Raw genomic sequence first — 45,650 nt, 5'->3', positions numbered from 1 at the left:
GAGTCAAGGGCGTAGTGGCTTGAACAAAGTGAAAGCCAGCGTCTTTAGGCGCTGGTCGGTAACAGAGGCTTATAGCCTCAGAGCAAACCACCCGTTAGATGGGTGGTGGTGATTGCTGTTTATTTTTAATTTATAATTATATAATTATTCCTTAATTGACATACTTATATATGCGTGTTATAGTACAAATAGAACAAGGGAGAGGAAGAAAGATCAAGAGAATGAAAGAAGATCGAGATCAGAAATCCAAGACTGGTTCGGAAGTCCGATGGTGGTTACCGGAGGATGGAAAAGGTAAGAGGTATCGAAAGACACCGACATATGTTTAATAGAAAAGGAGAGATGACTTATGTTATTACCTAGCATTTTTGGAGAGAACTTATTTGATGACTTTTTTGACGATGTACCTTTCTTTGACAACAGAGCAGAGAATCAGATAGAGAAGAAACTGTATGGCAGACATGCACACAATGTAATGAAGACCGATATCAAGGAGAACGATGATGGCTATGAGCTGATCGTTGACCTGCCCGGCTTCAAGAAGGATGAGATCAAGGTATCTCTGGAGGATGGTTATCTGACCATCGAGGCTGCCAAGGGTCTGGATGAGGATGAGCAGGAGAAGAAATCCGGCAAGTACATCCGCAAGGAACGTTATGCAGGTTCCTGCCAGCGTAGCTTCTATGTTGGTGACAACCTGACCCAGGAGGATATCAAGGGTGAGTTCAAACATGGTATCCTGACCCTGAATGTTCCTAAGAAGGAAGCAAAACCTGCAGTGGAGACCAATAAATACATCGCCATTGAGGGATAATCTCTGAATACAAAAACCGTTGCCCGTAAGGGCAGCGGTTTTTTGCGTTAGAGAGAAGTTCAGGTTAATTGTCGTTTTCGTAAGACAACCCGCTCTTTCTTTACGATATATTGTTCCAGCCCGGGAACCGGATTACTGAGCCGGCAGCCATAGAGAAACAGTCCATTCTCTAATTCCTGCACACGGGCGACCAGTCCATACAGATGGAAATTAAAGTTCTCCGCAGTCTCCTCCAGATGATCATTCAGGACAGCGTGCACGGTCTGGTTGACACCCAGTTCCAGATCTTCCTTGCTGACTACGGCGAATCCGTTGTAGCTGATATCCTTGATAATAACATTGTGGGCAGCACGGTTTAGTCCACATTGAATGGCGGTTTCAATTCCCACATAGCAGCGGTAGCTCTGCCTGCGGTTGTAGGTTTTGCTTCCGGCGATGCTGAAGACAGTGTAACAGAGAGTTCCGTCGGCGCGTTTCACCACGTTGGTGGTGACGTTTTTGAACAGCTGAGGTTTATCGTCCGGGAGAGTGACCAGCAGATCGACGAGCAGCCCTTTTCCCCGGAAAGAGATGATTTTATCATCAGTAAACACACCCTCAGCCAACAGTGTATGTCTGCGGGAATAGACTTCCAAAATGCGGGATTCAAATTGAAGCTCTTCGTTATTCAGATGAATGATAAAGCTAAGGGATAACCCTGCGGTCAAGTCATCAATCTGCATGGTTCGGTCAGTCTCCCATCGTTAATAAATCCAAATTAATCCACCATTTTCGCATTCGGATAGATGCGTTCCATTCGTGCGTCGGGATAATGGTCGTCCAGAAAACGCTGCAATCCGTTAAGCTCTGTGGTTTCTACAGAATAGGAGGCATCGTTACGTTCGGTGTATCTGGCAAGTGCCAGTGCGGAAACCAGCATGTTGGCAATCATAAATACAATTAAAACATTACAAATGATCGTACCCGCTTTTTTCGGAATCTTCTCGATCCAGCCGGACAGCTTCGGATAGATGAACTTCAGCCATACCACAGCGGCAATGCCCCAGAAGAAGCAGTACAACAGGTTGATACGACCGCCTAAGTTAAAGGCGAATCCGCTGTAATCCCAGAAAATCGTGCCGAAGACCATTTCCGTGAAGACACTGCAGATATATTCATATGCACCACCAAGCAATGTTCCTGCCAGGAAAATGGAACCGTCACTTTTATTCCGGTAGCGATAGAGCAGCAGGGTCAGAAAGGCACAGCCCAGTCCCCATACGATACTGAAAGGCCCGTAGATCACACTGCTGCGGCTCATCCAGACACCGGCTGTGATACGGCAGAAGATCGTCTCTGTGATATCACCCAAAAAAGCACCGATGAAAAAAAGGGAAAACAATTTATAAAAGCAACAGCCCTCGGCAAAAACAGTAGATTTCTTACGTTCTGCCCGGGCTTTTACCAGGGCATCCAGACTAATGGAAGGATAGGACCTCTGCAGACGCTTCTGCATATGTCTGGTCAGAGCATTTTCCAGGAAACGGGAAGTCTCGCCCAGCCCTTCGGTGATCTGATCCAGCCGGGCGGTCTGCTTTTCTAATGCATAGTCCGCCCGGTGCTTCGCCTGCAGCTGTAAGCTTATCGTTGACAGGGCGGAACCAATGGTGTCTAACAGGAGCAGTCCTCCGAGGATTAACAGAAGTATTACGGAGAGAAAATGCGGAATGCGGTCAAACAGCCCACACAGCAGCGGATCCGCGAACATTACGGTCACAACGCTTAATGCGCCCCACAGCAGGGAAAAGGGCAGGCAGATATAACCGCCCACATTATAGCGGAAGCGGGAATAATCCCACAGCTTTTTCTTATAGACTTTTTCAAAAAACATTCCCGTGGAATATTCCAAAAGAGAGGACAATACAAAGCCGCCCAGGAACAGGAAGAACGGATATTCCGTCAGCTCCGGCAGGAAGATCTCGAACAGCATGGCACCGAAACCGTAGATCGGGCATAGGGGACCCGCTACGAATCCTCGGTTGACGAATTTCCGATGCTGCACCGCGGCAGAACATACCTCGATACACCATCCTATAAAAGAATAGAAGAAAAACAGCCAGAACAGGGATAACCAGGATATTGTCATAAGGGCACCTCTTTCACGAAAAATGTCGAACATTGTCTTGTTCCATCATATCACAACGAAAGAGGTTGTACCATCATTATATTGGTACTCTAAAAGGATTCTTTTGGACAAACGGTTCTCTATCACAGAACACAAAGTTAATTATAGACAAAAGTTACAAGGCTAATTTATAAAAATGTGCTATTGATTTTTAAACGGCAAAAAATATATAATGATGTTACGAAATAAAGAACGCGATTACCAAATGGAGAACACGAGATGGTAAATGAGGCAGAAGTAAAAGTAAAGAGCCTGCAGAAAGCTCTTGAAATTTTGAACTGCTTTACAAAAAAAAGCAGTTGGGGTGTGACAGAGATCAGTGAACAGCTGGATCTGAACAAAAGTAATGTACATAATATTTTGTCGACGTTCAAAGCAATGGGGTATCTGGATCAGGATGACGAAAGCGGCAGGTACAAGTTGGGACTCAGCGTGTATTCCCTGTGTTATTCGCTGGGACAGAACTTAAGCATCGGTAGTGTAGCAGCTCCGTATTTACAGGAACTTGCAGATATGGCAGGTGAGAGAGTCTATCTTGCGATCCCGCATGAACAGGAGATTCTCTATGTGACCTCTGCTTATCCGAAGACATCCATTGATCTTATGCGACCGATCATGGGTGAACATGCGCAGATGCATTGCACCGGGCTGGGCAAGGCAATGCTGGCATACCTCCCGGAGGAGAAACAGAGGGCCTATGCAGCCAGAAAGCTGGAAGCCTATACCGATTACACCATCACGGATGGTGATGCACTGATGAAGGAACTCAGAGAGATCCGACAGCGCGGTTATGCAATAGACAATATGGAACACGAATTTGGTGTGAAATGTGTAGCAGTTCCGGTACTCGGAAGAAACGGTCAGGTGGTAGCGGGAGTGAGTATTACCGGACCGTCCCTGAGATTCTATGACGAACGGATCCAGTCACTGGCAAAGGAATTACAGAACAAAATAAGGGAATTACAAAACATTCTTTATTAACAAAAAATGTGAAAAGGGGATTGAGAAATCAATCCTTTTCAAAAAAACATATTAGAGAACGGCGTTCTTTAATAGAGAACAATAAGAAACAATGATTGCACAGAAGGAGAGACAACATGAAAACATCGCCGTGGAAGAAGATCAAGAAATGCAAATATCTGTACATTATGATGTTGCTTCCGATCATCTATTACATCCTGTTCCATTATCTGCCTTTGTACGGGGTGTTGATCGCATTCAAGGATTACAAGATTGCAAAGGGTGTATGGGGAAGCCCTTGGGTGGGCTTTAAATGGTTCGAGAAGTTCCTGACGGATCCTTATTTTTGGAAACTGGTGAAAAATACATTACTGTTAAATATTTACGGACTGCTGTGGGGCTTCCCGGTACCGATTCTTCTGGCGCTGATGTTGAACGAAGTAACAAATGCAAAGTTCAAGAGAGTGATCCAGACCGTCAGCTACCTGCCGCACTTCATTTCCACTGTGGTTGTCTGTGGTATGGTAATGAACTTCTTGTCGTTGGATGGAATCATCAACCAGATCATTGCAGCATTCGGTTTTGACAAGATCCAGTTCATGGTATTACCCGAATGGTTCCGCACCATATTTACCGCATCCGGTATCTGGCAGACCTGTGGCTGGACTTCCATTATTTATTTGTCCGCTTTGACCTCTGTGGATCAGGAGATTCTGGAGGCGGCAATGATCGATGGAGCAAACCGTTTCCAGAGAATTAAGTCGGTAACGCTCCCCTCTATTGCACCGACCATCTCCATTATGCTGATCATGCAGATCGGACGGCTGATGTCCCTGGGATATGAGAAGATTATCCTATTGTATAACGGATCTACTTATGAGACTGCGGATGTCATTTCCACTTATGTATACAGACGAGGCATTCTGAGTGCAGACTTCAGCTATTCTACAGCGGTGGGACTGTTCCAGTCAGTCATCGGTGTGATCTTGTTGGTAGCATCCAACCAGATATCGAAAAAACTCAGTGACAGCAGCTTGTGGTAGGAGGACAGAAATGGCTAAGAAAGTAAAAATAAAAAGCAAAAAACCGCAGGGAATCGGCAGTAAAATATTTGATATTGTGAACTATCTTCTGCTGGCAATCCTCGGATTCATTATGTTCTACCCGATGTTTTATGTATTTATTGTGTCTATCAGTTCTTCACAGTATATCAATCAGGGACTGGTAACACTGTTCCCCAGAGGAATCAATTTCGATGCCTACAAGGCAGTATTCGAGAATCAGAGAATCTGGAGCGGCTATAAGAACACTTTTTTATACACAGGCCTGGGAACCTTGATCTGCCTGGTACTTACCGCATTGTGTGCCTATCCTCTTTCCAGAAAAGATTTTTACGGACGAAAGGCATTTACTGTGCTGATCATGATCACAATGTTCGTAAACGGCGGTATGATCCCTACCTATCTGGTGATCAATAAGCTTCATATGATCAACACTATGTGGGCCATCGTTCTGCCGCCCGCCATCAGTACCTATAATATGATCGTCATGAGGACTTCCTTCCAGGCGATCCCGGATTCCTTGGTAGAATCCGCATATCTGGACGGTGCAAATGACATTACGATCTTCAGTAAGATTGTCCTGCCGCTGTCCAAACCGATCATCGCAACCATGACTTTATACTATGCCGTATACCATTGGAACAGCTACTTCCCTTCCATGTTGTACCTGAATGATCAGAAAAAATATCCTGTACAGGTTGTCATGCGTGACATCGTAATACAGGGCGACACCTCCGAGATTACAGGAAGTGTCAACATCATCGCTACTAACTATAAATATGCGGTGATCATTATTTCCATCGTACCTATTCTGCTTGTATACCCTCTGTTGCAGAAGTACTTCACAAAGGGTGTTATGGTCGGAGCAGTTAAGGGATAAAGAAACAAATTATATGAAGAATGTATTTAAGAAAAGGAGAGGTTAAATGAAAAAGAAAGCATTCCAAAAACTGACAGCCTTATTGGCAGTAACAGCAATGAGCGCATCTCTGTTGACAGGATGTGGTTCCGATGCTTCCGGCAGCAATGATGCCGCAACAAATAATGCGAAGGAGAGTACCGCAAGTGCAGGGACACAGGAAGCAAACAGCGAGCATCCTTCCTGGATCAGCGAGGATCCTCTGGAGATCAGCATTATGGTCATGGACTCCAGCCAGCAGCCCATGGCACAGGACAGCAAGTCCCACCAGGCAATTTTTGAAGCAACCAATGTAAAGCTTGATTTCCAGATTGTTCCTTCCAGCAGCTATGATGAGAAGAAAAACATTGCGCTGTCTACACAGAATTTCCCGGATATCATTTACCTGAGAAGTGCAAGTGATATTTCCGATTTCGCATCCGAGGGTATCTTCGAGCCCCTGACACAGTATATCAACGAAGAGACCATGCCGAATTTCTACAAATTCTGGCAGCAGTATCCCGAAATGCAGAGATACATGGTAGATGGTGAAATGTATGTGTTCCCTGTAGTACTTCGTGATGAGTGGGCCAACGGTTTCGGTCCCGTAATCCGTACCGACCTTCTGGAAGAGAACGGCATTGCAACTCCTACCACATGGGATGAAGTGCTGGATGCCTTAGCACAGTTAAAAGAGATCTATCCTGACAGCACTCCCTGGGCAATCAGAAAGGGAACTGCTAACCTGTTAAAGACCACTTCCTATATGTTAGGCTCCGGCTTCGGTTCTGTATCCGCAAGTTCCGGTATGTACTGGGATGAGGATCTGGGCAAGTATGTATACGGTCCTGCAGATACCAATTTCAAAGAAGTTCTGAAGTTCCTGAACAAGGCATATACCACCGGTGTTCTGGATCAGGAATATGCAACTACCGATTCTGATTCCATGACGACCAAGTGCAGCAGTGGTCAGTCCTTCTTCTTTGTAGATAACAGTGGATTTGGTCAGAACTACACCAACGAACTGCGTAAGATCGACGGTAACGAGAATGCTACTTTCCAGGTACTGTCGATTCCCGAGAACAGCCTGGGCGAGAGACGTGCCGTATCCTACGATACAAGATTCGGTAAGCTGTATGCAATCAATGCAAATGCAAAGAACAAAGATCAGATCATTAAGTTTATCGACTGGATGTACTCCATGGAGGCTTCCGATATTACCAACTACGGTATCGAGGGTGAGACCTTCCAGTACAACGCAGACGGCGAGGCAGAATATATTTCCGATTATGTAAAGCAGTTCAAGGATGCATCTCCTTCTGACTACTATGCATGCTGGACAGATATCGGTGCAGGCAAGCTGGACTTCTCCATGTATGCATGCAACATTAAGACCCAGCGTGAGATCCAGATGATCACCGGAAGCTGGTCCGATCTGACAGAAGATTACTGGAAGATCATCAATGAGGATGACGCTTATGTACAGCCTCACATTGCACCTTCCTTTACTACCGAAGAGGCAGACCGTGTGAAAGAACTGACCACTGATCTGGATACCTTCTTCACACAGGAATACGATAAGTACATTACCGGCAAGGAATCCATCGACAACTGGGATGCTCTGATCAAGAAGGCTGAGGATATGGGCGTAAGAGAACTGGAGCAGCTGTGGAATGACGCAGAAGCCCGTGCCGTAGCAGAAACCAAATAGGTCATCGGACAAAGGAAAGTAACAGAACATAACACAGAGTGAACGGGCAGGTTACCCGTTCATTCTGCTAAAAAGAGAGAATCAGGCAATGGAAGGTGTGACTGACAGTATGAAAATTACAAATTATACACAGGAATTTATCACAGATGACAATAAACCTTTTGACAGTGCCCATGCCTCAACACTGCTGGAATTAAAGGACGGCGGCATTCTGGCAGCATGGTTCGGCGGTGCATGGGAAAAGAATCCGGATGTAGCGATCTGGACAGCAATACGTGATAAGGATGGCTGGGGACAACCGGTAAAGGTAGCGGATGTAAGAGGAGTTGCCATGTGGAACCCCGTACTTTTCCGTAAGAAAGATGGAAAAGTCATTCTTTTCTATAAGGTTGGAAAGCTGATCTCGGAATGGGTGACCTGGTATATGGAAAGTGAAGATGAAGGACACACCTTCTCAGAGCCGCAGGAACTGGTACCAGGAGATATCGGGGGAAGAGGCCCTGTCAAGAATAAACCTATCCGGTTAAGTGACGGCACCGTACTGGCTCCCGGATCCCTGGAAGGGGAATTGTGGGACGGATTCGTGGATATCTCCAAAGATGACTGCCGCACCTGGGAGAGAAGCGATCTGGTGCCGCTGCACAGACTGGCGATCACAGATAAGGGCGTTCATAATGTGCAGGTGATCGACAGACCTTATGACAGACATTATATCTACGGAAAAGGGATCATTCAGCCTACCCTCTGGGAGGATCGGGACGGAAAAGTACATATGCTTTGCCGCAGCAGCAGCTCCCGTATCATCCGCAGCGATTCCGAGGATGGCGGAAGAACTTGGTGTCTGGCATATGATACCGGACTTCCCAACAATAACAGCGGTATCGATCTGGTCAAATTAAAGAATGGAGATCTTGTGCTAGTCTATAATCCCAGAGAGAATCTGCCCGGTTATTACAAGGGACCGAGAACCCCGCTCAGCGTTGCGTTGTCCAGAGACAACGGAGAGACCTTCGAGATCATCTGTACATTAGAGGATCAGAGAGGCGACTATTGTTATCCTTCCGTAATCTGCAATGACGACAATAAGATTATGATCACTTATACATGGAAACGGGAAAAGATCGTGTATGTGAGCTTTACATTAGAGGACTGATTATGAAGGACAGCAGGACAAAGGAAGATATCTACAGAAAATTTCAGAATCCGGCAAGAGAATACCGAGGAACTCCCTTTTGGTCCTGGAATGCGGAAATGACTCCGGAAGAAGTCAGACGGCAGGTGAGAGAGCTTTATGAGCAGGGGGTCGGAGGATTCTTCATTCACTCTCGGGATGGTCTGGAGACTCCCTATCTGGGCAGAGAGTGGATGGACTGCGTGGAGGTAGCGGTAGATGAAGCAAAACAGTTGGGCATATCGGCCTGGCTGTATGATGATGACCGCTGGCCTTCCGGTAATGCCGGAGGAATGGTGGCAGCCGGAGGAGATGCCTATCGTCTGAAAGGACTGACCCTGCAGGTATGCGACACCTGTGACTCTGCGGTATGGAAGGAAGAACATCTTATTGCAGTATTTACCGCATTGGTACAGGGAGATGCCATTTATTTTCTGAAGCGGCTGGAGAATGCCATGACAAAAATTCCGGAGCCGGAAGAGAAAAAACAGCACCCCGGATGCCGGCAGGTATTTCTCATTTTACGTTTGGAAATATCGGCAAAAAGTGAATGGTTCAACGGGGAAACACCGGTAGACAATCTGAATCCGGATACGGTACAGAGATTCCTGCATCTGACCCATGATAAATATTTGGAACGGTTTGGAGAGGAATTCGGGAAAACGATTCCGGGAATTTTTACAGATGAACCCAGTCTGGCAGACACACATTCTGCTTTTGGGGCAGACCGTAGTTGGATTCCCTGGACTTACGGATTCACAGATTATTTCCGGGAGAAGAACGGCTATGATCCGATTGACAAAATCCCACTATTTTTCTTCGAAGGAGAGGGCAGTGCGAAGATAAGACATGACTACTGGCATGCCATCACATTGCGGTTCAGTGAGAATTATTCCGGACAGATTGCCGCATGGTGCAGAGAACATCATCTGCTTATGACAGGACATTTTCTTCAGGAGGATAAGCTGGGACTGTCTACCAGAGTCAGCGGAGCAACAATGCCGCTGTATGAATATGAGGATATTCCCGGAGTGGATATACTTCAGGACAAGACGGACGAATTTCTTACAGTGAAACAATGCGTCAGCGTGGCACACCAGATGGGAAAAAAGAATGTCATCTCTGAGACTTATGGCGTGACTGGATGGGATTTTACCTTCGAAGGACAGCGGCATATCGGAGACTGGCAATACGCACTGGGTGTGAATAAGAGGTGCCAGCACCTGTCATTATATTCCCTGACCGGTGGCAGGAAGAGAGACTGTCCTCCGGGTTTCGGCTACAATATTCCCTGGTGGAGCAGGGACCATGTGGTGGAGGACTATTTTGGACGGCTGAGTGCTGCGCTGGAAGAAGGTTCTCCCAGTCAGCAGTATCTGTTACTGCATCCGGCGACTACGGCATGGAGCATGATGGGGGCCAGTCCCTACGGCAATCCTGTGCGTCGCAGGGAACGGGATCTGCAGAAGGTCAACGAATACGGATGGCAATATAATGCGCTACTGGAAAAACTTTGCAATCATCATCTGGACCCCGATCTGGGGGATGAGATTCTGATGGCGAAACACGGATCTGTAGAACAGGGCAGATTGATCCTGGGGAAAATGCAGTACCGGACAGTGGTGCTGCCGAAGATTGGCACCATGCTGAGCAGTACATACCGACTTTTGAAAGAATTTGTGAAGCAGGGCGGTCAGTTGATCGTGACTAATCCGGGACCGGTTCTACTGGATGCCATGGAAAGCAATCTTCCGGCAGAACTGTTTACCGCAAAAAATTGTGTTGCGGTAAATAGTGATGAGGAACTTATAAAAGCACTGGAAGATGTGGGAGCTCGGACGGTAAGTATCCGGAACGGCGACAGGGAAGAAACCCGCTGTATCGCATTGCAGAAGTTTATGGAAAAAGGACAGCTTTTGTTCGTGACAAACTATCACCGGACGGAAGCCTGTGAGGTAGAGATTCACGTACCCCTGGAAGCTTCTGTAGAAGAGTGGGACGCACTCACCGGAACTCATAAGACGGTGGAGGCTGTCACCGGACAGGGGCAGATCGTTTTTCCGATACGGCTGGAAGCGCAGACTTCGCGCCTGTTTTTCCTGGAGAAAATGGAGAAAAACGCCGAAAAATCAGCTGGCGCAAGCGTAGTGCCTGCAGAGGCTGACGAAACAGAACTTCAGGTGCTGCCGGAACGGACAGTGATCCGTCTGACCGATCCTAACCTGTATACTCTGGATAGCTGCAGATACCGCATACAGGAGGGGCACTGGTCAGAACCTATGCAGGTCTGGGAAGCACAGGAACAGATCCGCACCGGATTGGGAATGCGCTCCATAGCAGCCCTTGGAAAAGAACAGCGTTACCGTTGGGTAAGAGAACCTCATCCTGCGGACGGAACGGAAGTCTCACTGGAATTTACATTTGAGACGGTGAAAAAAATTACAGGCTACACGGAGCTTGCAATCGAACATCCAGAAAATTTTCAGATCTATCTGAACAGACAGCCGGTGGAACAGCGGATCACGGGATGCCTGTATGACAGAGGGATCAAGAGGATTCCACTTCCAGGCTGGGCAGAAGGAGAGAACAGGCTATTGCTGATCTGCCGTTATCGTAATTCCATGGAACTGGAAAACTGTTATCTCTGCGGAGAGTTCGGCGTAAATACGGAACGGAAGATTACAGAACAGCCGACAGCACTGCTGATCGGAGACTGGACGGCTCAGGGATTGTACCATTATGCAGGCAGCGTCAAATATCTGTATGATTTCCGATGGAATCCACACTGTAAAAAGAGACCGGATAGCCGGATTTATTTGAAATTGAAAGATTTTAAGGGTACCTGCGCTACGGTCAGACTGGGAAGGGCTTTCTATGAAATTCCTTGGAGAGCAGCCGGAATGATTGATATTACAGAGGCATTAGAAGAAGGTGACAATCACCTTGAGATAGAAATATACAGTTCTTTGCGGAATTTATTCGGTCCTTTTCATCTCGCAGGAGGCAGACCGGAAGTGACGAATGATTCTGTATTTCGTACCAGCGGTGAAAAATATACACCGGAATATAAGGTGGAACCCTACGGAATCCTTAAGGCACCGGTACTGATAGAAAGGTAAGATACAAATAAAGAAGTCCGCGGGGCGGGCAGATGGGAGCAACAATGAAAAATGAATTTCCTAATGGAGTATGGCCGGTGATGCTGACTCCTTATACAGAGGACAATAAAATTGACTATCCAGCGCTGGAGAAACTGACCGAATGGTATTTTGAAAATGACTGTGATGGATTGTTTGCGGTATGTCAGTCCAGCGAAATGTTCCAGCTGACACTGGAAGAACGCTGTAAAATCGCAGCGGCTGTGAAGAAGTATGCCAACGGAAAACCGGTGATTGCATCCGGACATATTTCTGATTCCATTGAGGATCAGGCGGAAGAACTGAAGCGCATGGCAGATACCGGAATCGACGCACTGATCCTGATCTCCAACAGACCTGCTGCACAGCAGGAATCCGATCAGGTGATGATCGAAAGGCTGCAGACATTGATGGAACAGCTTCCGAAGGATATCCCACTTGGATTTTATGAATGTCCTTATCCCTACAAGAGAGTGCTGAGCAAAGAAGTGGTGAAGTTCCTGGTAGACAGTGAGAGATTCTACTTTCTGAAAGATACCAGTTGCGATATGGCGAGCATGAGCGAAAAATTGCAGCTGATCCAGGGAAGCAATCTGAAGCTTTACAATGCCAATACTGCGACCTTACTGGAATCATTGCAGGAGGGAGCCGCCGGATACAGCGGAGTCATGGCGAATTTCCATCCGAGACTGTACAGCTGGTTGTGCAAAAACTATGCCGCACAGCCTGAGAAAGCCCGGAAACTGACAGATCTGCTGACCATGTGCTCCCTGATCGAGAACAGCAACTATCCCGTGAATGCGAAATATGCATTACAGAAGATGGGAGTTCCCATGACACTGCACAGCAGAAGAGTAGACTGGAAGAAACTGACGGTCGCACAGCGGATGGAAGCAGAGCAGCTTATCCGCCTGTCAGCAGAGGTAGAGGATGAACTGGGAATTGCCCGCTAGGAGACCTTAGGACTGCACCGGCGCTGCTGCCGCAGTCCCATGGCAGAGGCAGAACAAGGAAATGAAAAAGAAAGAGGCAGCGCAGAAAAGAGGACAATATGGCTGAAAACAGATACATAGGAAAATATCCGGTGATCGGAATCCGTCCCGTGATCGATGCGAGACGTGGTTATCTGAATGTAAGAGGCTCGCTGGAAGAACAGACCATGAATATGGCTTCTTCTGCCAAAAAGCTGTTCGAAGAAAATCTTCGTTACAGCAACGGAGAGTCGGTAAAGGTAGTGATCTCACCTACCACCATCGGACGCGTGGCAGAAGCGGCAGAATGTGCGGACTTTTTTGAATCGGAAGGCGTTGCCATTACTCTGACCGTGACCCCCTGCTGGTGCTACGGTGCGGAAACCATGGATATGTCTCCTAACACGATTAAGGGTGTCTGGGGATTTAACGGTACGGAGAGACCCGGTGCCGTATACCTTGCATCCGTATTGGCAACACATGCCCAGAAGGGACTGCCTGCGTTTGGCATCTATGGACATGATGTACAGGAAGCGGATGCTGTCGAGATTCCGGAAGATGTGCAGGAGAAGCTGTTGCGTTTCGGCCGAGCAGCCGTGGCCGTGGCTACCATGAGAGGAAAATCTTATCTGCAGATCGGTTCTATCTGTATGGGTATCGGTGGATCCATTATTGATCCTGCATTCATTGAGGAATATCTGGGAATGCGTGTGGAATCCGTGGATGAAGTGGAGATTTTACGCCGTATTCAGCAGGATATTTATGACAAGGATGAATTTGAGAAGGCTTATAAGTGGACGAGGGAGCATTGTCCGGACGGACTGGACAAGAATCCTGCGGAGATCCGGAAGACTCCCGAAGAGAAGGAAGAGGACTGGAAATTCGTTGTAAAGACCATGTGCATCATCAAGGATCTGATGAACGGTAATGACAAATTACCCGCCGGAAGAGAAGAGGAAATGGTGGGACACAATGCCATTGCCGCAGGCTTCCAGGGACAGAGACAGTGGACGGATTACTATCCCAATACGGATTTTGCCGAGGCAATGCTGAATACTACTTTTGACTGGAACGGCGCAAGAGAGCCTTATATTCTCGCAACGGAAAACGATGTATTAAACGGATTGGGAATGCTGTTTTTGAAGCTTCTGACCAACCGTGCACAGATCTTTGCGGATGTCCGTACTTACTGGAGTCCGGAGGCTGTGAAGAAGGCAGCCGGCTACGAAGTCGAAGGAGTGGCGAAGGAAGCAGGCGGATTTATCCATCTGATCAATTCCGGTGCGGCATGTCTGGATGCCAGTGGACAGGCCAGGGATGCAGAGGGTAACTCTGTCATGAAGCCCTGGTACGAGGTGACGGAAGAAGATCAGAAGGCAATGCTGGAGGCAACGACCTGGAGTGAGGCAGACTTCGGCTATTTCCGCGGAGGCGGTTATTCCTCCCGCTTCGTGACAGAGGCACAGATGCCTGTGACAATGATCCGTCTGAATCTGGTCAAAGGCATCGGCCCCACCTTACAGATCGCAGAAGGCTGGACGGTGAAGCTGCCGGAAAAAGTGACAGATATCTTATGGAAGCGTACCGATTACACCTGGCCCTGCACCTGGTTTGCACCCAGATGCAACGGAAAAGAGGGACCCTTCAAGAGTGCCTATGATGTTATGAACAACTGGGGAGCCAATCATGGAGCCATCAGCTATGGACATGTGGGTGCCGATCTGATCACCTTGTGCTCCATGCTGCGTATTCCGGTCAGCATGCACAATGTGCCGGAGGAGAAAATTTTCCGTCCGGCATCCTGGAACGCATTTGGAATGGATAAAGAAGGACAGGATTATCGTGCCTGTGCCGCATACGGTCCCATGTACAAATAATACCGCCGGAAGGATAAGCAATGGTCAAAGGATATATGGACGCTCTGCCACAGTATTCCCTAGTTGGAATACCGGTAGAGTGCATGGAGAAAATAAGCGAATATGTAAACGCCCAGGAACTGGCGGCTCTGCCCTGCGGAAAATATGAGATTGACGGGGAACGGATCTACGTCAGTATTCAGGAGTACGAGACAAAGTCCTATGGGGACTGTCGTTTTGAGACACATAAAAGATATGCGGATATCCAGTGTATTCTACAGGGAAGGGAGCAGATTTGGGTAACAGAGCAGCCACTTCCCATGTCAGATACTGAGTACGATCCGAAGGCAGATATTAGGTTCTGGAAGGATGGCAAAGCATCCCTGCTGGATCTGCGTGCAGGGGAACTGGCGATACTTCTTCCGGGAGAGGCACATAAGCCTTGTGTCCGGGCGGGCGAAGCAGGGAAAGTGAAAAAAGCGGTATTCAAGATCGCATTATAACAAGACAAAAATTGTATTGAAAGATGAAAGATATGCAATTCCGCAGGCGTTTGTATTCTGCAATAAGAATATCAGTACTCAAGGGAAAATCGCATATCTGCCGATTTACATGATTGGTTTTCTGGAAAAAGAGAAAATAGAAGAATATATCTATTCGATTGATCTGAGTGCACTTCAATAGTGAAACAGCAGCGATGCATCACGCACCGCTGCTTGTTTTATATCCAAAATTCGGTATCTTATCCCATCTTTCTCGGAAGTAATGGGCGATCATCTTAGGGCGGCGTTCTCGGGTGAAGATGCCCTTGCGGTTGCCGTCGGCGCGCATACAGCCTTGTAATGTCGCGTAATCGGCGAAATTCCATGCGTGTTCGCCAATGAAGAAATCTCTTCCGTCGAAGGCTTTGTTGTACATTTTGTAGAATTCCACCTGGAATTCCTCGCTCCACATCTCCGGCGAGCAGTTATGGAGACCAGCGAGGGTATCCGCACCGTATTCGGTCATCATTACGGGTTTGCCGATTGTTTCCCAGAAATCCAGTTCCATATTCCAGGCGTAGGAGGCTGCTTCCAGATCGCCGGAGAGGTTGTACCAGCCGTAATAGCGGTTGAGGCAGACGACGTCCATCGTTCGGGTTACAAGATCCCGCTCATAATTATTTTGGCAGCAGACGAAGGTTACCGGGCGGTTCTGGGGATCCAGCTTATGGGTAAGCTCATAGAGGGAATGCCAGTAATCATAAGCGGATTCCGGAAAATGTTCGGTATCCGGTTCGTTTCCTATGGACCACATGACAACACAGGGGTGATTTTTGTCCCGTGCGACGAGATCCCGCAATACCTGTTCATGGTGCTCCCGGATTGGGAATGTTTTATAGGGATCACAGCTTTCCCCGGCACCGATGCCGACCGCCGGTGTTTCATCGATGATAACGATGCCTTCCCGGTCGCAGAGCCGGTAAATTTCCTCTGCATAGGGATAATGGCTGGTGCGGAAGGAATTGGCGTGCATCCAGTGCAGCAGATTGATATCTTTTACATCAAGGCACAGATCCAGCCCTCTTCCGTGAAACGGCGAATCCTCATGCTTGCTGAAGCCCTTGAAATAAAAGGGCTTTCCATTGATCAGAAACTTTGTCCCTTTGACTTCTACCGTGCGGAAACCGAACTCTTCTGTATAGCAGTCTTCTCCATAATATACCTTCGCCTGATACAGATAAGGAGTACCCGGATAAGGCCACCAGAGGTTGGCCTGTGGAATGTGAAGCTGTCCGACGCTCCCCGCAGCTTCCGTCACACAGTTGTCGTTAGCATCCATGATTTTCAACCGGACAGGAGTATCGGTATCGACTCCTGCCGTTACGATACGATAGTCTAAAATTCCGGTATCGCCATCCAGAGACGGAACCAGAGTGATATCTTCGATATAGGAAGCCGGTGTACTGTATATGCGCACCGGACGGTTGATGCCCGCAAAATTAAAAAAGTCAAAGTTCGGCAGATTCTGCTTTTTACGCCATATTTTTGCAGCCTCCACGCTGGGAATTCCGGGGTTATCGGAGCCGAAAAAGGCGATATTGTCCTCGTTGCCTACCGGCAGAGTGCTGTGGCTGATCCGGTTGTCGACGGCGACGCCGATCGTAATCTGTCCATTTTCAGGCAACAGATCAGTAATCTCCACCTCAAACGGGAGAAATCCGCCCTTATGTGTCAAAATCAGTTTGCCGTTCAGATATACTTTGGCGGTGTGGGTTACTGCGTCGAAGCGCAGTACCTGGCGCTGCCCACTCTGTTTATAGAGAAACGCAGGAAACTCTACGGTACGTTCGTAATACGCCCAGCCGTAATGATTCCGGTAAGCGGGATCGTCCTTTTGGTCATTATAGGAAGCCGGAACGGAGATCAGCTCCATTTCCTGCGGGGAGTTCCAGATCTCTCCCGGTTCGGTTTCATCCCCGAGTTTAAATCGCCAGATGCCGCCGAGATCAGTCAGCGAGCGTGCATGATTCATTTTTGGATATAACAATGGCATTTCCTCCTTTTGCCCTATGTTCCGCAGTTTTATGCTTATTATAGGGTCGAAAAGGCGGGAATGCCATGTGATTATTTATAGAAATATGTTATTTTTTTTTTAAAATTGTATTATTTCACGGTCAACCGGAAATCTTCCCCCGACATCTTTAACCGGATCCGGTAGAGGTCGTGATCCCATGCGGTTTTTAGGCGGGCATCGGTAATGGGGAGAGTCTCGATTGCAAGCAGCTCTGCCCCCGCCCAGAGAAGCGTGGCTTCACCGACCGTGAGAGCACCAGTCAATGCAGCGGACGTAGCGTCATCATCTGTACCCATAGCCGAATCCTGTAAGGTGGGATTGGTATACGTAATAAAATTCAATATGACGTCCCCTGTATTCGTATGATCTTCCAGAATGACCGTATTTTCCGGTTTCTTCAGCGTCACAGTGCGCCGGTAGGTCAGCACACCGGAAATCGTACCTTTAGCCTGCATCTCGCCAACAGGATAAGCGGTGGCAAGCTCCATGGAGATCGAAGGATTTGTTCCAGTGAGATCCGCAGTTACATCTTGCGCACGGTATTCCGCGCCATCATGCTCGTCAAAGCCACAGATTGTCGGCAGATTGTGATAGCTCGACTGCATCGTCCAGATCTCGTAGCGTCTGGAAGAAAAAGTCTTCTGCGTATAGGTCTCTACACCGATATCTGCGAGAACCGGCAGACCATTTTTGTACAGCGTAACGCTTCCTGTGTCGTTGTGATTATGGCTGTCAGCGTTGTCACCGGCTTTTACCGCCAGATCCATTGTATTGGAATGAACGAGGAACAGTCCGACACTGGGGTAATAGACATCCCGGTGAGGAAGTGTAGCGGAAGTATCCCGGTGCATCAGCTCTTCATAATAGAATACGGTCTGCATCCGATAGAACAGATTCCCACCATTTACTTCATCAGTAATAAGTTGCCCCTGACCTGCTTGGAAATCTTTCGCGGCAAACAGGCACAGATCCTCCTGCCCGGTGGCTTTGCCGAAGAGATATTCCCGTACTCCGGCACGACCGGCTATAGGAGAGCAGTCGGCAAAATTAAAATAGTATTTATCATCTACATGCACATTTAAAATATATGCTGCAATATTTTTCACTTTATCCCACTGAAACAGTGAGGAAAAATGTCCGCCCGTAACGGTGTTAAGCACTGTCATGGCACCGTACAGGCACAGTCCCGCGTGACGGTAGTACTGGGCACCCTCCTCACAGCAGCCGTCGTTGCCGTAATCCTTGAGAAAATAATCACAGCTTTCAGCAGCTTTACGCAGAATCGCCTGCAATGTGACAACTGTGTCAGACGTATTCTCCGGCAGGAACAACGGAGCATCCCCGGTAAGGGCACGCACCGGAGCAGCCAGCTTGGAGGACATCTTTTCACTCCAGGGCATCAGGAACGTGGTCAGCAGTACATTCTGTGTACACCATACGGTCCAGTTGCACATAGGCTCATCGTCATGTCCCATCCACCAGAAATGTGCGGTCAGATAAGGCAGCAGAATTCTGCGTTTCAGGTTATCCTCAATGCAGGTCAGCACAAAAGGACTGACAGCATTGAATTCCTCCTCCAGTAGATAAGCCACACAGGCAAGCAAAGCCCCGGTCTCGCAGGCGAACAGATCCATGACAGGTCTGGTCACATCCGGCAGAATGAGCTGCGGAGTATCCCGGATATAGGAATTGTGCGCCGGAAGCTGCCAGGCACTCTCTTCGCAGATAGAGTAGATACCGTTGATAATATCGTCCAGAAAACGTCCTTTATGTTCCACACATTCTGCCTGAATCAGATCATTTAAGGCATTGCGTTTGCCAAAATAGAGCGCTTCAAAGGCAGTGCGGTCACCATCTCTTTTAAAACGCATATAATCTGTGGCGCGGATCACCGGGAATGCATAGTTTAGTCGGGATTCCCCCATCTTAACCAGCCGGTTTTTCAGTGCAGCAGGCAGTGTTTCATATGCTTCCCGGGCAGAAGCCTTTGGGAATGGTTGAAGAGGGTGGATGTCCCCGCGAAAAGCAATTGCTGCTTTCAAAAAAGGTTTTTCAATAGTTCCGGCCTGCAAATTCATTTCCATAATGGTACCTTTCTGTCAATTCCGTAATTCATACACATTTAACGTGTCTTCTATAATGGGAGCTAACTAAATTTATTGTTGATGTATTCCGTGGGGGAGACGCCCTCCACCCGTTTGAATACTTTGCTGAAATAAAAGGCACTCTCGAATCCCAGTGCTTCCGCGGCTTCGTAGACCTTCATATTTTCTTCCTCCAGCAGCCGTTTGGATTCTGTGACTTTGCAGATGTTGATATATTCACTGAAGCCGGTATCGTTGTATTTGCTGAACAGCTGGCTTAAGTAATTCGGACTGATGCCGAAGACAGCGGCTACTTCATTCAGTGACAACCGTTCGTTCACATGCTCGTTGATGTATTTGCGCACATTAGTCACGATGTGGTTCTTGTAGTCTTTTCTGCGGTTTTGGAACAGTTCGCACAGCTTATCACAGAAGGACTGCAGCCACTGGATCACATGATCCACGTTGGACTGCTTATACAGGGAGCGGTATCCGTCCGGATCATCGGCGAAGAAGCCGGAGACGATGGATTCGCCGTCCTGCAACAGTGAAATGGACAGATATAGGATATTGCTGGCGGCATCCAGAGCCTGCACGTAATGTCCCGGATGATCCCGGAACAGGTCACAGAGAGACCCAATCGTGGTTCGCAGAATATCGGGATCGTATTCCTCAAAAGCCCTGGTGAGATCGTTTTTGAACAGGCTGATATTAAAGGGTTTCCGGACGTTCTCTCTGGAATGATCCATATCAAAAGCGGCAATGGAAGTATCTGCATCGGTATTTTGGAAAGTCTGTCTCGCATACTGGTAGGAATCACAGATCGTACCGGGTGTCTGGACCGGGGTACCGATGCCACAGCGAAGAGTAACGTTATAATAGTTTTGCAGAGTGTCGCTGATGCTTTGCAGAATGTCTGTGAGACTTTCTACATAGTCCCCTGTATCCGCCGTATCCGAAAAACAGAAGATCAGGGCAAAATGCCGCAGATCCAGTGACAGCGCATAGAGAGGCAGATATTTTGCACCCAGTTCCCGGATCATCTGCAGGGAACTGGTGAACAGAGGCATCTGTTTTTCCGTGGTCAGCTGATCTGCCTGGGGACTTATGATTTCACCATAACAGCAGACATAAGAGCCATATTCAAAATTCAGGTTCAGATCCCTGCTTTGTAGCAGGAATTGTTCTTCCGATTCAAACAGGTCATGCAGAAGACTGATCAGAAATTTGTCGTAAAAAGGGTGAATATTTACGGCAGACATCTGCTTTTTGCGGGACTGCGAGATCTGAGTAATGACTCGGTCGATGGCGTTTTTCAGCACTTCCGGAGTCAGCTCCAGCTTCACCAGATAATCTGAGACCTGATAAGACAGGGCATCCCTTGCCATCTGGAAATCTTCGTAGCTGGTGAGGATGATAAAGTAGGGACTGTTTTCCCCGTAGCGCTCTCTGCAAACTTTTGCCAGCTCCAGCCCATTCATGACGGGCATTTTGATATCCGTGATGACAATATCCGGTGATGTCTCCTCAATGATCTTTAGCGCCGCCTGACCATTCATGGCGGTACCGCAGATATCGATATTCATTTCGTTCCAGTTCAGCATGGAACGGATTCCTGCTTGAACCAGAGGTTCATCATCTACAATTAACAGTTGATACATAATAACTCCTTTTATGCCTGCCTTTGTTCCAGAGGACAGTTGGGAATATGAATGGACATGGTGGTATATTCGCCCTCTTTACTCTCTATGGTAATACCGTACTCTGTGCCGAACTGATATTGCAGGCGCTTGTGTACATTGCTTACACCGATCTCCCGGAAGAAATCTGCCGAGCTGTCGTCGTTGGAGCTTAAGATCTGAGCGGATTTCTCTGCGGTCATGCCGACGCCGTCATCCGTCACATCGATCCGGATCCTGTCAGTGGCATCAGCGACTTCATAGCCTACATGGATCTGAATATGTCCGGCAGAGCCTTTGGGCTCGATCCCGTGAAAAATGGCGTTTTCCACCAAAGGCTGTAAGGTAAATTTAATAATCTCACTATTGTACAGACTTTCCTCATCTACCTGTATATCCATGGAAATCGTGCCGCCATAGCGATAACTTTGGATGGTAAAATAATTTTCAAGCAGCGACAGCTCTTCCCGAATATCGATCAACAGGCTGGTGCCTTTGGAAATGCTTTTCAACAGGCGGGACAGAGAAGTGGTCATCTCGGAGATGCCGTTGGCACCCTGGATCGTTGCCATCCATTTGATGGAGTTCAGTGTATTGTATAGGAAATGGGGATTAATCTGGCTTTGTAGCATTTTATATTCCAGATCCTGTTTCTGCTTTTCGTCTTCCAGACGCCGTTCCATCAGATGAGATACATTTTCCGACAGATCATTGATTCCGCGACCAATGTCTCCAAGCTCATGATTCCATTCAATAGAAGGATCTCTGGAGAAATCTCCCTGGGAGATCCGTTTCATCCGCGATTGCAGGTGGGACACAGGAACCGTGATCATGCGGTTCATCAAAAGCATCAGAATCACGCCGATGGATAGAATGCCGATCAGAATGCAGGTGAGGATTCCAAGAAATAAAATGGCCTGATTCGTACGCTCTGCGTGGGATATGCTCTGGCTTAAGTAGCAGTCTGGCATATCCAAAGGGGTTGTGACCAGAATCTGTTCGCCCTTTGTTTGACTGTGAATCCGGGAAATCTGCGTGTCTCCGGTGAGGGAATAATTACTCATATCCTGCGACAGGCTGTATTCCGGTGTGAATTCCCGCAATCCATTGTCTTCATATATATAAGTGTGATCCGCAATCGTAAGATAGAGATAACTGTCATCGGGACAGCTGTAATCTTTTAGCGGAACAGTAAATAGATCGGTAGATACTTCTATAAATAAATAGCCCGCCTGCTTGTTATTATACTGATAGGTAATGGGACGAATGATGGGGAGCACTTTACGTCCGGCCCGGTGAAAAGGATCTGAAATAATACCGGTAGAAAAATCATAATCATCCGCTGTCAGTAATTCTTCATAATAAGGAAGGAGCGGTATCTGCACTGCCAGATCTGCAGTGGAGGAATAAGTGGTAGCAACTACCTGCAGATAATGCGCCTGTGAGACAACGGCGATTCGCGGCATGTAATTATAAGCACCGTTTCGGCTGCACTCTTCGGCAAAAGAATCATAAGTAGATACAGACAGAACGGAGCCGGGATTCGGATTGTGCTCAATATAATTGGCAATCGAGGAATCCGTCTGACAATAACGAACCAGACGATAGACATCGTTGATACTGGAGTCCATGGATTCCGACAACAGCCGCAGGCTGGTCTCGGTGGACTGGATCAGAGTGTTCTGCAAATAGTGTCGGAAAATATAGTAGCTGAACACGCTGATCAACAGGCACATGCCTAAAATGGCACTCAGAGTGAAAATAAGTATGCGATTCCGTATGCTTTTTGAGTGATATACAGTCTTTTTCATGCATTCAGTATAACATAACAGGAGAAAAAAGGTAGTTGGAAAACCAAGATGCTAAAAAAAGTGCATATTAAAATAAAAAAGTACATTTTTAGAAAGCACTTTCAGAAAAAAGATAAAGAAATTATAAAAAAATGTGAATTATATAATAAATTTTTCCATGTAATGTCCGAACCATTTTCGCTATACTTTAGTTACAGTCAAGGAACCGATACGAAACGGATCCGGGATCAGAGCTATAACAGTATGTATTAACAGGAGGGTTTACATGAAAAAGAAAGTATTAAGTTTAGTACTGACAGCAGCAATGATGACTACCATGCTTGCAGGATGCGGCAGCTCCGACAACGGCAACGCAGCTTCTACATCAGATGCACCTGCAGCAGCTTCTACCGAGGCAGCAGCTTCTACCGAAGCCGTACCCGCAGAAGAAGTTACTTTAAAGTGGGCTATCTGGGATCAGGAGACCACACAGTATTGGGGAGATATCAAGGACGCATATGAAGCATCTCATCCCGGTGTAACCATTGAGATGGTAGACCTTGGTTCTACCGATTACATGACCGTTCTGGCAACCGAGTTGTCCGGCAGCGGATCCGACTTCGATGTTGTAACCATCAAGGATGTACCCGGATATGCAACTCTGGTACAGAAGGGATCCATCCTCGCATTAGATGATTACATCTCCAAGGATGGCGTAGATTTAAGCAAATATGCGGGTGTTACCGATCAGGTAACCGTAGACGGAAGCTTGTATGAACTGCCTTTCAGAAATGACTTCTGGGTACTGTTCTATAATAAGGATCTGTTCGATGCTAAGGGTGTTGCTTATCCTACCAACGATATGACCTTTGATGAGTATGATGCTCTGGCAAGAGAGATGACCGATACCACCTTCGGTTCTCAGGTATACGGTGCTCATTATCACACATGGAGAAGTGCAGTTCAGCTGTTCGGTGTTCTGGATGGTAAGCATACTATTCTGGATGGAAACTATGATTTCTTCAAGCCTTATTACGAGATGGTTCTGAACGAAGAAGCTGATGGCGTATGCAGAAAATACACGGATCTGAAGACCGAAGGCTTACATTATTCCGCAGCATTCTCCGGTGGAGATGTAGCAATGATGAATATGGGTTCCTGGTTTATTGCAACCATGATCACCAATTTAAAATCCGGCGAGTATGATTCTAGCCTGTGTGGCAACTGGGGTATCGTTAAGTATCCTCATGCCGATGGTGTAGAAGCAGGTTCTACTCTTGGTACTATTACCGGTCTGGCTGTTACCACTGCAAGTGACACGCCTGATGCATCCTGGGATTTCGTTAAGTGGGTAAGTGGCGAAGAAGGCGCAGCAGTTATGGCATCCAGCGGTAACTTCCCTGCAATGATGACCGACGAGGTAGTAGACATGATCTCCGGACTGGAAGGATTCCCCACCGATGAAGCCAGCAAAGAAGCTTTGACCGTATCCAATCTGTACCTGGAAGTTCCTTACGCTCCCAACGTATCTGAGATCAACTCTGCCCTGGATTCCTATCATGGAAGTATCATGACCGGTGAGATGAGCATTGATGACGGTATTGCAGCAATGAATCAGGCGGTAGCTGACATTCAGGCTCAGTAAGTTCCATAAGACACAAGGGGGTCGTACCTACGGCCCCTTTTTTATCAAAAGCGTTCGAGAGGAGAATTGTTATGCGGAAATTAAGCCGTCAAACCAAAAGAGATCTGGTGGCATACTCCTTTATTGCACCCAACTTTATCGGTTTCTGCGTATTTACCCTGATCCCCATTATCTTTGCCTTTGCTCTTGCCTTTATGAAGTGGGACGGAAGTAATCCGATCCAGTGGGCAGGATTAAGCAATTTTACAAGACTGTGGAAAGACACCTTCTTTATCGCAGCATTTAAAAACACTATTATTTATTGTGTCGGTACCGTGCCTCTGACCATGATCGCATCCTTGGCACTGGCTATCGTATTAAATCAGAAAGTAATAGGAAGAGGCGTTTTCAGAACCCTTTCCTTTTTCCCATATGTAGCATCTCTGGTAGCAATCACCGCAGTATGGAAAATGCTGTTCCACCCCTCTAAAGGACCAGTGAACAACATCCTGTTAAATGTATTTAATGTACCGCAGGATCAGCTTCCCCAGTGGTTCACCGGCGGACTGGTATTGTTCTCCATGATTCTGTTCAGTGTATGGAAATACATGGGTTATTACATGGTAATCTACCTGGCAGGCTTACAGGGAATCTCCTCTGAACTGTATGAAGCAGCCAGTCTGGACGGTGCAAATACCTGGCAGAAATTCCGTTATGTGACCTGGCCGCAGTTGTCTTCCACGACCTTCTTCGTAGTCGTCATGCTGACCATCAACTGCTTCAAGGTGTACGATATCGCTATCATGCTGGCGGGGGGCGGAAGCGGAGAACTGACCACTTCAGCAACCGTACTTGTATACTATATCTACCAGAAAGCATTTATTGACTGGGATCTGGGTTACTCCAGTTCTGTAGCAATGGTACTGTTCCTCATGGTACTTTTCGTAACCATCATTCAGTTCCGTGGTCAGGCAAAGAGGGAGAAAGCATAATGGCAATCTTGGCTTTGAAGGTTCTCGATAAGGACAGCAACACTATCTGCGTCAGCAGCGGTGAGAATTTTGTGGATCTGGTCTGCACCCACACCTATGAAGAGGGTGACCGGATCGTACTGGAGACCGATGAGAAAAATATTCACGTACATTTACAGGTGGATGATGCACTGGGAGATGCCTTCGTATACATAACCGACAACGTATCCTATTATGTTCCCTTCGGGGAGAAAAGGATCAGCATGTCCCCCAAGGTATTTTCCGGAAATAAACATTATCTCTATGCAGAAGTCGCAAGAGAAGATGAGATCACAGCCTACAGAAACCTGGCACTGAATCCTGCGGATCAACATATGGATGTTCCCTGTTATCCTCATGCGACAGCTAATGTGGAGACCAGAGGCGAGAGTGTATTCGCAGCGAAAAACGCCATCGACGGTGTCCGGGCGAACCGCTCCCACGGAGAATGGCCCTACGAATCCTGGGGCATCAATATGCAGGATGACGCAGCCCTGAAGCTGGATTTCGGCAGACCGGTACTGGCAGACAAGATTGTGTTGTACACCAGATCCGATTTTCCACATGACAACTGGTGGCAGCAGGTAATGATAAGATTCTCCGATGGCAGTGAGCAGGAGTTCTGTTTAGAGAAGAGCAGCAGAGCGCATGTACTGCCGATCCCCGAAAAAGAGATCATCTGGCTGGAGCTTTGTAATCTGATCAAAGCAGAAGATCCATCCCCCTTCCCGGCACTGAGTCAGATCGAAGTGTACGGCAGGGTTAAACGTTAGGAGGCGCAAAGATTATGAAATCAGCACATAAAAAAGCCGTTTTGGGCAAAGTGATCATATATGCAATTCTGATTCTGATCGCAGTGGTCATGATTATTCCTTTCCTGTGGATGCTTTCCGCATCCATCAAGAGCGATAGAGAAGTATTCCAGATGAATCCTTTTGTGTGGATCCCCGCTAATCCAAAGTGGGATAACTATCTGAAGATCTGGACGAAGATTCCCTTTGGCAGATTCGTGGGAAATACGGTATACTTAACTTTGATCGTTACTTTCTTACAGTTACTGACCAGTAGTTTTGCAGCATACTCTTTTGCAAAACTGGACTTCCGTCATAAGAACGGACTGTTCCTGGCATACATCGCAACCATCGCAATGCCCTGGCAGGTATATATGGTACCTCAGTTTATCATGATGAGAAGAATGGGACTGAACGATAAGCTGCTGGCTATGATCTGCCTGCAGGCGTTCTCCGCATTCGGTGTATTCATGATGAAGCAGTTCTATGAAGGTATTCCCGATGATCTGTGTGAAGCTGCCAGGATCGACGGTATGAGTGAGTACCGGATCTACGCCAGCATCATGCTGCCACTGTCGAAACCGGCATTGTCCACACTGACGATCTTCACTTTTGTGGCTACATGGAACGACTATCTGGGTCCCTTGATTTATTTAAAGAGCCAGGAGAAGAAGACCATTCAGCTGGGATTAAAAATGTTCATCAGCCAGTATTCTTCCGATTACGGTCTGATCATGGCAGGATCGGTATTGTCACTGATCCCGGTACTGGTCGTATTCCTGGTATTGCAGAAATACTTTGTAGAGGGTGTTGCCTCTACGGGACTGAAGGGATAACGGATAAAAAGTATTTTTACAAGCCTGTGCCGGGTAGCGGTTACAGGCTTGTGTGATAGGATAAGAAAAGAATAAGAAAAGGAAAAAATCATGATAACATTTGATGAAAAAAAGTATCCTTTGATTACAGATGCGGAAATCAAAGATGCATTACAGTTTTCCACAGAGCAGGTGATCCGGGATCTGCCGGAATTTACCGATCAGTTCCAGAATGCATACAGTGAGAATGGCTTCTACCAGCCCATTCCGAATAATTACTGGACCTGCGGTTTTTGGACCGGAGAGATCTGGCTGGCTTACGAATATTCACAGGACGAGCGCCTGAAAAAAGCGGGCGAGGTTCAGGTAAAGAGCTTTTTGAACCGTATCGACAATAAGATCGAAGTGGATCATCACGATATGGGATTTCTCTATTCTCCTTCCTGCGTGGCAGCTTATAAGTTGACCGGCAGCAAAGAGGGCAGGGAAGCGGCAATCAAGGCAGCAGACCAGCTGATCACCCGCTATCATCCCATAGGCGAGTTCATTCAGGCATGGGGTCCCATGGATGCTCCGGAGAATTACCGCCTGATCATTGACTGCCTGCTGAATCTGCCTCTGCTGTACTGGGCATCCGATGAGACCGGGGATCCGAAGTACCGCGATATCGCGGAGAAGCATATCCATACGGCTGTTGCCAATGTGATCCGTGAGGATTATTCCACCTGGCATACCTTCTTCTTCGATATGAAGACGGGAGCACCGGATCATGGTGCCACCTGTCAGGGTTACCGCGACGGTTCCGCCTGGGCGAGAGGTCAGGCATGGGGTGTCTACGGTATGGCACTGGCTTACCGTTATACCGGAAGAGCAGAATATATCGATCTGTTCCGTCATGTAACAGAGTATTTCCTGGCACATCTGCCGAAGGACCTGGTGCCCTACTGGGATCTGGAATTCACCGACGGTGATGACCAGCCGAGAGATTCTTCTTCTGCTTCCATCGCAGCCTGCGGTATGCTGGAGATGGCGAAATACCTGGAGCCTACGGAGGCAGAGCACTATATTACTCTGGCAAAACAGATCATGCAGTCTGTTTATACGAACTATGCCGTAAAAGATCCGAAGGAATCCAACGGACTGGTGCTGCACAGCACCTACTCAAACCATTCCCCATACAATACCTGTAACCATTATGGCGTGGATGAGTGCAACTCCTGGGGAGACTACTTCTATATGGAGGCACTGACGAGACTGCTAAAAGACTGGAGGGAGTACTGGTAAGATGAATTTACATACTAAAAAAGATTTTCAGGATTGTATGTTATCGATCTTAGAGCCGTTAAAATCTTATTACAGTGAGGAGAAGGCTAGGTTGACTCTGGGAGTTACCATGGCGCATTATGACATCGGTGCCACCTGGATGGAGGCATTTTCCCGTCCCTTATGGGGACTGGTGCCCTTCTGGGCAGGTGGCGGATCGGAGCCGGAATTTGAGGAGATCTATCGCAAGGGTCTCACCGCCGGAACCGATGAGAAGAACCCGGAATACTGGGGAGAGTGCACCTCTTTTGACCAGAGATTCGTAGAGATGGCTGCCATTTCCTACGGCATTATGTTTGCCCCGGAGGTGGTATGGGATCCTCTGACGGAGGAACAGAAGGAAAACCTCAGCAATTATCTGAACAAAATTAATGAGCACCCTCTGCCGGTCTGCAACTGGATCCTCTTTGCCGTACTGGTGAACATTGCCATGAAAAAGGTGGGACGTCGGTACAGCCCCGAGATGTTAGAGGAATACCTGGAGGGATTGGAGACCTTCTACCTGGGCGAAGGGTGGTACAGGGACGGAGATTCCGGACAGAAGGATTACTATATTTCCTTTGCTATCCATTTCTACAGTCTGATCTATGCCGTAGTTATGGAAAAGGATGACCCGGAGAGAGCGAAAAAGTACAAGGCAAGAGCCATGGAATTCGTCAAGCAGTTCATCTACTGGTTCGATGAGGAGGGCGAGGCGATTCCTTTTGGCAGGTCCCTGACCTATCGTTTCTCCCAGGTAAGCTTTTTTAGTGTGTGCCTGTTGGCAGGACTGGAGCCTTTCCCCATTCCTGTAATGAAAGGTCTGATCGCTAGACATCTGCGCACCTGGCTGAAGCGCCCGATCTTCGACAGAGATCATGTGCTGACCATCGGCTATGGATATCCGAATCTGACTATGGCGGAGCGGTACAATGCCCCCGGTTCCCCTTACTGGGGCATGAAAGTATTCGCCTTTTTACTGCTTCCCGACGATCATCCTTTCTGGAGCGCAGAGGAAGCACCGCTGCCGAAGTTGGCACCGGCATGTCCTCAGAAATACGCCGACCTGTTTGTCTACCATTACGGTAACCATACCACGGCGTTTGCTCCGGGCGTCTACAGCCCCAACGGACACGGGCAGATCGTGGCAAAATACGGGAAATTTGCTTATGATACCCGGTTCAGCATCAGTGTGGCGAAGTCCTGCTATGAACTGCATGAGAACGCACCGGACAACATGTTGGCATTCTGGATCGACGGTTATGTGTATGTGCGTCGGATCTGCGAGGCATCGAAGATCACAGATACCGGAGTATGGTCGAAGTGGAGCCCTTATCAGGGTATCACGGTAGAGACCACGATCACTCCGGATGCAGAGGGACATACCAGAGTACATAAAATTACCAGTGAGATCGACTGTGTGGCATATGACTGCGGATTTGCAGTCAGCAGAGGGGATTTTAGAGACATCGGCTTCGCGGAAAAAGTGGACGGCGTATCCGCCCAGGCAAGTAATGAATTCTGCAACTGTACGGTCAGTGCGGTAGTAGACGAAAATGTGCAGGTCAATGAAGTGGCAGATAAGCCGCCCGTGGGCTATATGATCACCGCAGACCCCAACACGAACCTGCTCTACACCAAGACCAAGATCCCCGCGGTGAAATATCACATCCACAAGGGATCCCAGGAGATCGTCACCCGAGTGGATGCGGAAGTCATCTAGAGGTTTTTACTTTTTAAATTGAGAGTTACGCGAGCAATGAGCCACGCATAGGCATAATGAAGACAGCGATGGGCGCTTGCGCACAAATCGCTGTCTTTACTTATGCCGCGATATGAAATAAGATTGGCAGCGCCTTTTGCTGACAATCTTATGAATAGCGTGGCTCATTGCGGAGAACTGCCAATAAATGTGGAGCGCCCTTTGCGACACATTTATGAATTGAATGCATGGCTCGTAACGTAGGGTTGCCGTAAACCCCACGAACGCCTACGGCGAACGGAACATCACGCCTTGATGTCACGTCTCCGGGTGTGAATTTTCTAATGAAAAGTGATACAGTGGTTCTCATCATGACGGGGTCGCCTACACGCGCCATCCATGTGCGCCAAAAGCCATGCACACATGGCTTGGCTGACGCGGACATCGTGTCCGCTTTCCCCCTGTCTTTCAACACTTTTCAAGAAAATATCAACACCCTCCGACAGACATCGGGGCATGACATTCCGTCCACCGTGGGCGTTCTGTTTACTGATTCCACTAAAATCCATCGAATAACAGGAAATAGTGGAATTATTGTTTTGGGAGTAAATAATTTCCTCCATAATTGCAGAAAAGATCTAAAACAGAGGAATTGCTTCTTTTATAGAACTTTTTTCTATTCATTTTCCACCATTTCCATTAGTTTAAGGCTGTTTTAAAGGAAACCAGTAGCCCCAATGCGGGCTACTGGGATTCGATAGCATTTCTTAATTAACTCTCAAGTTAATAAGCTTCACAAAAGTTAGTTGTCAGAATGACTTTATAGTGTTTTCATAATTCGCACAGTGGAAATCACAACATTTTTATGCTATCATACATATAACAGTAAGAGGTGATAGCTATGAAAATAGAAAGAATTGATGACAAGACCGTAAAGTGCTTCCTGTCCAACGAAGAGCTGGAAGAGTACGATATTGATTATAAAGATTTTGTGACCCGCAGTGACAAGGCCAAAGAGGTGGTACAGGAGATCATCGAGCAGGCAGAGGAAGAGGTGGGCTACAAGCCGCCGAAGTATGCATTTGACCTGCAGATCATGATGCTGCCGGAAGAAGGACTGGTGCTGGTACTCTCGGATAAGGATCCGGCGGAGAGCAAGCCCAATACGCCGATGCAGGCTTTGCGGGAATTGATGCGTATCTGCAAAGAAGTAGAGAAGAAAGTACAGCAGGAGGATGCTACGGAGAAATCCGGTGCTCCCGCACAGTCTGAGCAATCTGACAAAAATAAGAAAAAGCAGAAAAAAGCAGAGGAAGCCTCAAAGCCCCAGGTAGCAATCTTCGCTTTCCGAAATATCGGCAGAGTGATCGAATATGCTGAGGTACTGCCTGCTAACTTACGGATCAACAGTACGTTGTATCGTATGGAGGACGGCACCTGCTACGTCTATGTGGAGAAGGGCGGTGCTTCCTACGAGCGTTACAGCAGAGCCTGCATTCAGGCAATGGAGTTCGCAGGATTATATGCTGCGGATGAGCAGAAGCTACGATACCTGGAAGAGCACGGTGAATGTCTGATCCGGGAAAAGGCACTGAAGAAACTGCGGGTATGATCCTGACCCATAGGGAACCTTCCGCCTGCCTGCAAGCCGAGTAAGAATCGTATTATGTTATTACCCACGGGGTATCTCCGGCAACCTTCGCCATATCCTCCGGTAACGGCGCAGTGAACTGCATTTTCTCCCCGGTGATGGGATGGACAAAGGACAGCTTCCAGGCATGTAACGCCTGCCGCTGTATCTGCTCCATATCCGGGTTGTACAGATAATCTCCGATCAGGGGATAGCCCAGGTATTTCATATGAATCCGTATCTGATGGGTACGGCCGGTCTCTAAGATGAGAGAGACCAGGCTGTGCCCGTTTTTTTCGTCCAGTACTCTGTAATGCGTAACCGCGGATTCCCCGTTTTCAAAATCCACCGTCCGTTCGATGATCGAGCCTTCCTTGCGCCCTAAGGGTGCGGTGATGGTTCCCTCCAAGGGACGCACCGAGCCTTTTGCAATGGCAAGATATTCCCTCGTGATGCCGGAAGTCGCTTTATTGGCAATCATGGCAGACAGCATCCCTGCGCTGACATAATGCTTCGCCACGATGGTCAGTCCGGAAGTATCCCGGTCCAGGCGGTTAATACAGCGGAAGACGAAAGGACAGTTCTGCTGTTCAAAATAGTACGCGAGGGCATTCGCCAGGGAATTGTAATAATTGTTCATGGAAGGGTGGATCGGCATTCCCGCAGGCTTGTCGATCACCATAAGGTCCGCATCCTCGTAGACAATATTTAACGGCAGATTTACCGGGGGAATCTTTTCCGAAGAGTGATCTTCCCGGATATGCAGTGTCAGGGTATCGCCGGGCTGCAGTATATGATTCATAAAGCAGGGGATCCCGTTTGCCAGTACGGCGGAGGGGTCTTTTTTTAACTGCACCAGATTCTGTGAGGAGAAGCCTTTCTGCTTCAGAAAATAGCTGACCGGCATGCAAACTATGGAATTATCAGCAGTATAAATCAGTGTCCGTTCCATGAAAAACTCTCTTTCTCTATGATTACTCATCATAACATAATTCCTGCAGCTTGTGCACAACAGAATGAACGGCACCATTTTCATTCGGGCAAAATCGGACAGTGCCCGGAGCAAATAATGTCATTTCGGAACCGGAATCCACAGGCTACAATAAATACAGAATCAGCGGAAATGGGCGGTCTGTCCATCTGCGCATAGGAAATGCTTGAAATACGAAGAAAGGTAGGGTGGCGACTATGGAAAAATACGCATGGCGGGGAAAAATTGTACCGGGAATGCAGGAGGAATATAAGAAAAGACATGACAATATCTGGCCGGAGATGAAGGAAGTCCTGGCAGATGCGGGAATCGTCAATTACTCCATCTGGATGCAGGGTGAGGAGCTGTTCGGCTATTATGAATGTGAAAAAGGCGTAGAGTACGCTGCAAAAGTGCAGGCGGAGAGCAACGTAGTGAAAAAATGGGATGAATATATGAAGGACATTCTGATCATGGAGAAGGATCCTGTCACAGGAGCACAGCCGCTTTTAACACAGGTATTTGGTTTCAGATAAGGGAGGCTGTGGATAGCTTATGGGAAAATATTACCTGGCTGTGGATATCGGCGCTTCCAGTGGACGACATATCCTGGGGCATTTAGAAAACGGAAAAATAGAGTTAGAAGAGATCTACCGTTTCGAGAACGGCATGGATCATAAGGACGGAAAGCTTCTGTGGAATGTGGACCGGCTGTTCGGTGAGATCCTGAACGGCATGAAGAAATGCAAGGAACAGGGAAAGATCCCGGTGAGCATGTCAATCGACACCTGGGCAGTGGATTATGTGCTGTTGGATGAGCAGGATCGCATCCTGGGAGATACTTACGGTTATCGTGATCATCGCACGGACGGCATGGACGTGGAGGTGGCAAAGCTCCTGCCGGAGACAGAGTTGTATGCAAAAACAGGCATTCAGAAGCAGATTTTTAATACGATTTATCAGCTGATGGCTGTAAAACAGAAAGAACCGGAGCTTTTACAGCGGGCGAAGACACTGCTCATGCTGCCGGATTATTTCGGATTCCGACTGACGGGAAACAAATTATCGGAGTATACCAACGGTTCCACCACACAGCTGGTGAATCCCACCACTTTCCAGTGGGATACGGATCTGATCCGGAAGCTTGGCTACCCGGAGGACATTTTCCTGCCCCTGCAGATGCCCGGGACGAAAGTAGGTCAGCTCCTGCCCGAGATACAGAAGGAAGTTGGTTTCGATCTGGAAGTGGTATTGTGCGGAAGTCATGACACTGCATCGGCGGTAATGGCAGTACCACAGACGTCAGAGGACGGCATCTATATCAGTTCGGGAACCTGGTCTCTTATGGGAATTGAGTCGCTGACACCTATTATCACCGAAGAGGCAGCAGCGGCCAACCTCACCAATGAGGGTGGTTACGACCACCGGTTCCGCTTCCTGAAAAATATTATGGGTTTGTGGATGATCCAGTCCGTAAGACACGAATATAACGACGCATACTCTTTTGCGCAGCTGTGCGAGATGGCGGAAGAAAGCAGAGACTTCCCCTCCAGAGTGAATGTGAACGATCCAAGCTTCCTCTCTCCGGACAGCATGGTGGAAGCCATAAAGCAGTACTGTCAGAAGACGGGACAGCCGGTACCGGAGTCCGTGGGAGAACTGGCATCTGTGGTATATCGCAGCCTGGCGCAGTCCTACGGAGAGACGGTGAGCGGTCTGGAGAAGATCGCAGGCAGAACCTACGACAGCATCCACATCATCGGCGGCGGTTCTAATGCCGCATATCTGAATCAGCTGACAGCGGATGCCACGGGCAAGACCGTATATGCAGGTCCCGGTGAGGCAACAGCTATCGGTAACCTCTTGGCACAGATGATCCATGCGGAAGAACTGGCAGACCTGAAAAATGCAAGAAAATGTGTCCGGGAGTCTTTTGAGATTAAGACATTTGTTCCGGAAATGTAATGAATATGTTTATGAAATGAGCGCTGATCTGGGAGTAAAGGTAGTTATGGCGCAGACTGAACAATAGAAAAAGGAGGAAATTATAAATGTTAGTAAACACAAAGGCAAAGATCGGTGTATTTTCCATCGCTTTGGGAGCATATCTGCCCCAGTTCCCCCAGCTGGTGCCCAATTTCGAGGCACAGTATGAGGATTTCAAGAAGACGATTCCCGATACCGTAGAGATCATTGACGGCGGCATGGTGACCACCAAGGAACAGGCCATGGCAGCCGGTGATAAATTCCGTGCAGCGGATGTGGATCTGGTATTTTTACAGCTGCTGACCTATGCAACTTCCTATAACGTACTTCCCGCCATTCGCGATCTGGATGTGCCCGTGGTATGTATCAATGTGCAGAAGAAGCTGGCTCCGGACTATGCGAACACCGATATTCCCATCTGGCTGGGTGACCTGTATGCCTGCGGTGCCGTAGGTGAGGCGGTGGCTGACTTAGAGCGTGCAGGCAAGAGACATGCCGTGATCACCGGCGTCGTAGAAGGCGGTGACCCTGAGGTGGCAGCGCAGATCGCCGACTGGTGTAAGGCAGCGCAGGTTCGCAGACGTTTCCGTCAGACTAACATCGCACAAATCGGACGTCCCTATCCCGGTATGATGGATCTCTATATTGATGAAACCAATCTCTATAACCGAATGGGACTCTATACCAAACAGTTTGACTGGGAAGATATGTGGGCGATCGCGGATGATATTACCGATACCGAGGCAATTAAGGCTAAGGCACAGGATATTATCGATACTTTTGATGTAGAGGGCGGCGCTACTGCAGACGACGAAGATATTATGGATATGGCAAAGCATGTGCTTGCATTCGAGCAGTGGGCAAAGGATGAAGATCTGAGCATGATCGCTTCCCACTATGCAGGTAAGGCACAGGGCGTAGCCGGCAAACTGGATTCCATGCTGATTCCCGCATTTTCCATGCTGATCAAGCAGGGTACTGCATGTGCGGTAGAAGGTGACATGAAGGTTGCCATGGCAATGTCCATTCTGAAGACCATTTCCGGCATGGGACAGCTGTCTGAGATGTATTCCATTGATTTCAACGAAGACATCTGTATCATCGGACATTCCGGATCCGGCGATGCGGACATCTCGCTGGCGCATAAGCCTACCATGAAGATCGTAAAGGTATTTCACGGCAAAGTAGGCGGCGGCTATCTGACACAGTTCTATCCTCCGGTAGGCCCTGTAACGTACCTGGCTATCACACAGGATAAGGATGGCAACTTCAAGTTCGTTGTGGCAGAGGGTGAGAATCAGCCCGGACCGATCTTTACCTTCGGCGACACCAACATGCGTACCAAGTTCTCGATCCCCTGCAGAGAGTTCGTGAACCGCTGGAGCGAGGCAGGCCCTACCCATCATATGGCAGCGGCAGCCGGAAGGCATATTGATACGATTTTAAAGGTTGCTAAAATATTGAACGTACCGGTAGATGTGATCACACGGTAAGGGTATTTGTGTAAATATGGCGCAGTAACCACAGGAGCAAAAAGCGAGCTTGGAAAGAGCAATTTTGTGAATGGGCTTCGGAATAGTTACGAATGTTTATGATTTAAAAACAATATGCCTGTGGGCGGGAGTTCACAGGCAATGGAAAGGTTAGGTATTATCATGAAATTTTTAGATGCAGAATTTGTACAGGGATTTATCAGAATGGCAGATGACGGATGGCAGCAGGGCTGGCATGAGCGTAACGGCGGCAACCTGTCCTACCGTGTGAAGCCGGAAGAGGTAGAGCTGGTAAAGGAGAACTTTGAGCCGAAGGAGTTCCAGCCCATCGGCACCACCGTTCCCGCACTGGCAGGAGAGTACTTCCTGGTGACCGGCAGCGGTAAATATTTCCGCAATGTCAGCATCAAGCCGGAAGATTCCATCTGCATGATCGAACTGGATGACAAGGGTGAGAATTACCGTATCGTATGGGGACTGGTAAACGGCGGCAGACCTACCTCTGAGCTTCCCAGCCACCTGATGAATCTGGAAGTGAAGAAATTACAGGATCCCGACTACCGTGTGGTATATCATGCACATACCACTAATATCATCGCACTGACCTTCGTCCTGCCTCTGGAGGATAAGGTATTCACCAGAGAACTGTGGGAGATGGCAACCGAGTGTCCCGTAGTATTCCCGGATGGCGTGGGCGTAGTGCCCTGGATGGTGCCGGGAGGCAGAGAGATCGCAGTAGCAACCTCCGAACTGATGAAGAAATACGATCTGGCAATCTGGGCACATCACGGAACCTTCGCTGCAGGAAAAGATTTCGACCTGACCTTCGGTCTGATGCATACCGTAGAAAAATCTGCAGAGATTCTGGTGAAGATGCTGTCCATGCAGCAGGTCAAGAGACAGACCATCACTCCCGATGATTTCCGTCATTTGGCAAAGGATTTCGGTGTGACCCTTCCCGAGGAATTCTTGTACGAGAAATAATAAAATAACGATCCGAGAGATACACAAAGGATTCTCGAATCGTTACAGATATAAAACACGTGATGCCATTGACCTATTGGCGTGATTTTAACCGTGCCTCGTTTGGCGTCATGTCATACATTTTTTTGAACTGTTTGTAGAAAAAATTCTGATTCTCATAGCCCACGGACAGGGCAATCTCAGACACCGGCAGCGCCGTGTGGGAGAGCTGATTCATAGCGACCCGCATGCGCTGCTTTGTCTGTATTTCCTTGAAGGTGGTGCCGGAATATTTTTTGATCATACGGCTCAGGGAGGATGGAGTATACCCGATCTGTGCCGCCAGCTCATGAAGCGTTCCGGTGTCGTAATGCTCCGCCAGGTATCTGCGGACTACCACCATCAGGACATTGCTCTGCTCGTCCTTTTGGTCCAATAAAATATTTTCCGCATTGCTTAAAATATGCATGAACAGCAGGGCAAAGGTATGCTCCGAGAGCTTATGCCAGTTCTGAGGCTGCTGCAATAATAGAAATACGGCATTATGGATCAGATTCTGGATACAGGGATTGTCGGAGACCGTGAAGTACAGATACTGTCCGACACAGCTGTCACCTTCTAAAGCGTTGATAATAAAATCCGCCAGAATATTGTTCTTATTAATCAATGTGAGGATATTCTGAAAATACGCCGGGCGGATGATGATATTAATACCCAGATCTTCCTGCCCACACGCTATAACGGCGTGTTCGATATGCTGGTTCATGAATAACAGTTCTCCGGGGCGGAGGCGAATCTCTTCCTCATTTATGACATGAGTGACGGAACCGGAGAGACAATAGAAAATCTCCACATAGTCATGCTTATGCTTTGGAAAATCCACAAATCTGGTATGGCGCCGCAGCGTAATATCATCCTCGGAATGCTCTAAAAATTTATTGCTCTCCACCACAAAATCCTGTTTGCTGGTGTAGAGATTCTTCTGAACGGCAATGTCGCCGTCTAAGATCTGTTGTTCTTCCGGCGTGATATAGGCCGGATTTAGAAAACTGTTCTCGTACATATCAAAATACATTCCTTTCAGCAGCCTGCAGATGATGAACTGCAGGTAGGTCCTTCAACTGAGTTTATTTTACAGGAAAGCGACAAAAACCTCAAGATATGCAAATATGTAAAAAAGCGATTCCCGGATTGCGAGATTCTTTTTAGTGTTGTATGATGAATATAAATTCACCGGTTGCGGGGAAGGAATCAACATGAGTAAGTAGGGCGGGCAGCCCGGATCAAGGAGAGAATCCTATCATGGCAGATACGGAAGTAAAAAAGATCATTTGTAGTTCCTGCGGAGCGGAATTCGAGGATACCCTTCCAAAGTGTCCCTATTGCGGAAGCCTGAATTACAAGGGCGCCGAAGCGGAATATCTGGGGAAGCTGGAAAGCATGCGGCAGGATATGCAGCAGTTAGAGCAGGTACCGGAGAAGGAACTGAAGAAAAAACTGAAAAAGAAACAGAAATTTGTGATTAAGCTTCTGATCCTATTGGCAGCATTGGCAGCGATTCTTGCGGTAATTGTGTTCCGGGCACAGTATATAGAACCCAGGGATGCCAGGGCGGATTATCTGTGGGAAAAAGAAAACTTCCCGGTTCTGGACCGGTTATACCGGGAGCAGGACTTCGAAGGACTGACAGAATTTTATGAACAGGCTGTCATAGAGGACAGAACGATCGCCAGATGGGAGCATAGCGGTATTTTCACGAGGCTCATGAGCTGCCGAAATGCGAGAGAATATCTGGCGCTGGAACAGAGTGGAGAGACACTTCGCGATTATCAGGAGACACAGCTTTTGGATGATTACTGGATCCTGCGGGGACTGGAATACAGTAGAGGAATGTCGGAGGAAGACAAAGAGTATATCCGTCCTTATGTGGAAGCAACCCTGAACAGTCTGGCAGACCGTTATACGTTTACCGCAGAAGAAGAGAAAAAATTCGAGGATAGTCTGCGAAATAATTACGGTTATCCCAGATATGAGGATTGCAAAGAATACATTACGAAGCATAACGAATAGGAAAGGATCATAAAAGCAATGATGAAATGTAAATATTGTGGGGGTAACCTGACACTGGAGCAGGCATATTGTCCCCATTGCGGAAGACCGAATGAAGAAGCCGCACAGCATGTCAAAGACATGGAGCATTACAAGAGCAACTTTGAGGATACCAAAAGCGATGTCTATGAAGTGACGGAGAAAAATACGGAGATCATGTCACATATGATAATCATCACAGTGCTGGTGATCCTGTGTGTGGTGGTGTTTGTAGTATCTGCCCGTAGCTGGAGCATTCACAGAGGATTGCTGCAGTTTGATGCAGGGATCCGGCAGAGCAGCTATATGAAACAAATGGAACAATATCTGGAAGATGAGGATTACATAGGTTTATCAGCTTTTTGCGACAGGCATTACATCCGGCCTTATAGCAGTAATAATAGTTATGAAAAATATCAGCTACTCATGGAAGCCAGCGGAGCGTATCGTTACTTTTATGAAAGTCTGATGAAGGCAGTTACTATCAACTCCGGCAATGTATCCATACTTCCCGGCCTGTATGAAGATATTTCGGATTATTACGAGCAGCTGGAAAGGATTCCGCATCCTGTAGATAATGATTATAGGGCAAAACAATATCGGGAACTGCCGGAGGAGCAGAAGGAAGCCATTCTCCGGATGGAAGAGAATGTGAAGGCACTGCTGCAGACCTATTTTGACATGACACCGGAAGAGGCAGAGAATTTTGGTACGATGTCAAATGCACAAAAAATCTTATTTTTGGAAGAAAAAGGTGAGGTGATGGGTTATGGTAAATCTGAAGAGTAAGCTGAAACAGGTACAGAAGCAGAGAGGCGCGCTGCTTGTGATGAATCTGGTGATCATAGCCCTGTGTCTGGTATTGTTTTGGGGAACCATTCATATGTTCCGGCAATTAAACGACGCCTTTTCCCGTCCTGCGAAGACCAACTGGATGGAGAATAAAGTGCAAAATGAAAATTATGCCTACCTGTTAGTAAATTATCACGAGGACATGGTGTACGGCGGCTTGCTGTCCGGAACGAAAAAGGAATGCTATGGTGTGGCGAGATATTTTGAGGCGGCGTCCATGTATAAGGCATTTCTTCAGACCGGCGATACCGAACGCGCTGCCAGAGAAAAAGAAAAAATGGATGCAGCATACGAAGAAATGGGCGACTGGAATATCGCAGCCGACAGCATCCGGGAAAAATTAGGGCTGGAATAGGGAAAGAACCTTGACAAATCCCGGAAGCATGCACTACAATTACATGCATACGACAATGACGATGAAAAGGATCAGTACGATCGGAAAGCATCCCAGAGAGAGGGGAAGGACACGGTGACGTGCGGCTGGGAACCCCTTATGACAGAGGATCGGAAACCTCCCTTGGAGTCCTGTGCGAGACGCAATGTACCTGGAAGCGGCGAAGCACAGCGTAGAACCGGCGTTAACGGTGACAGAGCAGGATACATATTTGTATCAATCAGGGTGGTACCGCCGAGTGATCGGTCCCTTTTTCGGGAGCGATGACCCGGCGTTTTTCGTTTCCGTAGATCGTATTAGCAGTTTATTTTCAGAAAAAGAAAAGGAGAGAGAAAATGGCAGACAAGAAAATGGTAGAAGCGATCACTTCCATGGAAGAAGATTTCGCCCAGTGGTATACCGATGTAGTGAAGAAAGCAGAGCTGTGTGATTACACCAGCGTCAAGGGATGTATGGTGATCAAGCCCGCGGGCTATGCGATCTGGGAGCTGATCCAGAAGGAGCTGGATGCAAGATTCAAAGCAGTCGGAGTACAGAATGTATATCTTCCCATGTTTATTCCCGAGTCCCTGTTAGACAAGGAGAAGGATCATGTAGAAGGTTTCGCACCCGAAGTAGCATGGGTTACCCAGGGAGGATTAAACGAGCTTCCCGAGAGACTTTGTGTCAGACCTACTTCAGAGACCCTGTTCTGTGATTTCTATAAGAATGACATCCATTCCTACAGAGACCTGCCTAAGGTATACAATCAGTGGTGTTCCGTGGTACGTTGGGAGAAGGAGACCAGACCTTTCCTGCGTTCCAGAGAGTTCCTGTGGCAGGAAGGACATACCGCACATGCTACCGCAGAAGAATCTCAGGAGAGAACTCTGCAGATGCTGAATGTATATGCGAAGTTCCTGGAGGAGGTTCTGGCTATCCCCGCGATCAAGGGACAGAAGACCGAGAAGGAGAAATTCGCAGGTGCAATTGCAACCTATACGGTAGAAGCACTGATGCATGACGGCAAGGCACTGCAGTCCGGTACCAGCCATAACTTCGGTGACGGTTTCGCCAAGGCTTTCGGCATCCAGTTCGCAGACAAGGACAATACTTTAAAATATGTACATCAGACCTCTTGGGGTATGACCACCCGTCTGATCGGTGCACTAATCATGGTACACGGTGATAACGAAGGTCTGGTGATCCCTCCCCGTGTGGCACCCATCCAGATCTGCATTGTACCCGTTATGCAGAAAAAGGAAGGCGTTCTCGACAAGGCGTATGAACTGAGAGACCGCCTGGCGAAGGATTTCCGTGTCAAGGTAGATGACAGTGACAAGACCCCCGGTTTCAAGTTCGCAGAGGCTGAGATGAGAGGTTATCCTATCCGTGTGGAGATCGGACCTAAGGATATCGAAGCAGGCAAGTGTGTGATCTGCCGCCGTGATACCAGAGAGAAGACCGAGGTGGCTCTGGAGGATCTGGAGATCAAGGCAGCCGAGATCCTGGAGACCATGCAGAAGGAAATGCTGGAGAGAGCAAGAGCACATCGCGACAGCCATACCTACGTAGCACACAATATGGAAGAGTTCGAGCAGATCTTCAACGAAAAGTCCGGATTCGTAAAAGCTATGTGGTGCGGATGTCAGGAATGTGAAGACAAGATCAAGGAAAAGCTTGCTGTTACCAGCCGCTGCATGCCTTTTGAACAGGAACAGATCGCAGATACCTGCGTATGTTGTGGAAAACCTGCGAAAAAGATGGTATACTGGGGAAGAGCATACTAAGATAATATATAACTATTCAGGGCGAATAGGGTTCTGAATAGTTATGAAAATATTTATAAGGCAGATGAAGACGCAGGCCGGTAGTATTGCTACATGGTCTGCGCCTTATTTTTCAATGATAATGCTCAGAAATGAGGAAAAATATGATTTATAATACATTTGAACTGCATCAGGAGGGCTCCCTGCCGGGAGCACATTTAGTTACTTATATTCAGGAGTATTCCGATGCCCTGGCAATTAACGACAGACCTCTGATCCTGTTGTGCCCGGGAGGCGGCTATACCAGAACCTCCGACAGAGAGGCGGAGCCTATGGCGCTGAAATTCCTGGCGATGGGCTATCATGCGGCAGTGCTGCGCTATTCCTGCGCCCCTGCGGAATATCCTACTTCCTTAAAGGAACTGGCTTACAGCATCAAGTTCCTGCGGGAGCACGCGAAAGAGTGGCACATTGATCCCCACAAGATCGTAGTGGAAGGCTGCTCTGCGGGAGGACACCTGGCAGCCAGCCTTGGGGTGTTCTGGGATGAAGATTTCCTGGCAGAGAGCCAGGGACTTTCCGCTTCCGAGCATGAGTTGCTTCGTCCGGACGGACTGCTGTTATGCTATCCGGTCATCACTTCCGGAGAGTTTGCCCACAGAGGATCTTTTGAGAATCTGTTAGGCAGCAGACAGGAAGAGCTGGGAGAGAAGCTGTCTCTGGAGAAACAGGTTACAAATAAAGTGCCTAAGACCTTCATCTGGCATACCTTTGCGGATCAGTCGGTACCGGTGGAAAATTCCCTGCTGTTCGTCAGCGCTCTTCGCAGAGTGGGAGTGCCCACGGAGTTCCATATGTATGAAAAGGGTGCCCACGGACTGGCACTGGCGAATAAGCTGACAGAGACCAACGATGGCAGAGCGGTACAGGAGGAATGCACCTCATGGATCCGGCTGGCGCATACCTGGCTGGAGAGCCTTTTCGCAGGAGATGTGGAAGACGGACTGCACGCACAGGGCAGAGAATGGTAAGATAGCAATAAGAGAAAATGAAAACGCAAGGAGCAGTCATGGAACAGGCAGATACGATCATTCAGATCCCTCACTTCTACGGAAGTTTGAAGGGAATGCAGACCAAATTTGATAAACATGCAAGGCAGGATGCTTTCACCGGATCCACCAGAGAGGAATGGGAAGCCTGGAAGGAGACTTCCAGAGAGACATTAAAAGATCTCCTGGGATGGAAATACATGGAAACCTGTGATCTGGACCCACGCGTGGAAGAAGTCGTGGAGCTGGAGAACGGCATTCGTCGGGAAAAAGTGATCATTCAGGTAGAGCCGGAAGTGTATATGCCAATGTATATCCTGATCCCACCGAAGCAGGACGAAGGGAAGCAGAAATGTTTTCTTGCCCTTCCGGGGCATCAGGGTGCAGGAAAATTCAGCGTGGCAGGCCGTGATGATATTCCCGCGGTAAAACGGATGATCGAATTCTACCATTATGATTACGGTATGCAGCTGGCGAAGCGTGGTTATGTGGCAATCTGTCCGGATTGCAGAGGCTTCGGAGAACGCAGGGATGAGGCATTGCAGAAAGGAACGGATGAGAAATCCTTCCTGACCAGTACCTGTTTTCATCTGGCACATATGGCGGAGCCCTTGGGAGAGACCGTGGCAGGCATGTGCACCTGGGACGCTTCCCGGCTGATCGATTACGTATATGAACGTGGCGAATGGGATACTGAGGACTTGGGAGTCATGGGATTTTCCGGCGGTGGTATGCAGACGCTGTGGGTCTCTGCTTTGGATGACCGTGTGAAAAAATGTATCATCAGCGGATATCTCTATGGGTATCGCGACGCGTTGTTATTGCTCAACGGAAATTGCAGCTGTAATTATGTCCCCCATCTGTGGGAACACTTTGATATGGGAGATATTGCATCGCTCATTGCACCGAGACCGCTGGCAGTCCAGTCCTGCCGGGATGACCATCTGAACGGTCCCAGAGGACTGGTGAATGTGACGGAGCAGTTAGATATTGTGCGGAAGGCTTACAGCCTGTACGGAAAAGAGGAATATCTGATCCACGATGTCAGAGAGGGAGACCACTGCTGGCATGAAGAGGTATTGGATATCGCACTGCCAAGACTGTAAGATATCTATAACCCCTGTTAATAGTTACAAAATATGGAGGAACGTATGGAATATATCGTTCTGGATCTGGAATGGAATCAGAGTAACACCGGTAAAGAAGATGCTGTGGAGAAGCTTCCTTTTGAAATCATAGAGATCGGTGCCATCAAACTGAATAATGAACGTGTTATGGTCAGCGAATTCAATGAACTGATCAAGCCACAGGTCTACCATGAGATGCACAAGATCACCAGCAAACTGATCCATATTCAGATGCAGGAGCTGGAGCGTGGTAGACCGTTCCCTGAGGTTGGAGGAGATTTTGTCAGATGGTGCGGACAGGAGGAGCATCTGTTCTGTATTTGGGGAACGTTGGATCTCACGGAGTTACAGCGGAATATGGCGTATTATGACATGCCGCTGCTGGCACCGGGACCGCTGCCTTATCTGGATGTGCAGAAGCTGTTCGCCATTGCCTATGAGGAGCGCAAGATCCGCAGAAATCTGGAATATGCCATTGATTACCTGCAGATTGAGAAGGACATTCCTTTCCACAGAGCATTCAGCGATGCCTACTATACAGCGAAGATTCTGATCCGGATCCTAGAGGAGCATCCGGAGGTATTGGTGAATCTGTCCTATGACACGTTCTGCCCGCCGAAGGATCGTAAAGATGAGGTCAAGACACAGTTTGACACCTATGTAAAATATATTTCCAGAGAGTTCAAGGATAAGACGGAAGCTTTTGCGGACAAGGAGGTTGTGTCCAGCAAATGTTACCTCTGCCACCGGAACCTGCGGAAACGGATCAAATGGTTCAGCGCCAATGGCAGACATTATTACTGCGTGGCCTACTGTGAAAAGCATGGCTACCTCAAGGGTAAGATCCGGGTACGAAAGGCTTACGACGGCGGAGTATATATAGTCAAGACCACGAAGCTGATCTCTAAGGAAGACGCGGAGGCTATTGCCGCCCGCAGAGATCACGCCAGAGAAGTGCGCAAGCGTCATAAACACAGCAAGGCAGGAAATACGGAGGAATAGGCAGGCGGCGTCATGGATTTCGTCAGAGAATACACCCTTGCTTCCGGTGGACCTTATTGTGACTGTGGGTATAAGAAAAAAGGGTTGAGCAATTTGAAATAAACTGTGTTATAGAAAATAAGCATTAAGCAGCACTCTTATTATTAATTTCAATGTAAAGCGATAAGGAGAAACCTTATCGCTTTATTAAAAGAAGAATGTGGGATTGATAATCATTTAATTTTACATAATTAGATGTCAGTAGAAAGTTTT

36 protein-coding genes and 1 other annotated feature are annotated in these 45,650 nt (G+C 47.9%); of the genes, 28 read left to right on the top strand and 8 right to left on the bottom strand.

Features of this window, described 5'->3' with window-relative positions; genetic code table 11:
* The first annotated feature begins 349 nt into the window (after positions 1–349).
* Positions 350–814, top strand: a complete 465-nt coding sequence (locus tag ACTRDR_RS09340) for an Hsp20/alpha crystallin family protein (protein ID WP_118550954.1) — start codon at positions 350–352, stop codon at positions 812–814.
* Positions 815–873: 59 nt separating this feature from the next.
* Here ACTRDR_RS09340 and ACTRDR_RS09335 read toward each other — a convergent pair whose 3' ends face one another.
* Positions 874–1,536: a PilZ domain-containing protein gene (locus ACTRDR_RS09335; protein ID WP_440527135.1), complete on the bottom strand. Its 663-nt coding sequence runs from the start codon at positions 1,534–1,536 to the stop codon at positions 874–876.
* A 35-nt stretch (positions 1,537–1,571) separates the two neighbouring features.
* On the bottom strand, positions 1,572–2,939 hold the full coding sequence (locus ACTRDR_RS09330) for a putative ABC transporter permease (RefSeq protein ID WP_440527133.1): 1,368 nt from the start codon (positions 2,937–2,939) through the stop codon (positions 1,572–1,574).
* Between the two features lie 258 nt (positions 2,940–3,197).
* Here ACTRDR_RS09330 and ACTRDR_RS09325 point away from each other — a divergent pair, with 258 nt between their 5' ends.
* The 9 genes from ACTRDR_RS09325 (at position 3,198) to ACTRDR_RS09285 (ending at position 15,246) form a co-directional block, all read left to right on the top strand.
* Positions 3,198–3,959, top strand: coding sequence for an IclR family transcriptional regulator (locus tag ACTRDR_RS09325; RefSeq protein ID WP_440527132.1), 762 nt, complete (start codon positions 3,198–3,200; stop codon positions 3,957–3,959).
* A 116-nt stretch (positions 3,960–4,075) separates the two neighbouring features.
* Positions 4,076–4,981 carry an ABC transporter permease gene (locus ACTRDR_RS09320; protein WP_440527131.1) on the top strand — a complete coding sequence of 302 codons (906 nt, stop codon included), beginning with the start codon at positions 4,076–4,078 and terminating at the stop codon, positions 4,979–4,981.
* A 10-nt stretch (positions 4,982–4,991) separates the two neighbouring features.
* The gene (locus tag ACTRDR_RS09315) at positions 4,992–5,879 is read left to right on the top strand and encodes a carbohydrate ABC transporter permease (RefSeq protein ID WP_440527129.1); all 888 of its coding nucleotides are present in this window, start codon (positions 4,992–4,994) and stop codon (positions 5,877–5,879) included.
* Positions 5,880–5,925: 46 nt separating this feature from the next.
* Positions 5,926–7,608: an extracellular solute-binding protein gene (locus ACTRDR_RS09310; protein ID WP_440527127.1), complete on the top strand. Its 1,683-nt coding sequence runs from the start codon at positions 5,926–5,928 to the stop codon at positions 7,606–7,608.
* A 109-nt stretch (positions 7,609–7,717) separates the two neighbouring features.
* Positions 7,718–8,761 carry a sialidase family protein gene (locus ACTRDR_RS09305; protein WP_440527125.1) on the top strand — a complete coding sequence of 348 codons (1,044 nt, stop codon included), beginning with the start codon at positions 7,718–7,720 and terminating at the stop codon, positions 8,759–8,761.
* A 2-nt stretch (positions 8,762–8,763) separates the two neighbouring features.
* The gene (locus ACTRDR_RS09300) at positions 8,764–11,898 is read left to right on the top strand and encodes a hypothetical protein (protein ID WP_440527124.1); all 3,135 of its coding nucleotides are present in this window, start codon (positions 8,764–8,766) and stop codon (positions 11,896–11,898) included.
* A gap of 44 nt (positions 11,899–11,942) precedes the next feature.
* Complete coding sequence (locus ACTRDR_RS09295; RefSeq protein ID WP_440527123.1) at positions 11,943–12,869, top strand: dihydrodipicolinate synthase family protein; 927 nt, start codon at positions 11,943–11,945, stop codon at positions 12,867–12,869.
* Between the two features lie 98 nt (positions 12,870–12,967).
* Positions 12,968–14,764: an L-fucose isomerase gene (locus ACTRDR_RS09290; RefSeq protein ID WP_440527121.1), complete on the top strand. Its 1,797-nt coding sequence runs from the start codon at positions 12,968–12,970 to the stop codon at positions 14,762–14,764.
* Positions 14,765–14,784: 20 nt separating this feature from the next.
* On the top strand, positions 14,785–15,246 hold the full coding sequence (locus tag ACTRDR_RS09285; RefSeq protein WP_440527120.1) for a YhcH/YjgK/YiaL family protein: 462 nt from the start codon (positions 14,785–14,787) through the stop codon (positions 15,244–15,246).
* A 199-nt stretch (positions 15,247–15,445) separates the two neighbouring features.
* Here ACTRDR_RS09285 and uidA read toward each other — a convergent pair whose 3' ends face one another.
* The 4 genes from uidA to ACTRDR_RS09265 form a co-directional block, all read right to left on the bottom strand.
* The gene (gene uidA, locus ACTRDR_RS09280; protein ID WP_440527118.1) at positions 15,446–17,272 is read right to left on the bottom strand and encodes a beta-glucuronidase; all 1,827 of its coding nucleotides are present in this window, start codon (positions 17,270–17,272) and stop codon (positions 15,446–15,448) included.
* Between the two features lie 116 nt (positions 17,273–17,388).
* Positions 17,389–19,383 (bottom strand): heparinase II/III domain-containing protein, encoded by a 1,995-nt coding sequence (locus ACTRDR_RS09275; RefSeq protein ID WP_440527116.1) that lies wholly within the window; start codon positions 19,381–19,383, stop codon positions 17,389–17,391.
* Between the two features lie 62 nt (positions 19,384–19,445).
* Positions 19,446–21,044, bottom strand: coding sequence for a response regulator (locus ACTRDR_RS09270; RefSeq protein WP_440527115.1), 1,599 nt, complete (start codon positions 21,042–21,044; stop codon positions 19,446–19,448).
* Positions 21,045–21,055: 11 nt separating this feature from the next.
* Positions 21,056–22,798, bottom strand: coding sequence for a cache domain-containing sensor histidine kinase (locus ACTRDR_RS09265; RefSeq protein WP_440527113.1), 1,743 nt, complete (start codon positions 22,796–22,798; stop codon positions 21,056–21,058).
* Between the two features lie 340 nt (positions 22,799–23,138).
* Between ACTRDR_RS09265 and ACTRDR_RS09260 the strand changes: the two genes are divergently transcribed.
* From ACTRDR_RS09260 to ACTRDR_RS09230, 7 genes are all read left to right on the top strand, one after another.
* The gene (locus ACTRDR_RS09260; protein WP_440527111.1) at positions 23,139–24,497 is read left to right on the top strand and encodes an ABC transporter substrate-binding protein; all 1,359 of its coding nucleotides are present in this window, start codon (positions 23,139–23,141) and stop codon (positions 24,495–24,497) included.
* A gap of 71 nt (positions 24,498–24,568) precedes the next feature.
* The gene (locus ACTRDR_RS09255; RefSeq protein ID WP_022153204.1) at positions 24,569–25,468 is read left to right on the top strand and encodes a carbohydrate ABC transporter permease; all 900 of its coding nucleotides are present in this window, start codon (positions 24,569–24,571) and stop codon (positions 25,466–25,468) included.
* On the top strand, positions 25,468–26,259 hold the full coding sequence (locus ACTRDR_RS09250; protein ID WP_022153203.1) for a hypothetical protein: 792 nt from the start codon (positions 25,468–25,470) through the stop codon (positions 26,257–26,259). The genes ACTRDR_RS09255 and ACTRDR_RS09250 overlap by 1 nt, the downstream gene beginning before the upstream one ends.
* Before the next feature lie 14 nt (positions 26,260–26,273).
* A complete protein-coding gene (locus ACTRDR_RS09245; protein ID WP_440527109.1) occupies positions 26,274–27,113 on the top strand; it encodes a carbohydrate ABC transporter permease in 840 nt (279 codons plus the stop codon).
* A gap of 90 nt (positions 27,114–27,203) precedes the next feature.
* Positions 27,204–28,376: a glycoside hydrolase family 88 protein gene (locus ACTRDR_RS09240; RefSeq protein ID WP_440527107.1), complete on the top strand. Its 1,173-nt coding sequence runs from the start codon at positions 27,204–27,206 to the stop codon at positions 28,374–28,376.
* Between the two features lies 1 nt (position 28,377).
* A complete protein-coding gene (locus ACTRDR_RS09235; RefSeq protein ID WP_440527105.1) occupies positions 28,378–30,117 on the top strand; it encodes a DUF2264 domain-containing protein in 1,740 nt (579 codons plus the stop codon).
* A gap of 880 nt (positions 30,118–30,997) precedes the next feature.
* The gene (locus ACTRDR_RS09230) at positions 30,998–31,708 is read left to right on the top strand and encodes an adaptor protein MecA (protein ID WP_440527103.1); all 711 of its coding nucleotides are present in this window, start codon (positions 30,998–31,000) and stop codon (positions 31,706–31,708) included.
* 52 nt (positions 31,709–31,760) lie between these two features.
* Here ACTRDR_RS09230 and ACTRDR_RS09225 read toward each other — a convergent pair whose 3' ends face one another.
* Positions 31,761–32,678 carry an RluA family pseudouridine synthase gene (locus ACTRDR_RS09225; protein ID WP_440527137.1) on the bottom strand — a complete coding sequence of 306 codons (918 nt, stop codon included), beginning with the start codon at positions 32,676–32,678 and terminating at the stop codon, positions 31,761–31,763.
* A 236-nt stretch (positions 32,679–32,914) separates the two neighbouring features.
* Here ACTRDR_RS09225 and ACTRDR_RS09220 point away from each other — a divergent pair, with 236 nt between their 5' ends.
* From ACTRDR_RS09220 to rhaD, 4 genes are all read left to right on the top strand, one after another.
* A complete protein-coding gene (locus tag ACTRDR_RS09220; protein ID WP_148448251.1) occupies positions 32,915–33,232 on the top strand; it encodes an L-rhamnose mutarotase in 318 nt (105 codons plus the stop codon).
* Positions 33,233–33,251: 19 nt separating this feature from the next.
* Positions 33,252–34,661: a rhamnulokinase gene (rhaB, locus tag ACTRDR_RS09215; protein ID WP_440527102.1), complete on the top strand. Its 1,410-nt coding sequence runs from the start codon at positions 33,252–33,254 to the stop codon at positions 34,659–34,661.
* A gap of 86 nt (positions 34,662–34,747) precedes the next feature.
* Positions 34,748–36,175, top strand: a complete 1,428-nt coding sequence (locus tag ACTRDR_RS09210; RefSeq protein ID WP_148448255.1) for an arabinose isomerase — start codon at positions 34,748–34,750, stop codon at positions 36,173–36,175.
* A gap of 162 nt (positions 36,176–36,337) precedes the next feature.
* Complete coding sequence (gene rhaD, locus ACTRDR_RS09205) at positions 36,338–37,159, top strand: rhamnulose-1-phosphate aldolase (RefSeq protein ID WP_118551013.1); 822 nt, start codon at positions 36,338–36,340, stop codon at positions 37,157–37,159.
* 73 nt (positions 37,160–37,232) lie between these two features.
* On the opposite strand, the gene ACTRDR_RS09200 is transcribed toward rhaD, so the two are convergent.
* Positions 37,233–38,201, bottom strand: a complete 969-nt coding sequence (locus tag ACTRDR_RS09200) for an AraC family transcriptional regulator (protein ID WP_440527100.1) — start codon at positions 38,199–38,201, stop codon at positions 37,233–37,235.
* A 239-nt stretch (positions 38,202–38,440) separates the two neighbouring features.
* Here ACTRDR_RS09200 and ACTRDR_RS09195 point away from each other — a divergent pair, with 239 nt between their 5' ends.
* The 7 genes from ACTRDR_RS09195 to ACTRDR_RS09165 all read left to right on the top strand — a co-directional run bounded on the left by ACTRDR_RS09195 (position 38,441) and on the right by ACTRDR_RS09165 (position 45,398).
* Entirely contained in the window at positions 38,441–39,208 is a 768-nt protein-coding gene (locus tag ACTRDR_RS09195; RefSeq protein ID WP_440527098.1) for a hypothetical protein, read from the top strand.
* Between the two features lie 18 nt (positions 39,209–39,226).
* Entirely contained in the window at positions 39,227–40,015 is a 789-nt protein-coding gene (locus ACTRDR_RS09190) for a hypothetical protein (RefSeq protein ID WP_440527096.1), read from the top strand.
* The gene (locus ACTRDR_RS09185; protein ID WP_440527095.1) at positions 39,996–40,433 is read left to right on the top strand and encodes a hypothetical protein; all 438 of its coding nucleotides are present in this window, start codon (positions 39,996–39,998) and stop codon (positions 40,431–40,433) included. The genes ACTRDR_RS09190 and ACTRDR_RS09185 overlap by 20 nt, the downstream gene beginning before the upstream one ends.
* Positions 40,434–40,485: 52 nt before the next feature.
* Positions 40,486–40,726, top strand: a binding site (T-box leader).
* A gap of 81 nt (positions 40,727–40,807) precedes the next feature.
* Complete coding sequence (gene proS, locus ACTRDR_RS09180; protein WP_440527094.1) at positions 40,808–42,241, top strand: proline--tRNA ligase; 1,434 nt, start codon at positions 40,808–40,810, stop codon at positions 42,239–42,241.
* Between the two features lie 143 nt (positions 42,242–42,384).
* The gene (locus ACTRDR_RS09175; RefSeq protein ID WP_440527093.1) at positions 42,385–43,251 is read left to right on the top strand and encodes an alpha/beta hydrolase; all 867 of its coding nucleotides are present in this window, start codon (positions 42,385–42,387) and stop codon (positions 43,249–43,251) included.
* 38 nt (positions 43,252–43,289) lie between these two features.
* Complete coding sequence (locus ACTRDR_RS09170; protein ID WP_440527091.1) at positions 43,290–44,375, top strand: alpha/beta hydrolase family protein; 1,086 nt, start codon at positions 43,290–43,292, stop codon at positions 44,373–44,375.
* A 45-nt stretch (positions 44,376–44,420) separates the two neighbouring features.
* Positions 44,421–45,398 carry an exonuclease domain-containing protein gene (locus tag ACTRDR_RS09165; RefSeq protein WP_440527089.1) on the top strand — a complete coding sequence of 326 codons (978 nt, stop codon included), beginning with the start codon at positions 44,421–44,423 and terminating at the stop codon, positions 45,396–45,398.
* Positions 45,399–45,650: the final 252 nt, after the last annotated feature.

This window comes from Simiaoa sp., from assembly GCF_051972595.1.
In the GTDB taxonomy this organism is placed as follows: domain Bacteria; phylum Bacillota; class Clostridia; order Lachnospirales; family Lachnospiraceae; genus Acetatifactor; species Acetatifactor hominis.
Note: the sequence above shows the minus strand (reverse complement) of the source record. Positions and strands in the feature narration are given on the sequence as shown.

Excerpts from the sequence above, each read along its gene's own strand:
- ACTRDR_RS09335 (WP_440527135.1), bottom strand. The coding sequence starts at position 1,536 with ATGCAGATTGATGACTTGACCGCAGGGTTATCCCTTAGCTTTATCATT.
- ACTRDR_RS09315 (WP_440527129.1), top strand. The coding sequence starts at position 4,992 with ATGGCTAAGAAAGTAAAAATAAAAAGCAAAAAACCGCAGGGAATCGGC.
- ACTRDR_RS09285 (WP_440527120.1), top strand. The coding sequence starts at position 14,785 with ATGGTCAAAGGATATATGGACGCTCTGCCACAGTATTCCCTAGTTGGA.
- ACTRDR_RS09325 (WP_440527132.1), top strand. The coding sequence starts at position 3,198 with ATGGTAAATGAGGCAGAAGTAAAAGTAAAGAGCCTGCAGAAAGCTCTT.
- ACTRDR_RS09270 (WP_440527115.1), bottom strand. The coding sequence starts at position 21,044 with ATGTATCAACTGTTAATTGTAGATGATGAACCTCTGGTTCAAGCAGGA.
- ACTRDR_RS09300 (WP_440527124.1), top strand. The coding sequence starts at position 8,764 with ATGAAGGACAGCAGGACAAAGGAAGATATCTACAGAAAATTTCAGAAT.
- ACTRDR_RS09225 (WP_440527137.1), bottom strand. The coding sequence starts at position 32,678 with ATGGAACGGACACTGATTTATACTGCTGATAATTCCATAGTTTGCATG.
- rhaD (WP_118551013.1), top strand. The coding sequence starts at position 36,338 with ATGAAATTTTTAGATGCAGAATTTGTACAGGGATTTATCAGAATGGCA.
- ACTRDR_RS09235 (WP_440527105.1), top strand. The coding sequence starts at position 28,378 with ATGAATTTACATACTAAAAAAGATTTTCAGGATTGTATGTTATCGATC.
- ACTRDR_RS09330 (WP_440527133.1), bottom strand. The coding sequence starts at position 2,939 with ATGACAATATCCTGGTTATCCCTGTTCTGGCTGTTTTTCTTCTATTCT.
- ACTRDR_RS09245 (WP_440527109.1), top strand. The coding sequence starts at position 26,274 with ATGAAATCAGCACATAAAAAAGCCGTTTTGGGCAAAGTGATCATATAT.
- ACTRDR_RS09190 (WP_440527096.1), top strand. The coding sequence starts at position 39,227 with ATGATGAAATGTAAATATTGTGGGGGTAACCTGACACTGGAGCAGGCA.
- ACTRDR_RS09220 (WP_148448251.1), top strand. The coding sequence starts at position 32,915 with ATGGAAAAATACGCATGGCGGGGAAAAATTGTACCGGGAATGCAGGAG.
- ACTRDR_RS09275 (WP_440527116.1), bottom strand. The coding sequence starts at position 19,383 with ATGGAAATGAATTTGCAGGCCGGAACTATTGAAAAACCTTTTTTGAAA.
- ACTRDR_RS09240 (WP_440527107.1), top strand. The coding sequence starts at position 27,204 with ATGATAACATTTGATGAAAAAAAGTATCCTTTGATTACAGATGCGGAA.
- ACTRDR_RS09200 (WP_440527100.1), bottom strand. The coding sequence starts at position 38,201 with ATGTACGAGAACAGTTTTCTAAATCCGGCCTATATCACGCCGGAAGAA.
- rhaB (WP_440527102.1), top strand. The coding sequence starts at position 33,252 with ATGGGAAAATATTACCTGGCTGTGGATATCGGCGCTTCCAGTGGACGA.
- ACTRDR_RS09175 (WP_440527093.1), top strand. The coding sequence starts at position 42,385 with ATGATTTATAATACATTTGAACTGCATCAGGAGGGCTCCCTGCCGGGA.
- ACTRDR_RS09250 (WP_022153203.1), top strand. The coding sequence starts at position 25,468 with ATGGCAATCTTGGCTTTGAAGGTTCTCGATAAGGACAGCAACACTATC.
- ACTRDR_RS09165 (WP_440527089.1), top strand. The coding sequence starts at position 44,421 with ATGGAATATATCGTTCTGGATCTGGAATGGAATCAGAGTAACACCGGT.
- ACTRDR_RS09265 (WP_440527113.1), bottom strand. The coding sequence starts at position 22,798 with ATGTGCCTGTTGATCAGCGTGTTCAGCTACTATATTTTCCGACACTAT.
- ACTRDR_RS09340 (WP_118550954.1), top strand. The coding sequence starts at position 350 with ATGTTATTACCTAGCATTTTTGGAGAGAACTTATTTGATGACTTTTTT.
- ACTRDR_RS09310 (WP_440527127.1), top strand. The coding sequence starts at position 5,926 with ATGAAAAAGAAAGCATTCCAAAAACTGACAGCCTTATTGGCAGTAACA.
- ACTRDR_RS09260 (WP_440527111.1), top strand. The coding sequence starts at position 23,139 with ATGAAAAAGAAAGTATTAAGTTTAGTACTGACAGCAGCAATGATGACT.
- ACTRDR_RS09305 (WP_440527125.1), top strand. The coding sequence starts at position 7,718 with ATGAAAATTACAAATTATACACAGGAATTTATCACAGATGACAATAAA.
- ACTRDR_RS09255 (WP_022153204.1), top strand. The coding sequence starts at position 24,569 with ATGCGGAAATTAAGCCGTCAAACCAAAAGAGATCTGGTGGCATACTCC.
- proS (WP_440527094.1), top strand. The coding sequence starts at position 40,808 with ATGGCAGACAAGAAAATGGTAGAAGCGATCACTTCCATGGAAGAAGAT.
- ACTRDR_RS09295 (WP_440527123.1), top strand. The coding sequence starts at position 11,943 with ATGAAAAATGAATTTCCTAATGGAGTATGGCCGGTGATGCTGACTCCT.
- ACTRDR_RS09195 (WP_440527098.1), top strand. The coding sequence starts at position 38,441 with ATGGCAGATACGGAAGTAAAAAAGATCATTTGTAGTTCCTGCGGAGCG.
- ACTRDR_RS09230 (WP_440527103.1), top strand. The coding sequence starts at position 30,998 with ATGAAAATAGAAAGAATTGATGACAAGACCGTAAAGTGCTTCCTGTCC.
- ACTRDR_RS09290 (WP_440527121.1), top strand. The coding sequence starts at position 12,968 with ATGGCTGAAAACAGATACATAGGAAAATATCCGGTGATCGGAATCCGT.
- ACTRDR_RS09210 (WP_148448255.1), top strand. The coding sequence starts at position 34,748 with ATGTTAGTAAACACAAAGGCAAAGATCGGTGTATTTTCCATCGCTTTG.
- ACTRDR_RS09170 (WP_440527091.1), top strand. The coding sequence starts at position 43,290 with ATGGAACAGGCAGATACGATCATTCAGATCCCTCACTTCTACGGAAGT.
- ACTRDR_RS09185 (WP_440527095.1), top strand. The coding sequence starts at position 39,996 with ATGGTAAATCTGAAGAGTAAGCTGAAACAGGTACAGAAGCAGAGAGGC.
- ACTRDR_RS09320 (WP_440527131.1), top strand. The coding sequence starts at position 4,076 with ATGAAAACATCGCCGTGGAAGAAGATCAAGAAATGCAAATATCTGTAC.